Origin of the sequence: uncultured Piscinibacter sp., from assembly GCF_937952055.1 — a bacterium.
Lineage (GTDB): Bacteria > Pseudomonadota > Gammaproteobacteria > Burkholderiales > Burkholderiaceae_C > Piscinibacter.
The window spans coordinates 386,598-441,816 of sequence record NZ_CALFYO010000019.1; the positions used below are offsets into that span (position 1 = coordinate 386,598).

Annotated in this window: 53 protein-coding genes (1 of these 53 running past the window's edge); 20 read left to right on the forward strand and 33 right to left on the reverse strand. The window is 69.5% G+C overall.

Translation table 11 applies throughout. From position 1 onward, the window contains the following. Positions 1 to 5 precede the first annotated feature (5 nt). Positions 6 to 1,418, reverse strand: coding sequence for an MATE family efflux transporter (locus tag Q0599_RS09290; protein ID WP_298828678.1), 1,413 nt, complete (start codon positions 1,416 to 1,418; stop codon positions 6 to 8). Between the two features lie 66 nt (positions 1,419 to 1,484). Here Q0599_RS09290 and Q0599_RS09295 point away from each other — a divergent pair, with 66 nt between their 5' ends. After that, positions 1,485 to 2,351, forward strand: a complete 867-nt coding sequence (locus tag Q0599_RS09295; protein ID WP_298828682.1) for an AraC family transcriptional regulator — start codon at positions 1,485 to 1,487, stop codon at positions 2,349 to 2,351. On the opposite strand, the gene Q0599_RS09300 is transcribed toward Q0599_RS09295, so the two are convergent. The 3 genes from Q0599_RS09300 to Q0599_RS09310 form a co-directional block, all read right to left on the reverse strand. Next, positions 2,320 to 3,399, reverse strand: a complete 1,080-nt coding sequence (locus tag Q0599_RS09300; protein ID WP_298828686.1) for a trypsin-like peptidase domain-containing protein — start codon at positions 3,397 to 3,399, stop codon at positions 2,320 to 2,322. The two genes, Q0599_RS09295 and Q0599_RS09300, sit on opposite strands and share 32 nt — an antisense overlap. Before the next feature lie 80 nt (positions 3,400 to 3,479). Continuing rightward, positions 3,480 to 4,274 carry a GNAT family N-acetyltransferase gene (locus tag Q0599_RS09305; protein WP_298828688.1) on the reverse strand — a complete coding sequence of 265 codons (795 nt, stop codon included), beginning with the start codon at positions 4,272 to 4,274 and terminating at the stop codon, positions 3,480 to 3,482. A 272-nt stretch (positions 4,275 to 4,546) separates the two neighbouring features. Then, positions 4,547 to 5,644, reverse strand: coding sequence for a hypothetical protein (locus Q0599_RS09310; RefSeq protein WP_298828690.1), 1,098 nt, complete (start codon positions 5,642 to 5,644; stop codon positions 4,547 to 4,549). Between the two features lie 132 nt (positions 5,645 to 5,776). On the opposite strand from Q0599_RS09310, the gene Q0599_RS09315 reads away from it, so the two are divergent. Then, a complete protein-coding gene (locus Q0599_RS09315) occupies positions 5,777 to 6,709 on the forward strand; it encodes a LysR family transcriptional regulator (protein ID WP_298828692.1) in 933 nt (310 codons plus the stop codon). 2 nt (positions 6,710 to 6,711) lie between these two features. Here the strand turns inward: Q0599_RS09315 and Q0599_RS09320 are convergent, their stop codons facing one another. The 8 genes from Q0599_RS09320 to Q0599_RS09355 all read right to left on the reverse strand — a co-directional run bounded on the left by Q0599_RS09320 (position 6,712) and on the right by Q0599_RS09355 (position 15,284). Continuing rightward, positions 6,712 to 7,971, reverse strand: coding sequence for a phenylacetate--CoA ligase family protein (locus tag Q0599_RS09320; protein ID WP_298828694.1), 1,260 nt, complete (start codon positions 7,969 to 7,971; stop codon positions 6,712 to 6,714). Next, the gene (locus Q0599_RS09325; protein WP_298828697.1) at positions 7,964 to 8,266 is read right to left on the reverse strand and encodes a hypothetical protein; all 303 of its coding nucleotides are present in this window, start codon (positions 8,264 to 8,266) and stop codon (positions 7,964 to 7,966) included. The genes Q0599_RS09320 and Q0599_RS09325 overlap by 8 nt, the downstream gene beginning before the upstream one ends. Next, on the reverse strand, positions 8,263 to 9,069 hold the full coding sequence (locus Q0599_RS09330; RefSeq protein WP_298828699.1) for an ABC transporter ATP-binding protein: 807 nt from the start codon (positions 9,067 to 9,069) through the stop codon (positions 8,263 to 8,265). Before Q0599_RS09330 ends, Q0599_RS09325 begins: the two co-directional genes overlap by 4 nt. Positions 9,070 to 9,170: 101 nt before the next feature. Next, positions 9,171 to 10,499, reverse strand: a complete 1,329-nt coding sequence (locus Q0599_RS09335; protein ID WP_298828701.1) for an ABC transporter substrate-binding protein — start codon at positions 10,497 to 10,499, stop codon at positions 9,171 to 9,173. Positions 10,500 to 10,548: 49 nt separating this feature from the next. Continuing rightward, entirely contained in the window at positions 10,549 to 11,613 is a 1,065-nt protein-coding gene (locus Q0599_RS09340) for a branched-chain amino acid ABC transporter permease (RefSeq protein WP_298828704.1), read from the reverse strand. 4 nt (positions 11,614 to 11,617) lie between these two features. Then, positions 11,618 to 12,547, reverse strand: coding sequence for a branched-chain amino acid ABC transporter permease (locus tag Q0599_RS09345; RefSeq protein ID WP_298828706.1), 930 nt, complete (start codon positions 12,545 to 12,547; stop codon positions 11,618 to 11,620). Between the two features lie 2 nt (positions 12,548 to 12,549). Then, positions 12,550 to 13,335, reverse strand: a complete 786-nt coding sequence (locus Q0599_RS09350; RefSeq protein ID WP_298828709.1) for an ABC transporter ATP-binding protein — start codon at positions 13,333 to 13,335, stop codon at positions 12,550 to 12,552. Positions 13,336 to 13,337: 2 nt separating this feature from the next. Then, positions 13,338 to 15,284, reverse strand: a complete 1,947-nt coding sequence (locus tag Q0599_RS09355) for an AMP-binding protein (protein WP_298828711.1) — start codon at positions 15,282 to 15,284, stop codon at positions 13,338 to 13,340. A gap of 136 nt (positions 15,285 to 15,420) precedes the next feature. Between Q0599_RS09355 and Q0599_RS09360 the strand changes: the two genes are divergently transcribed. Then, positions 15,421 to 16,161, forward strand: coding sequence for a Crp/Fnr family transcriptional regulator (locus tag Q0599_RS09360; RefSeq protein ID WP_298828713.1), 741 nt, complete (start codon positions 15,421 to 15,423; stop codon positions 16,159 to 16,161). Continuing rightward, positions 16,158 to 16,598: a hypothetical protein gene (locus tag Q0599_RS09365; protein ID WP_298828716.1), complete on the forward strand. Its 441-nt coding sequence runs from the start codon at positions 16,158 to 16,160 to the stop codon at positions 16,596 to 16,598. Before Q0599_RS09360 ends, Q0599_RS09365 begins: the two co-directional genes overlap by 4 nt. Positions 16,599 to 16,603: 5 nt before the next feature. Here Q0599_RS09365 and Q0599_RS09370 read toward each other — a convergent pair whose 3' ends face one another. Continuing rightward, the gene (locus tag Q0599_RS09370; RefSeq protein WP_298828719.1) at positions 16,604 to 17,500 is read right to left on the reverse strand and encodes a 5'-nucleotidase; all 897 of its coding nucleotides are present in this window, start codon (positions 17,498 to 17,500) and stop codon (positions 16,604 to 16,606) included. 129 nt (positions 17,501 to 17,629) lie between these two features. Between Q0599_RS09370 and Q0599_RS09375 the strand changes: the two genes are divergently transcribed. From Q0599_RS09375 to Q0599_RS09390, 4 genes are all read left to right on the forward strand, one after another. Then, positions 17,630 to 17,836, forward strand: coding sequence for a hypothetical protein (locus Q0599_RS09375; RefSeq protein WP_298828722.1), 207 nt, complete (start codon positions 17,630 to 17,632; stop codon positions 17,834 to 17,836). A gap of 29 nt (positions 17,837 to 17,865) precedes the next feature. Next, positions 17,866 to 18,066: a hypothetical protein gene (locus tag Q0599_RS09380; RefSeq protein WP_298828725.1), complete on the forward strand. Its 201-nt coding sequence runs from the start codon at positions 17,866 to 17,868 to the stop codon at positions 18,064 to 18,066. A 93-nt stretch (positions 18,067 to 18,159) separates the two neighbouring features. Continuing rightward, positions 18,160 to 18,906, forward strand: coding sequence for a response regulator (locus Q0599_RS09385; RefSeq protein ID WP_298828728.1), 747 nt, complete (start codon positions 18,160 to 18,162; stop codon positions 18,904 to 18,906). Then, entirely contained in the window at positions 18,903 to 21,695 is a 2,793-nt protein-coding gene (locus Q0599_RS09390) for a PAS domain-containing sensor histidine kinase (protein WP_298828731.1), read from the forward strand. The genes Q0599_RS09385 and Q0599_RS09390 overlap by 4 nt, the downstream gene beginning before the upstream one ends. Here Q0599_RS09390 and Q0599_RS09395 read toward each other — a convergent pair whose 3' ends face one another. From Q0599_RS09395 to gspG, 14 genes are all read right to left on the reverse strand, one after another. Continuing rightward, positions 21,696 to 22,118, reverse strand: a complete 423-nt coding sequence (locus Q0599_RS09395; protein WP_298828734.1) for a globin family protein — start codon at positions 22,116 to 22,118, stop codon at positions 21,696 to 21,698. A gap of 134 nt (positions 22,119 to 22,252) precedes the next feature. Then, positions 22,253 to 23,248 (reverse strand): AAA family ATPase, encoded by a 996-nt coding sequence (locus Q0599_RS09400; protein ID WP_298828737.1) that lies wholly within the window; start codon positions 23,246 to 23,248, stop codon positions 22,253 to 22,255. 82 nt (positions 23,249 to 23,330) lie between these two features. Further along, entirely contained in the window at positions 23,331 to 25,478 is a 2,148-nt protein-coding gene (locus tag Q0599_RS09405; protein WP_298828740.1) for an ATP-binding protein, read from the reverse strand. Beyond that, the gene (gene gspF, locus Q0599_RS09410) at positions 25,475 to 26,686 is read right to left on the reverse strand and encodes a type II secretion system inner membrane protein GspF (protein WP_298828743.1); all 1,212 of its coding nucleotides are present in this window, start codon (positions 26,684 to 26,686) and stop codon (positions 25,475 to 25,477) included. Before gspF ends, Q0599_RS09405 begins: the two co-directional genes overlap by 4 nt. An 88-nt stretch (positions 26,687 to 26,774) precedes the next feature. After that, a complete protein-coding gene (gspE, locus tag Q0599_RS09415; RefSeq protein ID WP_298828746.1) occupies positions 26,775 to 28,196 on the reverse strand; it encodes a type II secretion system ATPase GspE in 1,422 nt (473 codons plus the stop codon). Between the two features lie 10 nt (positions 28,197 to 28,206). Next, positions 28,207 to 30,369: a type II secretion system secretin GspD gene (gene gspD / locus Q0599_RS09420; protein ID WP_298828749.1), complete on the reverse strand. Its 2,163-nt coding sequence runs from the start codon at positions 30,367 to 30,369 to the stop codon at positions 28,207 to 28,209. 2 nt (positions 30,370 to 30,371) lie between these two features. Continuing rightward, the gene (gspN, locus tag Q0599_RS09425; protein ID WP_298828752.1) at positions 30,372 to 31,259 is read right to left on the reverse strand and encodes a type II secretion system protein N; all 888 of its coding nucleotides are present in this window, start codon (positions 31,257 to 31,259) and stop codon (positions 30,372 to 30,374) included. Then, the gene (gene gspM / locus Q0599_RS09430; protein WP_298828755.1) at positions 31,256 to 31,777 is read right to left on the reverse strand and encodes a type II secretion system protein GspM; all 522 of its coding nucleotides are present in this window, start codon (positions 31,775 to 31,777) and stop codon (positions 31,256 to 31,258) included. The genes gspN and gspM overlap by 4 nt, the downstream gene beginning before the upstream one ends. Continuing rightward, positions 31,774 to 33,042, reverse strand: a complete 1,269-nt coding sequence (gene gspL / locus Q0599_RS09435) for a type II secretion system protein GspL (RefSeq protein ID WP_298828757.1) — start codon at positions 33,040 to 33,042, stop codon at positions 31,774 to 31,776. Before gspL ends, gspM begins: the two co-directional genes overlap by 4 nt. Positions 33,043 to 33,170: 128 nt before the next feature. After that, positions 33,171 to 34,121 (reverse strand): type II secretion system minor pseudopilin GspK, encoded by a 951-nt coding sequence (gspK, locus tag Q0599_RS09440; protein WP_298828760.1) that lies wholly within the window; start codon positions 34,119 to 34,121, stop codon positions 33,171 to 33,173. A 3-nt stretch (positions 34,122 to 34,124) separates the two neighbouring features. Then, positions 34,125 to 34,757, reverse strand: a complete 633-nt coding sequence (locus Q0599_RS09445; RefSeq protein ID WP_298828762.1) for a prepilin-type N-terminal cleavage/methylation domain-containing protein — start codon at positions 34,755 to 34,757, stop codon at positions 34,125 to 34,127. Between the two features lie 4 nt (positions 34,758 to 34,761). Beyond that, on the reverse strand, positions 34,762 to 35,127 hold the full coding sequence (gene gspI / locus Q0599_RS09450) for a type II secretion system minor pseudopilin GspI (RefSeq protein WP_298828767.1): 366 nt from the start codon (positions 35,125 to 35,127) through the stop codon (positions 34,762 to 34,764). Further along, positions 35,124 to 35,573: a Tfp pilus assembly protein FimT/FimU gene (locus Q0599_RS09455; protein ID WP_298828769.1), complete on the reverse strand. Its 450-nt coding sequence runs from the start codon at positions 35,571 to 35,573 to the stop codon at positions 35,124 to 35,126. Before Q0599_RS09455 ends, gspI begins: the two co-directional genes overlap by 4 nt. Positions 35,574 to 35,598: 25 nt before the next feature. Beyond that, positions 35,599 to 36,042 (reverse strand): type II secretion system major pseudopilin GspG, encoded by a 444-nt coding sequence (gene gspG, locus Q0599_RS09460; RefSeq protein WP_298828772.1) that lies wholly within the window; start codon positions 36,040 to 36,042, stop codon positions 35,599 to 35,601. 59 nt (positions 36,043 to 36,101) lie between these two features. Between gspG and Q0599_RS09465 the strand changes: the two genes are divergently transcribed. After that, positions 36,102 to 36,737, forward strand: coding sequence for a type II secretion system protein N (locus Q0599_RS09465; RefSeq protein WP_298828774.1), 636 nt, complete (start codon positions 36,102 to 36,104; stop codon positions 36,735 to 36,737). 10 nt (positions 36,738 to 36,747) lie between these two features. On the opposite strand, the gene Q0599_RS09470 is transcribed toward Q0599_RS09465, so the two are convergent. Continuing rightward, positions 36,748 to 37,821, reverse strand: coding sequence for a nicotinate-nucleotide--dimethylbenzimidazole phosphoribosyltransferase (locus Q0599_RS09470; protein ID WP_298828777.1), 1,074 nt, complete (start codon positions 37,819 to 37,821; stop codon positions 36,748 to 36,750). A 38-nt stretch (positions 37,822 to 37,859) separates the two neighbouring features. Further along, positions 37,860 to 39,425 (reverse strand): threonine ammonia-lyase, biosynthetic, encoded by a 1,566-nt coding sequence (gene ilvA, locus Q0599_RS09475; protein WP_298828779.1) that lies wholly within the window; start codon positions 39,423 to 39,425, stop codon positions 37,860 to 37,862. Between the two features lie 326 nt (positions 39,426 to 39,751). Between ilvA and Q0599_RS09480 the strand changes: the two genes are divergently transcribed. Continuing rightward, a complete protein-coding gene (locus Q0599_RS09480; protein ID WP_298828783.1) occupies positions 39,752 to 40,174 on the forward strand; it encodes an OsmC family protein in 423 nt (140 codons plus the stop codon). A 12-nt stretch (positions 40,175 to 40,186) separates the two neighbouring features. Here Q0599_RS09480 and coq7 read toward each other — a convergent pair whose 3' ends face one another. Next, positions 40,187 to 40,804 (reverse strand): 2-polyprenyl-3-methyl-6-methoxy-1,4-benzoquinone monooxygenase, encoded by a 618-nt coding sequence (gene coq7, locus Q0599_RS09485; protein WP_298828785.1) that lies wholly within the window; start codon positions 40,802 to 40,804, stop codon positions 40,187 to 40,189. A gap of 304 nt (positions 40,805 to 41,108) precedes the next feature. Between coq7 and Q0599_RS09490 the strand changes: the two genes are divergently transcribed. From Q0599_RS09490 to Q0599_RS09525, 8 genes are all read left to right on the forward strand, one after another. After that, positions 41,109 to 42,173 (forward strand): porin, encoded by a 1,065-nt coding sequence (locus Q0599_RS09490; protein WP_298828788.1) that lies wholly within the window; start codon positions 41,109 to 41,111, stop codon positions 42,171 to 42,173. 93 nt (positions 42,174 to 42,266) lie between these two features. Continuing rightward, positions 42,267 to 42,989 (forward strand): DUF3047 domain-containing protein, encoded by a 723-nt coding sequence (locus Q0599_RS09495; protein WP_298828791.1) that lies wholly within the window; start codon positions 42,267 to 42,269, stop codon positions 42,987 to 42,989. Positions 42,990 to 43,089: 100 nt separating this feature from the next. Beyond that, a complete protein-coding gene (locus Q0599_RS09500; protein ID WP_298828794.1) occupies positions 43,090 to 44,073 on the forward strand; it encodes an ABC transporter permease in 984 nt (327 codons plus the stop codon). Beyond that, positions 44,073 to 45,296, forward strand: a complete 1,224-nt coding sequence (locus Q0599_RS09505) for a M20 aminoacylase family protein (RefSeq protein WP_298828797.1) — start codon at positions 44,073 to 44,075, stop codon at positions 45,294 to 45,296. The genes Q0599_RS09500 and Q0599_RS09505 overlap by 1 nt, the downstream gene beginning before the upstream one ends. A gap of 20 nt (positions 45,297 to 45,316) precedes the next feature. After that, positions 45,317 to 46,885, forward strand: a complete 1,569-nt coding sequence (locus tag Q0599_RS09510; RefSeq protein ID WP_298828800.1) for an ABC transporter substrate-binding protein — start codon at positions 45,317 to 45,319, stop codon at positions 46,883 to 46,885. Positions 46,886 to 46,897: 12 nt separating this feature from the next. Beyond that, positions 46,898 to 47,809, forward strand: a complete 912-nt coding sequence (locus Q0599_RS09515; protein WP_298828803.1) for an ABC transporter permease — start codon at positions 46,898 to 46,900, stop codon at positions 47,807 to 47,809. A 62-nt stretch (positions 47,810 to 47,871) separates the two neighbouring features. Then, the gene (locus Q0599_RS09520; RefSeq protein WP_298828805.1) at positions 47,872 to 48,849 is read left to right on the forward strand and encodes an ABC transporter ATP-binding protein; all 978 of its coding nucleotides are present in this window, start codon (positions 47,872 to 47,874) and stop codon (positions 48,847 to 48,849) included. Next, positions 48,846 to 49,841 carry an ABC transporter ATP-binding protein gene (locus tag Q0599_RS09525; protein ID WP_298828807.1) on the forward strand — a complete coding sequence of 332 codons (996 nt, stop codon included), beginning with the start codon at positions 48,846 to 48,848 and terminating at the stop codon, positions 49,839 to 49,841. The genes Q0599_RS09520 and Q0599_RS09525 overlap by 4 nt, the downstream gene beginning before the upstream one ends. A gap of 10 nt (positions 49,842 to 49,851) precedes the next feature. On the opposite strand, the gene lysA is transcribed toward Q0599_RS09525, so the two are convergent. Then, complete coding sequence (lysA, locus tag Q0599_RS09530; protein ID WP_298828810.1) at positions 49,852 to 51,123, reverse strand: diaminopimelate decarboxylase; 1,272 nt, start codon at positions 51,121 to 51,123, stop codon at positions 49,852 to 49,854. After that, positions 51,120 to 51,299 carry a lipoprotein gene (locus Q0599_RS09535; protein ID WP_298828813.1) on the reverse strand — a complete coding sequence of 60 codons (180 nt, stop codon included), beginning with the start codon at positions 51,297 to 51,299 and terminating at the stop codon, positions 51,120 to 51,122. Before Q0599_RS09535 ends, lysA begins: the two co-directional genes overlap by 4 nt. 24 nt (positions 51,300 to 51,323) lie before the next feature. Here Q0599_RS09535 and cyaY point away from each other — a divergent pair, with 24 nt between their 5' ends. Continuing rightward, positions 51,324 to 51,686 carry an iron donor protein CyaY gene (gene cyaY / locus Q0599_RS09540; RefSeq protein ID WP_298828816.1) on the forward strand — a complete coding sequence of 121 codons (363 nt, stop codon included), beginning with the start codon at positions 51,324 to 51,326 and terminating at the stop codon, positions 51,684 to 51,686. Here the strand turns inward: cyaY and Q0599_RS09545 are convergent. After that, positions 51,676 to 53,961: a penicillin-binding protein 1A gene (locus tag Q0599_RS09545; RefSeq protein ID WP_298828819.1), complete on the reverse strand. Its 2,286-nt coding sequence runs from the start codon at positions 53,959 to 53,961 to the stop codon at positions 51,676 to 51,678. The two genes, cyaY and Q0599_RS09545, sit on opposite strands and share 11 nt — an antisense overlap. A 365-nt stretch (positions 53,962 to 54,326) precedes the next feature. On the opposite strand from Q0599_RS09545, the gene Q0599_RS09550 reads away from it, so the two are divergent. Then, positions 54,327 to 55,219, forward strand: the 5' portion of a protein-coding gene (locus Q0599_RS09550; RefSeq protein ID WP_298828821.1) for a pilus assembly protein PilM. It continues 187 nt past the right edge of the window; 893 of the gene's 1,080 nt are visible here — the first part of the coding sequence; it begins with the start codon at positions 54,327 to 54,329; its stop codon lies off the right edge, out of view.

The following is a 55,219-nucleotide window of genomic DNA, read 5'->3' on the forward strand; positions in this document are numbered from 1 at the left end:
CGCGATCAGTTCGCGCCGGCGCAGAGCATCGGCGTGGCGCGCTCGCCCGGCTGCGGCAGCAGCGAGCGCCGCCACACCCCGCGCTGCATCCGCCGCCACAGCGCGCCCATCTTGCCCGCCTCCACCGCGAGCAGCAGCGCAAGCACCTGCGGCAGCTCGAAGCCCCAGCGCAACGCGGCCAGCGTCACCAGCGGCAGGCCGACGGCCACTGTGCCGACCAGTTCCACCATCAGCACGCCGCGACGGTCGCCGCCGGCGCGCAGGATCCCGAGCACGAGGGTCATCGCGACCACGCGCACGGTGACGGTGACGGCCGACAGCGCCAGCGTCGTCCAGAGCACCGCCTGCTGACCCTCGAGCCAGGGCAGCCTGGCGATCACGAGGCCGGCGCCGACCGCCGCGAATGCGCACACCGGCACCGCTGCCAGCCCGAAGCGCCTCAGCGCGCGCTGGGCGAGGCACTGCGCCGCGGCGAAGCGCTGCCGGCCGAGCAGCCGCCCGACGACGATGCCGCAGGCCACCGCGCCGCCGACGAAGAGCGTGACCATCAGTCCTTCGACCGGCGCAAGCAGGCTGACCATGGCGAGCGCTTTCGCGTCCATCGCGGCGAACACCATGCCGTAGGCCAGTGCGCTGCCCGACCAGATCAGTTCCTGCAGCATGAAGGGCGCGGCCAGCGCGACCAGGCCGGGGCTGCGCCAGCCGCGCTCGAGCAGCGCGGCCAGCAACGCGCGTGCGGGCATGCCGGGCCGGCTCATCGCCGCGAGCAGCAGCGCCAGCTCCAGCGCGCGCGCCGCGCTGGTGGCCCAGCCGGCACCGGCCACGCCCAGCGCCGGCGCGCCGGCCAGGCCGAAGATCAGCATGGCGTCGAGGGCCGCGTTGGCGCCCAGGCCGGCCAGCCCGGCGAACATCGGCGAGCGGCTGTCGCCATGGCAGCGGCTGACGGTGGCCAGCGCCGCGGTCAGCGCCGACAGCGGAATCGACAACGCCACCGCGTGGAGGAATGCCGCCAGCGGTGCGGCCACGGCCGCGTCGCTCACCAGCCAGCCGGCCACCTTGCCGGGCACGGCCAGCGCCAGCGCGCAGGCTGGCAGCGTGATCGCCAGCGTGACCAGCGCCACCCAGCGCAGCAGCCGCGCGCCGGGGCGCGACTCGCCGCGGCCGGCGTACTGGCTCAGCAGCACGGCAGCACCGTTGGCCAGTCCGGCCAGCATCATCGTCAGCACGAACAGGCCGCGGCCGGCCAGCCCGACGGCGGCCACCGCCTCGGGACCGAGTCGCTGCACCATCGCCATGTCGACCAGCGCGAACGAGGCGGTGGCCAAGGCCTGCACGCTGATCGGCCAGCCGAGGTGCAGCACCTGGCGCCAGTGCGTGTCGAGCGAGTCGTGCGTGCGGGATGTCGGATCGTCTTTCATGAAGTGGCAATGCTGGCGCCGATGTCCATCGAAGAAAATGTCATCCCATCCTTTCGAGATGTCGATTTGTTGCCACCTACGGAGATCATCGAACTGGGGCCGCAGTGCCAGGAGCGCTACTTCTGCCGTGCCGGCTTCCCGGCGCTGACGGGCCTGGGCATTGCCGCTGCGGGCCTGTCTGACCTGGCCGGGCACTACCGCGTCGAGCGTTGCCTGGACCGCCATCTCGTCGAGATCACGCTGAGCGGCGCGGGCCTCGGCGGCGGGGTCGAGGCACCCGCCGTGCTCGACGAGGGCACGGTGCTTCTCGTGCCCGCCGGCCAGCCCTACGTGCTGCGCACGCGACGCGGTGCGCCCTGGCGCACCGCCTGGGCGCTGCTCGACCCGGCCCTGTGGCGGGGTCTTCCAGGCCAGGCCAGGGTGTGCCGCGCCGCCGAGTTCTCTGCCCTGGGCCCGCTGCTGACGCTGCTGCACCTGGAGCGCTTCGGCGACGATCCGCTCACCGCGGGGCTGCGCCGCGCGCTCGGCGAAGCGTTCGCGGCGTGGCTGCGGCGCGCGTTCTCGCTCGGCGTGCCGTCGACCGGGAGCGGCACCGCCGCATTGCACGCGCTGTTCGACGAGGTGGAGGCGCAGCCGGCCGCGGACTGGAGCGTCGAGCAACTGTGCGCGCGACTGGCCTGCTCGCGCAGCCACCTGCACCGACTGTGCGTGCAGACCTGGGGCTGCGGGCCCGCCGAGCAGGTGAACCGCGTGCGCATGCGGCAGGCCGAGTACTGGCTGCTGGCCACCGGGCTGCCGCTGAAGGTGATCGCCGAGCGGCTCGGCTTCGCCAACCCGTACCACTTCTCGGCCGCGTTCAAGCGGCACAGCGGGCGCTCGCCGACAGCGTTTCGGGCTGCGCTCAGTCCTCCGACTCGGCCAGCGTCACCGTGACCTTGCGCGTCGCGCCGGCGCGCCAAAGCGTCAGCGTGGCCGTGTCACCCGGGTTGAGCTTCTCCAGCGCAGTGAGCATGTCGTCGGCGTTCTCCACCGCGTCGTCGTTGATCGCAGTCAGCACGTCTCCCGGCACGATGCCGGCATCGCCACGGCCGAAGGCTTTCAGGCCCGCCTGCGCCGCGGGCCCGCCGCGATGCACGCGCAGCAGCGCCACGCCCTTGGGCAGCCCGAGCGCGCGGTTGATGTCGGGCGTGCCGGCGGTGATGCCCAGCGCAGGGCGCACCATGCGGCCGTCGCGGATGAGGCGCGGCACGATGCGGTTGACCTCGTCGACCGGAATCGCGAAACCGATGCCTGCGCTCGCGCCCGAGGGGCTGAAGATGGCGGTGTTCACGCCGATCAGCCGGCCGGCCGTGTCGAGCAGCGGGCCGCCCGAGTTGCCTGGGTTGATGGCGGCATCGGTCTGGATCGCGCCCCGGATCATGCGCCGCGTCACCGACTCGATCTCGCGATTCAGCGCGCTGACGATGCCGGTGGTCAGCGTCTGGTCCAGCCCGAAGGGGTTGCCGATGGCGTAGACCTGCTGGCCGACCTGGAGGTCGCGGCTGCTGCCAACCGGCAGCGGGCGCAGCTTGGACGGCGGCGCGGTGATCTTCAGCACGGCGATGTCGCGGTCCGGGAAGGCGCCGACCAGGTCGGCCTTGTAGCTCGTCTGGTCGGCCAGCGTCACGCGTGCGCCGCTGGCCTGCTGGATGACGTGGAAGTTGGTGACGACGTGGCCCTGCGCATCCCACACGAAGCCGGTGCCGGTGCCCTGAGGCACCTGCTGCACGTTCAGCGAGAACAGGTCGCGCTCCAGGCCGAGCGCGGTGATGTTGACCACCGACGGCGAGGCCGCCTTGAAGACGGCGATGTTGTTCAGTTCTTCGGCGGCGAGCGGCCCGCGCGGCGTGACCGGTCGCGGCGGCGCAGGTGCGCGCGCCTCGAGCGCCGGGGGCAGGGCGAGCTGCAGCGCCAGCACGGCGGTGAGCATTGAGGTTCGCATGCAGGCAGCCTCGTCGTAGGGGGCGGATGCGATGATAGGCAAGGCCGCGGGCTGCGGCATCCGAGCGGGCCGACGCTTGCTCAGAGCTTGAGCACCACGCGGCGTGTCTTCGCATCGTCGGGGTCGGTCTGGACCTCGAAGCCGATCTGGCGCGCGAAACGCAGCATTGGCAGATTGGTGGCGAGCACACTGCCAGCCATGATGGCCAGGCCGTGCTGGCGTGCGATGTCGATCAGCGCGTGCATCAGGATGCCGGCCAGCCCGCTGCCCTGCCAGGCGTCGTCGACGGCAACCGCGAACTCGCAGGCGGTGCCCGAGGGCTCGACCACGTAGCGTGCCACGCCGAGTTGTAGCTCGCGCCCGTCGCGCAGCGTCGTGGCGACCAGGGCGACGTGGTGCACGCCGTCGACATCGGTCAGGTAGCGCAGCTTCGCCCCCGGGAGTTCGCGCACCGTCCCCATGAAACGCTTGTAGCGCGACAGCTCGGAGAGGCGTCGAACGAACTCCGCCTCCATCGGTGCGTCCTCGGCCGCCATGGTTCGCAGCACGACGTCCACGCCGTCGAGGCTGTGATGCCGTGGCAGCGCAAGCGTCGCGGCGCGCGGCGTCGGCGACAGCGACGCGACGAGCGCCACCAAGGCGTCCAGCGTGAACGGCCGGGCGAGCGCCTCGTCGGGAATCGCCACGCTCAGACGCTCGTGCACCCCGACGGCGAGGTTCAACCAGTCCATCGAATCGAGGTCGATCTGCTCGCGCAGCGGTCGATCGGGTCGCAGAGCGCGTAGATCCGCCTCGGGAGCGAGTTGGGCCAGAAGCGCGAGCACGACGTGGCGGACACCTTCGGGCGATGCTGGATGCGTCGAGGGCTGCGTCATGCCTCGGCCTCAGCGTGGCGTGTCGCCAGGCGCTGAGTGGGGCGCCGAGCCTCCGCAGCCACCGACGGGCGGCGCCATCAGGCATCGCCACAAGACCCACCCGTGATGACAGCAGCCTGTGGTTCGCCCTTGCATTTGACGTCTCCCGGTGATCGGCGTGGCGAGACGCCAGTCTAGAAGGGCGCCCTGGATCGCACTGCCCGGGTTCGCCCTCGGTCGCGAGCGACGGTGCCGCACCGCGCGTCGGCCATGACGCCGGCCGGACGGGGGGATCACTCCACGACGAGGATGTCGGAGGCGAAGCCCCCGCGGCCGTTTTCACCGCCGATCACCAGCACACGGCCATCCGCCAGCGGGTTGGCGGTGTGCCACACGCGTGCAGAGGGCAGCTCGGGCAAGGGTGCTTCGCCGACATCGTCGCTCCAGGCGCTCAGGCTGCGAGAGGCGAGTTGGCCCGCGGTCTGGCCGCCGATGAGGAGCACGTGGTCGTTGCCGGTGGGGACAACGGCCATCAGGGTGCGAGCCGTGGCCAAGCCCGGTGCCCTGTCGAAGCGCGAGGTGGCGGCCTCGTAACGCCACGCGCTGGCCAGGGGCACGAGTTCGCTGCCGCGTGCGATTTCGCCGCCGACGATGATCACGTCGCCCGTGCTGGTCCGCCAGGCCGCATGCAGCATGCGCGGCTCCTCGATGCCGGCGTCGAGCGGCGTGAACGCCTCGGTGCGGGGATCCCACAGTTCCGCGAAGCGGTAGTCGGGGTACCCGCCGGCGTCGCCGCCAACCAGCAGCACGCAGCCGTCGGCCAGCAAGGTGGCGCTGTGGCCGGCACGCGCGTGCTGCATGCGCGAGGGCAGCAGGCGCCAGGTCTGGTGCTGCGGATCCCACAGCTCGACGCTGTCGCGTCCGACGCCACCGCTGGCGAGCACGCGTCCGTCGTTCAGCAGCGTCATGGCATGCGCGCGGCGGTGCAGGTTCAGGTGTCCGGCCGCGTTCACCGTGCCGCGCAGCGGGTCGATCAGCTCGGCGATGCGACCGTCCGCCATGGCGACCTGTCCACCGCTGACCAGGATGCGGCCGTCCTGCAGCAGCAAGGCCTGGTGGCCGTCCCGTCCGCTGCTGAGCGTGGCGATGCGGGCCAGTCGCGCGGCGGACGGCTCGAAGCGGTCCACCGCGTCGGACAGCGTACTCAACCCGCGGTCGCCGCCGATGACGATCACGCTGCCGTCGGCGGCGGTGACCGAGGCGTGGTTGGAGACGGCCAGCTCGCCGACCCGCCGCGTGGTGCGGAAGTCAAGCGAGGGGCTCGTGCCGCCGCAGCCCGTGAGCCCGACAAGGGGCAGGGTGAGCGCAGCCAGGAAATCGCGTCGTTGCATGGAGGTCTCTCGTCGGCCAGCCCAGGCTCCGGGCCGTGGCGCGGCACTCTAGGTGGCGTGTCCCTGCGGCGGAAATACCTTCTCTGCAATACTTTCCAGGTATCGATCAACGGCCCTGCCCCGGGCGCACGCATGATCAACCCCGTCACCCTGCGACACCTGCGCTACTTCGTGGCGGTGGCCGAGGAGCTGCACTTCGGCCGTGCCGCCGAGCGCCTGCACATCTCCCAGCCGCCCCTGTCGCGCCAGATCGCCGAGCTGGAGGCCGCGCTCGGTGTGACGCTGCTCGTGAGAGGGCCGCGCCAGGTGCGTCTGTCGCCGGCCGGCGAGCGGGCCCTGGCCGAGTTCCGCAGCCTGTTGGCGTCCACGCAGGCGGCGCTGCAGCGTGTCGCGTCCCTGGGTGACGGGCTGCCGAGGCTCCGTGTGGGTCTGCTCGGCTGGTTGAACCTCAACAAGATGTCCGCGCTGGATCAGCAACTGCGTCGGCGTGGTCTCGTGGCGAGTGTCGAGAGCGAACTGATGGCCAGCCACGAGGCCCTGGCGGCGCTGAGCGCCGGGCGGCTGGACGCGGCGCTGGTCGCGGCACCGCTGCAGCAGGCCGGCGCCGATGCGGTCGCCGTGGCGCGCCTGCGCATGGCGGCGGTCGTGCCGGCCGGCTCCGATCTGGCGCGGCGACGTTCGTTGTCGCTCGCCGAGCTGAACGACGTGCCGCCGTTCTATCGTTTCCGGCGCTCCGCCAATCGGGCGCTCTGGGATCACTTGCAGCGGCAGTATCGCGAGCACGGCTTCGTGCCGCGCCAGGAGGCACCGGCCGCCGACGTCATCGCGGTGCTGGCCCGCATCGGAGCAGGAGCAGGTTGTACGCTGGTGCCGGAGCCGCTGGCGGTGCGGCACTACGCCGGCGTCGCGCGGCGGGCGCTGAAGGAGCGTGTGACCGTGGATCTGGCGCTGCTCACCCGCGCCGACCTCGATCCGGCATTGCGGGCGGCCTTGCAGGCCGGCGTGAAGGCGCTGCTGCCGCCGGGCGCCGAGGCTCTCGGCTCCCGGCCTCCGCCCGTCCGCTGAGTCTACTTGTAGCTGCGCGCGTCCTCGATCACCTTGCCGTCGTTGGGCAGGCTGCCGGCCGAGCAGAGAACCACGTCGGCGCGCAGCTTGGTCACGTCGCGCACGCTGTCGGCGATCCTCGCGGCCAGTCCCTCGGGCGTGCCTGTCACCTCGACCTGCAGCGTCATCGTGTCGTTGGCCATCTCGCCGGCCACCACCAGACGTGCGCGCTGCACCTCCGGGTGGCGGCGCGCCACCTCGGCCACCTGGCTGGGGTGCACGAACATGCCGCGCACCTTGGCGGTCTGGTCGGCGCGGCCCAGCCAGCCCTTGATGCGGGTGTTGGTGCGGCCGGTCGGGCAGGCGCCGGGCCAGACCGCGGAGAGGTCGCCGGTGCCGAAGCGGATCATCGGGTAGTCGGCGTGCAGCACGGTGATCACCACCTCGCCGACTTCCCCGTCGGGCACCGGGTCGCCGGTGCCGGGACGCACGATCTCCAGGATCACGCCTTCGTCGAGCACCAGGCCCTGCCGCGCGCTGGTCTCGTAGGCCACCAGGCCGACGTCGGCGGTGGCATAGCACTGGTAGGCCTGCACGCCGCGCTCGGCCAGCCAGTCGCGCAGGCTGGGCGGGAAAGCCTCGCCGCTGACCAGCGCCTTGGTCAGCGAGGGCAGGGCGATGCCTGCCTCGGCGGCCTTCTCGAAGACGATGCGCAGGAAGCTCGGCGTGCCGCAGTAGCCGTGCGGACGCAGCTCCTGCATGGCCTGCAACTGCAGCTCGGTGTTGCCCACGCCGCCGGCGAACACCGTGCAGCCGACTGCATGCGCGCCGGTCTCCATCATCGAGCCGGCCGGCGTGAGGTGGTAGCTGAAGCTGTTGTGGATCAGGTCGCCAGCGCGGAAGCCAGCGGCGAAGAGCGCGCGGCCGATGCGCCAGTAGTCGGGGGCGCTGCCCTCGGGTTCGTAGATCGGGCCGGGCGACTGGAAGACGCGCCTGGCGCCCTTCGGCGCACGCAACCCGCTCCAGCCGATCGCGGAGAAGCCGCCGAACGGATCCTGGGCGCGCTGCGCCTTCTGGCGCTCCAGCAGTTCATGCTTGCGCAGCACCGGCAGCGTGGCCAGTGCGTCGCGCGAGGTGATGCCCGCGGCGTCGATGCCGGCGAGCAGCTCGCCGAAGGCGGCCGTCCGCTGCGCCGCCGCCACCTGCGCGGGCAGCGCCGCCATCAGCGCCGCCTCGCGCGCGGCGGCCGGGCGCGCTTCCAGCGGGTCGAAATGTTCAGTCATCGCGGTCGCTCCAGCTGGCGAGCTTCTTCTTCAGGTCGGCGACGAAGTCGCGCAGCCCGACACTGTCGCGCAGCGTCCTCTCGCTCCACTCGGGGCTGCTGCGGCTCGGACGCTTCACCACCGCGGCCTTCAGCGTGGCACCGTCCACCGCGAGCCTGGCGATGAGCACGCCGCGTCGCTCGAAGCGGCCTTCGCGCTCGCTCAGCCCGAGCTCGCGCAGGTCGCGCCTCGCACGTTGCAGCGCCTCGTCCGGCTTGAACGGCGGCGGCGCGAAGCCGAACTCGTCCGCGCTCATGCCAGCCAGCGCTTGCGGCGCTTGTAGCTCTTCACGTCGCGGAAGCTCTTGCGGTCGCCGCCGCCGACGCCGAGGTAGAACTCCTTGACGTCCTCGTTTTCGCGCAGCATCTTCGCCTCGCCGTCCATCACGATGCGGCCGTTTTCCAGGATGTAGCCGTAGTCGGAATAGCGCAGCGCGATGTTGGTGTTCTGCTCGGCGAGCAGGAAGGTGACCTTCTCCTTGGTGTTCAGGTCCTTCACGATCTCGAACACTTCCTCGACGATCTGCGGCGCCAGCCCCATCGAGGGCTCGTCGAGCAGCACCATCTTCGGGTTGGCCATCAGCGCGCGGCCGATGGCGCACATCTGCTGCTCGCCGCCGGACGTATAGGCTGCCTGCGACGAGCGGCGCGTCTTCAGGCGCGGGAAATAGTTGTAGACCTTCTCCAGCGTGGCTGCCACCGCCGCCTTGCCGTCGCGGCGGGTGTAGGCGCCGGTCATCAGGTTCTCCTCGATGGTGAGGTGCGCGAAGCAGTGCCGCCCCTCCATCACCTGGATCACGCCGCGCTCGACCATGTCGGCGGTGGAGAGCTTCTCGATGCGCTCGCCGCGCAGCTCGATCGAGCCCTTGGTCACTTCGCCGCGTTCGCCGGCCAGCAGGTTGCTCACCGCCCGCAGCGTGGTCGTCTTGCCCGCGCCGTTGCCGCCGAGCAGGGCCACGATGCCGCCCTCGGGCACCTGCAGGCTGACGCCCTTGAGCACGAGGATCACGTGGTTGTAGATGACCTCGATGCCATTCACATTGAGGATGATGTTGCTCATGGTGTCTCGGTGCGATCAAGCAGTCGCCGCGGAGCTGGCTTTGCCGGGCCGCTGGCGGCGCCCCCTCGAGGGGGCGCGGCGCCAGCCGCTCCGGGGGTGGGTCAGGACTGGCAGTCTTCGGGCGTACGGCGGTTCAGCTTCTTCTCCGCGGCGTACTTGTCGGCGGCGTTCTTGATCATCGGCTTGATGATCGACGCGTCGCTCTCGTACCAGTCGGAGGTGAAGTTCCACTTCGCGCCGTCCCAGGTGTGGATGCGCGCCCAGGTGGCGCCGCGGTGGTCGGCGCAGGAGGTGCTGATCGGCCGCATCACGCCAGCGAAGCCCAGCGAGTCGAGCTTCTTCTGGTCGAGCGCGAGGTTCTCGTAGCCCCAGCGTGCCTGCTCGCCGGTCATCACCTTGCCCTTGCCGTAGCGCTCCTGCGCACGCTTGACGCCCTCGATGGACAGCATTGCCGCCATCAGGCCGCGCATGTACAGCACCTGGCCGACCTCTTCCTTCGGCCCCGTGCCCTGGCCCTTTCCGTGCACCTTGTCGAGGATCTCCTTCACGACCTTGGCGTTCGGCTCGGCGCCGTGCTGCAGCGCGAGCGCGTTGTAGCCCTTGGCGCCGTCACCCACGTCCTTCACGTCCGGCTCCGCGCCGGCCCACCACACGCCGTACATCTTGTCGCGCGGATAGCCGGTGGCCACCGCTTCCTTCAGCGCGGTGGAGTTCATCACGCCCCAGCCCCACAGGAACACGTAGTCCGGACGGTTCTGGCGGATCTGCAGCCAGGCGGCCTTCTGCTCCACGCCGGGATGGGTGACCGGGATCAACTGCAGGTCGAAGCCGTGCATCTTGCTGCGCTCCTGCAGCAGCGGGATCGGCTCCTTGCCGTAGGGGCTGTCGTGATAGACGAGGGTGATCTTCTTGCCCTTGAGCTTGTCGAGGCCGCCTTCCTTCTTGCCGACGTGCTGCACCAGGATGTCGGCGGCGTCCCAGTAGGTGCCGGTGAGCGGGAAGTTCCACTTGAACACCATGCCGTCGGTGCTCTCGCTGCGGCCGTAGCCGGCGGTGATCAGCGGGATCTTGTCGCCAGGTGCCTTCTCGGTCAGCGCGAAGGTGATGCCGGTGGACAGCGGCTGGAACACCGTCGCGCCCTTGCCCTTCAGGCGCTCGTAGCACTCCACGCCCTTGTCGGTCGCGTAGCCGGTCTCGCACTCCTCGAACGTCACCTTCACGCCGTTGATGCCGCCTTGCGCATTGATCAGCTTGAGGTAGTCGACGTAGCCGTTGGCGAACGGGATGCCGTTGGGCGCGTAGGCACCGGTGCGGTAGACCAGCACCGGGAAGAACTGCTCCTTCGCCTGCGCGAAGGCGGTGCTCGTGGCCAGGCTGGCCGCGCCGGCTGCCGCGAGGACCGCGGCCGTCGTGATGGACTTGAATGTCATGTCTGCCTCCAGGGGTGGAAAGAGCACTCGTCGGTGCGTGGGTGAGAAATCAGTGCGGGAAAGGCCACAGGCGCAGCTTCTCCTTGCCGATCGACCACAGCCGGGCGAGGCCATGCGGCTCGACGATCAGGAAGAAGACGATCAGCGCGCCGAAGATCATGAAGGTCAGATGCGAGGCCAGCGCGGTGTCGATCGGGATGCCGAACCAGTAGGGCAGGTTGTCGAGCACGATCGGCAGCACGACGATGAACGCCGCGCCGAAGAAGCTGCCCATGATCGAGCCCAGCCCGCCAATGATCACCATGAACAGCAACTGGAACGATCGGTCGATGTTGAAGGCGGCCGGCTCCCAGGAGCCGAGGTGCACGAAGCCCCACAGCGCGCCGGCCACACCGACGATGAAGGAACTGACCGCGAACGCGGTGAGCTTGGCGTAGACCGGGCGGATGCCGATCACGGCGGCGGCCACGTCCATGTCGCGGATCGCCATCCACTCGCGGCCGATGTGGCCGCGCACGAGGTTCTTGGCGAGCATGCCGAAGACGATCAGGAAGGCCAGGCAGAACAGGTACTTCTGCACCGGCGTCTCGATCGGCAGCCCGAGCACGTTCAGGCCGGCCACGCTGACCGAGCCCGACGCCGAGTCGTTGGTGAACCACTTGATGCGCAGGAAGGCCCAGTCGGTGAAGAACTGCGCCGCCAGCGTCGCCACCGCAAGGTACAGGCCCTTGATGCGCAGTGACGGGATGCCGAACAGCACGCCTACCGCGGTGGCGCACACGCCGCCCATCAGCAGCGAGGCAATGAGCGGCATGCCCTCGATGCGCACCTGGAAGTTGTAGGCCGCGTAGGCGCCCACCGCCATGAAGGCGCCGGTGCCCAGCGAGATCTGCCCGCAGTAGCCGACCAGGATGTTCAGTCCCAGCGCGGCCAGCGAGAGGATCAGGAAGGGGATCAGGATGGCGCGAAACAGGTACTCCGGCGCGACGAAAGGCACGACGACGATCGCGAAGGCGAGCAGCGCGCCGATGGCGATGCGGTCCTGGGCGATCGGGAAGACCGCCTGGTCGGCACGGTAGCTGGTCTTGAACTGGCCGTTTTCTCTGTACAGCATGGTGTCAGACCCGGTCGATGATCTTCTCGCCGAAGAGGCCTTGCGGTCTCACGAGCAGGAAGAGAAGTGCGAGGACATAGGCGAACCAGATCTCGATGCCGCCGCCGAACATCGGCCCGATGTAGACCTCGGAAAGCTTCTCGCCCACGCCGATGATCAGCCCGCCGATGATGGCGCCGGGCACCGAGGTCAGCCCACCGAGGATGACCACCGGCAGCGCCTTCAGCGCCACCAGCGACAGCGAGAACTGCACGCCCAGCTTGCTGCCCCAGATGATGCCGGCCACCAGCGCGACGAAGCCGGCCACGCTCCACACGATCACCCAGATGCGGTTCAGCGGGATGCCGATCGATTGCGCGGCCTGGTGGTCGTCGGCCACCGCGCGCAGCGCGCGGCCGGTGGCGGTCTTCTGGAAGAACAGGCTCAGCGCCGCCACCAGTGCGGCGGCGATCACCGCGGCGTAGAGGTCTTCCTGGCTGACCAGGATGCCGCCCTGGAACACGCTGTCGAGCAGGAACAGCGGGTCCTTGGGCAGGCCGACGTCGATCTTGTAGATCTGGCTGCCGAACAGTGTCTGGCCGAAGCCATCGAGGAAGTAGGTGATGCCCAGCGTGGCCATCAGCAGCGTGATGCCCTCCTGGTTGACCAGCTTGCCCAGCACCAGCCGCTCGATCAGCCAGGCGACGATGACCATCACGGCCATCGCGGCGACGAAGGCCAGCACGTTGCCCAGCACCTTGCTCTCGATGCCCAGGCCGGCGGGGATCCACTCCGAGAAGCGCGCCATCGCCAGCGCGGCGAACAGCACCATCGCGCCCTGTGCGAAGTTGAACACGCCGCTGGCCTTGAAGATGAGCACGAAGCCGAGCGCGATCAGCGAGTACAGCATGCCGGCCATCAGCCCGCCGATCAGGGTCTCAAGAAAGAATGCCATGGTCAGTGACTCGTTCCGAGGTAGGCGTTGATGACGTCCGGGTTCTTGCGAACCTCCTCGGGCGTGCCGTCGCCGATCTTCTTGCCGTAGTCGAGCACGACGACGCGGTCGGAGATGTCCATCACCACGCCCATGTCGTGCTCGATCAGCACGATGGTGGTGCCGTACTCGTCGTTGACGTCGAGGATGAAGCGGCTCATGTCCTGCTTCTCCTCCACGTTCATGCCGGCCATCGGCTCGTCCAGCAGCAGCAGGCTGGGCTCCATGGCCAGCGCGCGGCCGAGGTCGACGCGTTTCTGCAGTCCGTATGGCAGGCGGCCCACCGGCGTCTTGCGGTAGGCCTGGATCTCGAGGAAGTCGATGATGCGCTCGACGAACTCGCGGTGCGCGATCTCCTCGCGCTCGGCCGCGCCCCAGCGGATCGCCTGCTGGAAGATGTTGCTCTTCATGCGCAGGTTGCGGCCGGTCATGATGTTGTCCAGCACGCTCATGCCCTTGAACAGCGCCAGGTTCTGGAAGGTGCGCGCGATGCCCATCTCGGCGACCTGGCGCGAGTTCATGTGCGTGAAGGTCTGGCCGCGCAGCGTGATCGAACCGTCCTGCGGCGTGTAGACGCCGTTGATGCAGTTGAGCATCGAGCTCTTGCCGGCGCCGTTCGGGCCGATGATGGCGCGCACCTCGTGCTCGCGCACGTCGAAACTGATGTCGGTCAGCGCCTTCACCCCGCCGAAGCGCAGCGAGATGTTCTGCACGTCGAGGATGACCTCGCCGATCTTGCGTTCTGCCACGGTCAGGCTGCCTTCTTCATGCTCGGGAACGTCTTCGCGTCGGCGATCTTCAGCGTCGCCGAGACCATGCCGGTGCGGCCGTCCTCGAACTTCACTTGGGTCTCGACGTACTGCTCGCTCTTGCCGCCGTACAGCGCATCGACCAGCACCTGGTAGCGCTCTCCGATGAAGCCGCGGCGCACCTTGCGCGTGCGCGTGAGCTCGCCGTCGTCGGCGTCGAGCTCCTTGTGCAGGATCAGGAAGCGGCTGACCTGGCTGCCGGCGAGCATGGTGTCGGCGGCGAGGTCGGCGTTGACCTTCTCGACGCACTCGCGCACCAGATCGTAGACCTCGGGTTTCTGCGCCAGGTCCGTGTAGCCCGCGTAGGGCAGGCCGCGCTTCTCCGCCCAGTTGCCCACCGCCTCGACGTCGATGTTGATGAAGGCGCAGACGCGCTCGCGCTTGTCGCCGAAGGCCACCGCCTCCTTGATGTGCGGGAAGAACTTCAGCTTGTTCTCCACGTACTTGGGCGCGAACATCGCGCCGTCGTTGCCACCGCCCATGAGGCGGCCGACGTCCTTGGCGCGGTCGATGATCTTCAGGTGGCCGCCGGCATCGAGGAAGCCGGCATCGCCGGTGTGATACCAGCCGGAGGCATCGAGCACCTCGGCGGTGGCGGCCGGGTTCTTGTAGTACTCCTTGAGCAGCCCCGGCGACCTGATGAGGATCTCGCCGCTGTCGGTGAGCTTCACCTCCACCCCGGCAATCGGCACGCCCACGGTGTCGGCCTTGGCCTCGTGGTCGGGCTGCAGGCACACGAACACCGCGGTCTCGGTCGAGCCGTAGAGCTGCTTCAGGTTGATGCCGATGGAGCGGTAGAAGGTGAACAGGTCGGGGCCGATCGCCTCGCCGGCGGTGTAGGCCACGCGCACGCGCGACAGGCCCAGCGTGTTGCGCAGCGGCCCGTAGACGAGCAAGTTGCCCAGGGCGTAACCGAGCTTGTCCATCAGTCCGACCGGCTTGCCGTCCATCAGTGCCGGGCCAACCTTCTTCGCCACCGCCATGTAGTGGTGGAACAGGCCGCGCTTGATCGCGCTGGCATCCTCCATGCGGATCATCACGCTGGTCAGCAGGCCCTCGAAGACGCGCGGCGGCGCGAAGTAGTAGGTCGGACCGATCTCCTTCAGGTCGATCGTCACCGTCGCTGCCGACTCGGGACAGTTGACCACGTAGCCGCAGGCCAGCCACTGCGCGTAGCTGAAGATGTTCTGGCCGATCCAGGCCGGCGGCAGGTAGGCCAGCACCTCCTCACGCTCGGACAGCTGGTCGAAGTCGGCACCCGCCTTGGCGCGGTCGAGCAGCGTGAAGTGCGTGTGCACCACGCCCTTCGGGTTGCCGGTGGTGCCGGAGGTGAAGAACATCGCCGCCATGTCGCCGGGCGAACCTTTCGCGACCTCCGCGTCGAAGAAGCCCGGGTGGGCCTGTGCATGCGCTCGGCCGGCCTCGATCAGCGCGTCGAGCGCGGCCAGGCCCGGCTCGCTGTAGTTGCGCAGGCCGCGCGGGTCGTCGTACCAGAGGCGCGTCAGCAGCGGGCACCGATCGCGGATCTCGAGCATCTTGTCGACCTGCTCCTGGTCCTCGACGATGGCGAAGCCGACGTCGGCGTTGACGATCGGGAAGACGAACTCGGCCGCGGCCGCGTCCTGGTACAGCGGGATCGGCACGGCGCCGAGCGCCTGGGCGGCGAGCATCGAGGCGTACAGGCGTGGTCGGTTGTCCCCGACGACGACGATGTGGTCGTCGCGCTTCAGCCCGGCTGCCGCCAGACCGCCCGCCAGATCGCGCACGAGATCGGCGAGGTCCGCCCAGGTCAGGGTCTGCCAGATGCCGTACACCTTCTCGCGCAGGGCCGGCGCCGTGGGGCGCTTCGCCGCATGTTCGAGCATCAATCGCGGAAACGTCGTCTGCACCGCATGTCTCCTCTCGGTGGCAGGACTGTAAGAACAAGTTTGACGCCAGGTTGTCGTTGTGACGACAATCTCCGGGACAGCCCCGAGGGGACTTTCCCCAGGGTGCGCTGTCAGGCTACCGTCAACCATCCGGCGCATGAGCCCCGCTTCGACCGAGACCCCGAGCCGCCCGCCGCCGCTGCGCCAACGGGCGCGGTTGCCGTCGCCGGACGAACTCGGGATGATCCCGTGGCTCGGCCTGCTCGACGCCGTCGAGCGAGAGCGGGTGGTCGGCGCGCTGCAGGTGGTGGAGGCCGCCCCGGGCGACTATGTGTGCAAGATCGGCCGTCAGGCGAACTACTGGTTCGGCGTGCTCGACGGCCTGCTGAAGATGAGCAACGACAGTTCGCTGGGCTTCGCCATCACCTTCACCGGCGTGCCGCCGGGGGCATGGTTCGGCGAGGGCACGCTGCTCAAGCGCGAGGTCTACCGCTACAACATCGAGCCGCTGCGCGCCAGCGTGGTCGCCGGCGTGGACATCGACACCTTCGAGTGGCTGCTCGAACGCAGCATCCCGTTCAACCGCTACGTGATGAACCAGCTCAACGAGCGGCTCGGCCAGTTCATCGCGGCCCGGGAGATCGATCGCCTCGACGACCCGGACACCCGCGTGGCGCGCAATCTGGCTGCGCTGTTCCACCCGGTGCTCTATCCCGGCGTCGGCACGCTGCTGCGCATCACGCAGCAGGAGCTGGGCTACCTGGTCGGGCTGTCGCGCCAGCGCGTCAACGAGGCGCTGCGCTCGCTGCAGGGCGAGGGGCTGATCACCATCGAATACGGTGGTGTGCGCGTGCTCGACCTGCCGGCCTTGCGCCGGCATGTGCATCGCAGCGCTTGACCATCGTCACGCGCCGGCCGCGCGGCGCCGAATGGATGGTGCGGGACGGGGTTATTCCGGCGGCCCAACGGGCGCGCGGTGGTCGAAGATCGGTCCCGTATCGTCTCAATCGCCGCATGACCGCCATGTCCGACTCGGCCATCATCGCCGACCGCGGGGAGTTCGTCGACGCGCTGCGCGCGCTCCGGCATGGCCATGTGCTCGTGCATGTGGGCGACATCTGGGGTGGCTGCACCATCGCCGGCGGGGTCGTGCATACGACGTTCCGCACCCTGACCGCCTATGCGCTGGTCGACGAATTCCAGAACCCGGACGGTTTCGAGCATGTCCACTACTACCGCCTCAACGCCCGCGGCCACGAGTTCGCGGAGCGCGCGCTGCGGGCCTGGGAGCGACGTCCGCTGATCGAGCGGCTGGCGACGCGGCTGCTCGGCTGAGCCGCTCAGCCGTTGACCACGCCGGCGGCCACGTGGCCCGCCGGCACGTGCGGCGCCGCGTTCTCGATGTGACCGGTCTGGTCGTCGAAGAAGAAGTCCGGTTCGAACTCGCGCAGGAACTCGCCCTTGGGCAGGCCGCCGAGGAACATCGCCTCGTCGACCTCGATGTTCCAGTCCATCAGCGTGCGGATCGCGCGCTCGTGCGCCGGCGCGCTGCGCGCGGTGACCAGCGCGGTGCGGATGCGCATGTCGCGTGCCGGCTCGCGCTGCAGCTCCTGCAGCGCTTGCAGCAGCGGCTTGAACGGCCCGGGGGCCAGCGGCGTGGCGGCGCGCCGATGCTCGTGGTCCTGGAAGGCGTCCAGTCCGTCGCGCTGGAAAACGCGCTCGGCCTCGTCGGAGAACAGCACCGCGTCGCCGTCGAAGGCGATGCGCACCTCGTCGGGGTGGGCGTCGGAGGCGCGCGCCGACTGCGGGTAGACGCGCGCCGCCGGCACGCCGGCGGCCAGCGCCGAGCGCACGTCGGCCTCGTTGGTGGACAGGAACAGGTTCGCCGCCAACGGCCGCAGGTAGCGCCACGGAGACTCGCCACGCGTGAACACGCCGCGCTGGATGGGCAGGCCGTAGTGGCGCGCCGAGCGGAACACGCGCATGCCCGAGACCGGGTCGTTGCGCGACAGGATCACCACCTCGACGCGCGGCCGCTCCGGCACGTTGAAGGCCAGCAGTTTGTTGACCAGCGAGAAGGCCACCCCCGGCTTGGCCGCCCGCTCGAGCCGCTGGAGCTGTAGCTGCATGTAGGCGCGGTCGTCCGAGGCTTCGAAGACCTGGTTCTCCTCCTCGAAGTCGAAGAGGGCGCGCGACGAGATGGCCACCACCAGCTGGCCGGCGAGCGAGACGGGCATGCGGACCATGATAGCGACCGCGCAACACATGAAACACGACGGCGCTTGCCGTGAAGCCTTCGCGAAACCTGGGGCGCCGAGCATTCCATCCATCGCGCAGACCGCTGCGCCCGAACGGAGGACGACTCGATGAACCCGTACATCACCATGTTGCGCCCGCCCGTGACGGGCTGGCTCCGGCTCGCACCCGTGAACGCCGTGGCGCGGGAGCAGCGCCGGCCGGAATCCCACCTTCCCGAGCCGGTGATCTTCCGCAGCGAGTGTTTTGCCGAGGACCTGCTGGAGACGTCCCCATCGATGTCGGCGCGATCCGGCGCCGCGGTGGTGCCCGCCTGAGCCCGAGCAACATGTCGTTGGAGAAGCTCATGGACCCCATGACCACCCGTGTGCTGCCGCCGAGCAGCCGCGCCAGACTGCCCGAGGCCGCGCGGCCGCCGGTGCGCGACGATTTCGCCGCCGAACGCGCGCTGGCCGAGTTGTTCCCGCATCTGCAGAGCGCCGCCGACGCCGCGCTGGCGGAGCTGTTTCCGATGCTGCGCCTGCGCCCTGCCGCGGCGCGTCGCTGAGCCATGCTGGTCGGCGAGCTGCCGCTGCAACCGCCGGGCGGCTCCGCTCGATATGATCCGCGCTCGCATGCCTTTGCAGCCGGAGTCCGCGACGTGAGCCCTGCCGAGAATCCGCCCGTGGTGATGGTCGTCGACGACGAGCCGGAGCTGCGTGCACTGCTGGCGGAGTATTTCGGTCGCCACGGCTTCACCGTGCGTCAGGCCGAGGACGCTGCCGCGGCGCGGCGGCTGGTGGCCGAGCGGGTGCCCGATCTGGCCATCCTCGACGTCAACATGCCCGGTGAGAACGGCCTGTCGCTGGCGCGCTTCCTGCGCGAGGCGCATCCGCGCATCGGCCTGGTGATGCTCACCACCGCTGGCGAGTCGGTCGACCGCATCGTCGGCCTCGAGCTCGGCGCAGATGATTACCTGCCCAAGCCCTTCGAGATGCGCGAACTGCTGGCGCGTGCCCGCTCGGTGCTGCGCCGTCTCGCGGTGGCGCCGGCGGCGGCATCCGAGGCGGCCGCCGAGCCGCCGGCGCGACGCGTGCGCTTCGGCCGTTGCGAGCTCGACTTGGACCAGCGCCGCCTCTTCGGACCCGAGGGCGCCGAGGTCGAGATCAGCGCGGCCGAGTACGACCTGCTGGCACTGTTCGCGCGACATCCCAACCGGCCGCTGAACCGCGACCAGATCATGGAGCAGGCGCACAACCGCGGCTGGGACGTGTTCGACCGCTCCATCGATCTGCGCATCATGCGGCTGCGCCGCAAGATCGAGCGCAACCCCGACAAGCCGGAAGTGCTGAAGACCGTGCGCAACGTCGGCTACGTCTACGTCACTGGAGCCGGGGCGACCACGTGACCTTGCCGCAGCCGGTGCCGGACGCGGCGCTGCACCGCCTGCGCCGAAGCTACGCGCTGCTGATGCTGCTGCTGGGCCTGCCGGTGCTGGCGGCCGTGGTGTACGTGCTGGTGCTGCAGTTCGAGATCGTCTCGGTCGGCACGCAGCGGCAGATTGCCATGAGCACCGACCGTCGCGTCACGCGGCTGGACGCGGTGCTCGCGCCGCTGCGCGACAACCTGCTGCGGCTGCGCAATGCGACCATGGAGCCGGCCATCGCGCCAGCGGTCGCCGTGGACCGCGACTCGCTCGCCGCCACTGCGGACGGTCAGGGCTACACGCTGGACGCGCTGCCGGAGGTGCTGCACGAGAGCGCGCCTCAGGTGATGCTCGCCGGACCCCAGCGCCACGACGAGCGCTGGCGCCACGAGGCAGTGGACCTGGCGGCACTGTTCGCGCAGCAGGCCCGCCTGGTGACCAGCGGGCGCGGCGCGTTCCGCCGCGTCTACTATATCGACGCCTCGGCCACGCAACTTTGGATCCACCCCTGGGTGGGCAGCGAGCAGCTGCTCGCCGAGCTGGGCGCGCGCGACGTGCCCGAGGCGCTGCGGGCGCTCGCCTCGCGCCACGCCCGCGCCAGCAACGACGGCCTGGTGTTCCGCGATGCCGTGCTCTGGCGCGTGCAGCCCGACGGCGTGATCAGCGCCACTGCCGCGCTGAGCCTGCGGGAGCGCTTCGGCACGGTCACCGCCGAGCTGCCCGCCGGCGCGCTGGATGGGGCCAAGGTCGAGGCGGGCATCGGCCGCTTCTGGGTGCTCGACGGCGACGGCACGCTGGTGTGGGACTACAAGGCGCGCAGCGAGCCGGCCGGCTCCGCGCTCGATGCGGCGGTGCCGGTGATCGCGCCGGACACGCTCGCACAGGCCACCAGCGCACCGCTGGCGGTGCGCGCCGGTGCGCTGCTGCTGTCGGCTCGTCCTTCGTCGGTGGCGCCCTGGCGCGCCGTCTATGCCAGCGACGAGGCGCACGTGCGCCAGCTGGTGCTGCGCGACGTCGGCCCCTTTGCGGCCGGCGGCGCGCTGCTGCTGCTGCTCTTCCTGGCCACCGCGACGATGCTGTGGCGGCGCTATGCGCTGCCCTCGCTGCGCCTGGTGGACTACCTGCACCGCAAGGCGTTCGACGCCGCCGCTGCCGAGCCGGCGCTGCCGCTGGCCTGGGTGCCCTGGATGCAGCTCACGCGTGATACCTTCGATGCCGCGCGCGAGGCGCGCTCTCGCGAGCTGCAGGCGGTGGCGCTGAAGTCGGCCATCGTCGACCATGCGTTGGCGGCGATCATCTCCACCGATGCGCAGGGCCGCATCGTCGAGTTCAACCCGGCTGCCGAATCGATGTTCGGGCGCCGTCGCGGCGAGGTGATCGGTCGCCCGGTCGCGGAGGTGACGGTCCCTCCGCGCCACCGTGCCGGCCACGAGGCGGCGATCGCACGCATGCGCGCGGGCGGCGATCCGCACATGATGGGCCGTCGCGTCGAGATGACGGGGATGCGCGCCGACGGCAGCGAGTTCCCCGTCGAGGTGGTGCTGTGGCGCACCGACCTGGGCGGCGAGTCGCACTTCACCGCCTCGCTGACCGACCTTTCGGAGCGCCGTGCCGCGGCCGAGCAGATCGAGCGCCAGCGCGAGGCGCTGCGGCAGAGCGAGAAGCTCACCGCCATGGGCAGCCTGCTCGCCGGCGTGGCCCACGAGCTGAACAATCCGCTGGCCATCGTGATGGGCCGCGCCGGCCTGCTCGAAGAGAAGTGCGAAGGTGCACCCGACCTGCAAGGCGACGCCAAGCGCATCCGCGAGGCCGCGGAGCGCTGCGGTCGCATCGTGCGCACCTTTCTCAACATGGCGCGACAGAGACCGACCGAGCGGCGCAACGTGCAGCTCAACGACCTGGCGCGCGCCGCCGCCGACATGCTCGCCTACACCTTGCGCAGCCATGGTATCGAGCTGCAGCTGGAGCTCGAGCCGGAGCTGCCCGAGGTGAGCGCCGATGCGGACCAGATCGGCCAGGTGGTGCTCAACCTGCTCGTGAACGCGCAGCAGGCGTTGGTGTCCTCGCCGGCGGAGGGCCTGCGGCGCATCAGGCTGTCGACCGGGGTGGAGGCGCGCCGCCGCAACCGCGAACCGCGTGTCTGGCTGCGCGTGGCCGACACCGGCCCCGGCGTGCCGCCCGCACTGCACGAAAGGATCTTCGAGCCCTTCTTCACCACCAAGCCGGAGGGCATCGGCACCGGGCTGGGCTTGGCGGTGTCGCGTTCGCTGGTGCGCGAACACGGCGGCCAGCTCGGTCTGGAGATCAGCGCCGCCGGTGCGGTGTTCCGCATGAGCCTGCCGATCAGCGGGCGCCCGGGGGAAGTCACCGAACCCGGTGCGCTGGCGGGTGCGGAAGGCGCCGGCCCGGCGCGCGTGCTCGTCGTTGACGACGAGGCCGAGATCGCCGAGCTCATGCGCGCCATGCTGGAGAGCGCCGGTTTCGAGGTGGCCACCGCCGAGTCCGGCGCGGTGGCGCTGGAACTGCTGGAGGAGGCGCGCTTCGACGCCATCGTCTGCGACCTGCGCATGCCCGACATGGACGGCACGGCACTGTGGCGAGAAGTGAACGAACGCCAGCCGTCGCTGGCACGGCGCCTGCTCTTCGTCACCGGCGACATGCTCTCGCCCGGCGCGGAGGCGTTCCTCGCCGAGTCAGGCTGCGGCAGCCTGGACAAGCCCTTCGGGCGCGCCGATCTGGTCGATCGCGTGACCACGCTGCTGATGGGCTGATCAGGCCGCGCGGCGTGCCTGTCCCGCGGCCGCCATCATCGAGGTGCTGACCAGCGCGTACATTGCCAGCCAGGCCTCGCGCGTGGCGGCGTCGAAGTCCGCCCCCAGGCCTTCCTCCAGCGTGGCGATCAGCGCGACGCCCACGCTGCGGTAGTCGGCCGGCTGCACGCCGTAGCCGGCATGGCGGGCGCCGAGCTGCGCGAGTACCGGCAGCAGCGCCGGAGGGTGGTCGAGCAGTCGCACGGCAGCGCCGATCATCTCCATCAGCCGGCGCCCCTGGCTGCGCAGGTCGCCGATGAACAGCGGTTTGAGCTCGGGCGCCTGGGCGAAGAGCTTGCGGTAGAAGAGGGCGGCGGCTTCGTCGGCCATCGGGGCGACGAGCTCGAAGCTGCGCCGGACCAGGTGGGTCTGTTGCGGGGTCATCGTCATTCCTGGCATGTGCGGGCACACGCGGCCCGGGAATGACAGCTTCGGGGACGCAGGTCGCAGCCGTGTTTCGGCGCAGGAACCGTTCGGTTTCCTTTGTTCTTCGCGGGTGGGGCCTGCAGGGGCCGTGCCTACTGCACGAAGCCGATCGCGCTGCGCTTGTGCCCGGCTTCGGGCAGGTCGCGTGGCAGGATGTGGTCGCGCTTGTCCAGCTTGGCATTGCCGAAGCCGGTCATCCAGGCCCGGCGCATCTCGCGTGGCGCCATCTCGGCCAGGCGGTCGAGCACCTCGGGCCGCGCTTCGGGCTCGAAGCGCGAGCCCCAGTCGTGCTCGGCGCGGATGCCCGCGTAGAGCTTGGAGGCGATGCGTCGCGCCGCCTCGAAGTCGGGCGCGCGCACCTCGTAGACGTTCATGCGGTTGAGAATTGGCTCGGGGATGCCACGTGCATCGTTGGCGGTGGCCACCCAGATCAGCTGGCTCGCGTCGATCGGCACCTCGGCGAACTCGTCGGTGAACGACAGCGCAGTGTCGTGCTCGAGCAGGCTGTACAGCGCGCCGAGCGGGTCGTAGGCATGCTCGCCGCCGGCCTTGTCGATCTCGTCGACCACCATCACCGGGTTGGCGTACTGGCCATCGACCAGCGTCTCGAAGACCTTGCCGGGGCGCGCGCCCTTCCACTGGCTGGACGCGCCCGACAGCACCCAGCCGGCGGTCATCGAGCTCATCGAGATGAAGCCCATGCCGGTGCCCAACAGGTGCGACAGCGCCCGCGCGAAGTGCGTCTTGCCGACACCCGGCGGCCCGAGCAGCAGTAGCGGGGTGATCTCCAGCGCGTCGCGGCTGTCCTCGCACAGCGCCAGCTGGCGCTTCACGTCGTCGAGCACCTCCGCAAAGTTGGGCAGGTCGTCGTAAAGGTGATCCATCACCGGCAGCCCGGAAGGCTTGACCTGGAAGCGCTCGGGCCCCTTCTCGATCATGCGCTCGTAGGTGGAACGCAGGCTCTCGTGCTCCTTGGGCGGCAGTTTGTCGAGCCGGCGCTCGACGTCGCCGACGCGGTAGACGCTGCGCATGTGCGCGATCGGCAGGCCGCTGCGCGGCAAGGTCACCAGGTCATTCGATGCAGCCATCGACGGTTACCTCCGGATCCACGACGTCTCGGTGTCATTGAAGCAAAGCGTACCAGTGCCGAGACATCGAACAAAACCCCAATCACCGCGCAGTTCCATGCACGACGCGTGCCAGCAGCGCGGCGAGATCCGCCTGCGCGACCGGCTTGACGAGGAAGTCGTCCATGCCGGCCGCCAGGCAGGCCTCGCGGGCATCCTCGTCGCTCGTCGCCGTCATCGCCACCACCGGAATGCGTGGCCGCTGCGTCCGCGCCTCGATCTCGCGCCAGCGCCGTGCGCACTGGTGGCCGTCGAGCACCGGCATCTGGCAGTCCATCAGCACGAGGTCGAACACCGCGTCCGCCAGGCGCTGCAGGGCCTGCTCGCCGTCGCCCGCGAGCACCACCGTGGCACCCAGCCGTTCGAGCAGGGCCTGCGCGACCATCTGATTGACGAGGTTGTCCTCCACCAGCAGCACGCGTGGCGATGCAGCGCCCTGCAGATGAAGGGGTTCGTCGAGGTCCGCGCGCGCACTGTCGGGTGGCCGCGCGTCGAACGCGCGTCGCAGGGTCTCGACGACGCGCCCAGGCGGCGCCGGCCGGTAAAGCGGCAGCAGCTCGCGCGGCAGCCTGCGCGCGTCGGCGGCCAGCCCGACCAGCAGCACGCCGCGTTCGCCGCGACGGGCAAGGTCATCGCTCCATTGCGATGCCGTCGTGCCGGCGGCGGACAGCGCGCGCTCGTCGCACACCACGATGCGGCGCGCCCCGGGCGGCAAGGCCCCGGCCGCCGCCGCCATCACGTCGAAGGTCTCGCAGCGCCCGCCGTGGCGCTGCACCAGTTCGGCCAGATCCTCGCGGCGGCTGCGGCTCGGGCTGATCACGTGGACCTCGATGTCGGCGAGCAGCGCCGCTGGCGGCTCCGGCGCCGCGCTGGCGACCAGCGGCAGCAGCAGCATGAAGGTCGAACCCTGCCCCGGCAGGCTCTGCACCTCGATGCGGCCGCCGAGCAGCGTGGCGAGCTCGCGTGCGATCGCCAGGCCGAGCCCGCTGCCGCCGAAGCGACGCGTGGTCGACAGGTCGGCCTGCGCGAAGGCCTCGAACAGCCCGGCCAGCTGCGCCTCGCTCATGCCGATGCCGCTGTCGCGCACCGACACGCGCACCCAGGCGCTGCCGTCGGCACCGCGTTCGGGCGCGGCGAACACCCGGACCTCGCCGGCCGCGGTGAACTTCACCGCGTTGCCGACCAGGTTGTGCAGGATCTGGCGCAACCTGGCCGCGTCACCCACCGTGTGCTGCGGCAGGTCGGCCGCGCAGTGCGACAGCAGGTCCACCCCCTTGGCCTCGGCCTGCGCCGAGAACACCTCGGCGGCGTCGTGGACGGCGTCGTGCAGGTCGAATCGCTCCTGCTCCACCCGCATGCGGCCGGCTTCGAGCTTGGACAGGTCGAGCACGTCGTTGACCAGCGCGAGCAGCGCCGACGAGCTGCGCCGCAGCACTCGCAGCACCTGGCGCTGCCCCTCGTCGAGCCGCGTGCCGCGCAGCAACTCGGCCGAGCCGACGATGCCGTGCAGCGGCGTGCGGATCTCGTGACTCATGTTGGCCAGGAAGCGGCTCTTCACGTTCACCGCCTCCTCGGCGCGCAGGCGCGTCTCGTCGAGCTGTGCCAGCAGGGCGCGGCGCCAGCGGATGCCCATCAGCAGCACCAGGGCATTCACGGTCAAGGCGCCGACGATGGCGACGTCGCGTCGCACCGTGCCGAGCTGCTCGGGATCGACCGACACGATGCCCAGCGCGGCGGCGATCGTCGCGGCGAACACCGCCTCGGCGACGACGAACATGGTCATCAGCACACCGTCGATCAGTGCCCCGCCCTGCAGCAGCAGCAACGGCAGCGCGCTGAGCCACCAGATCGCCGGGCCCATCGTGCTGCCCTGGCGCAGCAGGCCGCCGGACAGGCCGACGAAGGTGGTCCAGGCGAGCATACGTATGCCCAGCGTGGCGCGACCGCGGTGCCGGGCATGGCGCCAAGCGAAGAACGTACCGAGCACCACCGCGAGCGACAGCGCCGCCTCGGGCCACAGAGCGCTCCACAGGTTGGCGGCCAGGAAGGCGCCCGAGGCGACCAGGATGAGGCCGGCCATCAGGTTGAGCAGGCGGCGTGCCAGCTCCTGCTCGAGTGCGAACGCCGAACCGACGGAACTGGGATTGAGGGGCTCGCCCGAGAGTCCGGACGCCGGCCCCGACCGGTTCATTTGACCCAGGTGTTGAGCTGGATGATCGGCAGCAGCACTGCCAGCACGATCAGCATCACCACACCGCCCATCGCGACGATCAGCAATGGCTCGAGGATGGTAGCCATCTGCATCGCGCGGCGCTGCACTTCCGCGCCGAGCTGGCGCGCGGCACGGTCGAGCATGACCGGCAGCTGGCCGGTCTGCTCACCCAGGCGCGAGAACATCGCCAGCAGCCCGGGGAAGCGCTTCTTGCCGGCCAGCGCAGACGCCAACGGCGCGCCTTCGCGCACCTGCACCAGCGCGTCCATCGCGTCGGCGCGCATGGCGCGGTTGGACAGCGTCTCGGCCGCCGCCTGCAGCGCCTTCAGTATGGGCACGCCGGCACCGGCCAGCATCGCCAGGGTGCCCGCGAAGCGCGCGGCGTTGTAGCCTCGTGAGAGCCTGCCGATCAGCGGCAAGGTCAGCCAAGCGGCATCGAAGCGCTCGCGGAAGGCATCGTTGCGCAGCATGAACAGCAGCGTGCCGACTCCGCCCGCGATGGCGAGGATGAGCAGCCAGCCCCAGCTGCGCAGGAAGCCGCTGATGGCCAGCATGGCCACGGTCAGCGCCGGCAGCGCGCGCTTGGAACTGGTGAACACCGACGCCACCTGAGGCACCACGTAGGTGACGAGGAAGACCACGATCACCACCGCGATCAGCGAGACGATCGCCGGGTAGAGCGTGGCGCCGATCAGCTTGGCGCGCAACGCCTGACGTTCCTCGAGGTCGTCGGCGAGGCGCTCGAGCACCGGCCCCAGCGCACCGCTGGCCTCGCCGGCCGCGACGACGCCGCGGTAGACATCGTCGAACTCGCGCGGCACGGTGCCGAGCGCGCGGGCGAAGGCGGAACCGGAGTTGACCTCGCTGCGCAGGTGCGCGACGAGTTCACGCTGGCGATTGTCCTCCGCCTCGTCGGCCAGTGCGGTGAGTGCTCGCTCCAGCGGCAGGCCAGAACCCACCAGCCCGGCGAGCTGGCGCGTCCACACGGTCAATCCGGTGCTGGTGAAGACCTTGCGCTTCAGGCTGAGTCCGGCGCCGCCGGTCTCGGCGGCAACCTGCTTGACCTCCAGCGGCACCAGCGCCTGGGCACGCAACTGGGCGCGCGCGGCCTTGGCGTTGTCGGCCTCGAGCAGGCCGGACGTGGCCTTGCCGGCGACGTCGAGGGCTTCGAACTTGTAGGCCGGCATGGGTCAGTCCGCCGCCGGCTCACCCCAGGGCGGACGAACCTCCGCGGGGGGGCGCAAAGGCGCGTGGCGGCAATCCAGGGCGCTCATCTCACTCACGAGTCACCCGCATCACTTCCTCGGCGGAGGTGATGCCCTCGTCCACCAGTCGATCGCCGTCTTCGCGCATCGAGCGCAGGCCCGCCGCCTCGGCAGCGACGAGAAGCTGGCTCTCGGCGGCGCGGCTGTGGATCAGCGCGCGCACCTGATCGTCGGCGACCATCAGTTCGTACACGCCGGTACGTCCCTTGTAGCCGCTCATGCCGCACTCCTTGCAGCCCACGGGGTGGTAGCGGCCTTGCTCATCGCGCCTCTTGCACCGCGGGCAAAGCTTGCGCACCAGGCGCTGTGCCAGCACGCCGAGCAGCGAACTCGACAGCAGGAAGGGCTCCACGCCCATGTCGGTCAGGCGCGTCACTGCGCTGGGCGCGTCGTTGGTGTGCAGCGTGGCGAGCACGAGGTGGCCGGTCAGCGAGGCCTGGATGGCGATCTGCGCGGTCTCGAAGTCGCGGATCTCGCCGATCATGATGACATCCGGATCCTGGCGCAGGATGGCGCGCAGCGCCTTCGCGAAGGTGAGGTCGATCTTCGGGTTGACCTGCGTCTGACCGATGCCGGCGAGTTCGTACTCGACCGGATCCTCCACCGTCAGCACGTTGGTCGTGCTCGTGTCGATGCGGCCGAGCGACGCGTACAGCGTGGTCGTCTTGCCCGAGCCGGTGGGGCCGGTGACGAGCACGATGCCGTGCGGCTGCTGGATGAGCCGGTCGAAGCTGGTGAGCACGTCGCCGCTCATGCCCAGCGACTCGAGCGTGAACTTGGCCTCGCCCTTGTCGAGCAGGCGCAGCACCGCACGCTCGCCGTGCGCCGAGGGCAGCGTGGAGACGCGCACATCGACCGCACGGCCGCCGATGCGCAGCGAGATGCGGCCGTCCTGCGGCAGGCGCTTCTCGGCGATGTCGAGCTCGGCCATGATCTTCAGGCGCGAGATCAGCGCGGCGTGCAGCGCCTTGTTCGGCTGCACCACCTCGCGCAGCGTGCCGTCGACGCGGAAGCGCACCGCCGAGCTGCGCTCGTAGGGCTCGATGTGGATGTCGCTCGCGCCGTCCTTCGCCGCCTGCGTGAGCAGTGCGTTGAGCATGCGGATGATCGGCGCGTCGTTGGCGGCCTCGAGCAGGTCCTCCACCGCGGGCAGGTCCTGCATCATGCGCGTGATGTCAACGGCGCTCTCCACCTCGCCGATCACCGTGGCGGCGCTCGATTCGCCGCCCGCGTAGGCCGCGGCGATGCGGCTGGTCAGCGAGGGCGCGGCCTCGCGCTCGAGCGCGTCGACGTCGTACAGGCGCAGCACCTCCGACAGCGCGGGCAACGGCACCGATTCAGGCGCCCACAGCACGAGGCGCTCGCCGTCGTCTTCGAGCAGCAGCGTGTTCGCCTTGGCGAAGGCGTAGGGCAGGGGGTGGCGCGCGCCCATGGCGGGCTCCTTAAGGCGCCGAGGCGCCCGAGGCCGGGGCCGCGGGGGCCGCCGCAGCCGCCGGTTCCGAGGGGGCACGCATCGGCGGAATCACCGGCGAGTCCTTCAGCGGCAGGAACGGGTTGGAGGCCGGTTGCGCGTCCTTCTGGTTGGCGCGAATCAGATCGTAGCGGTCCAGCGAGAGCCTGGACGACGAGTCGCTGTCGCGCATGATGGTCGGCTTCAGGAAGACCATCAGGTTGCTGCGGTTCTTCTCGCGCTTCTCGCTGCGGAAGAGGGCGCCGAAGAAGGGGATGTCGCCGAGCAGCGGCACCTTCGACTTCGTGTCGGTGTACGTCTCGTTGATCAGGCCGCCGAGCACGAGGATCGCGCCATCGTCCACCACCACGGTCGACTCGATCGAGCGCTTGGTGGTCGACGGGCCGGCGTTGCTGGTTCCCGCAGCCGTGGTCGCCTTCACGCTCGACTGCTCCTGGTAGATCGTCATGCGCACCGTGCCGCCTTCGCCGATCTGCGGCTTGATGCGCAGCGTGATGCCGACGTCCTTGCGTTCGATGGTCTGGAACGGGTTGGTCGTCGCCGTGCCGGTGTTGGTGAACTGGCCGGTGATGAAGGGCACGTTCTCGCCGACGACGATCTTCGCCTCCTCGTTGTCGAGCGTGATCAGGTTCGGCGTGGAGACGATGTTGGTGTTGGCCTGGGTCTGCAGCGCACGTGCCACCGCAGCCAGCGCGTAGGTGCCGCCGTAGTTCTTCAGCAGGCCGATGTTGAAACCCTCGCCGGGCAGGGTCGTTCCCTGGCCAGCCAGGGTCTGGGTCAGCGCGACGATGCTCGGCCCGCCGATCGAGGTGTTGGTGCCGGCGAACACACCGTACTTGTCGCCGGTGCTGCCGGCCAGGCCCTGCCACTGGAAGCCGAAGTCGGCGGCGTTGTCGCCGGACACCTCGACGATCATGCTTTCGATGTAGACCTGCGCGCGGCGCGAGTCGAGCTGGTCGATCATGGCGCGCACCTGGCGGTACAGGGGCTCGGCGGCCGTGATGACCAGCGAATTGCTCGAGGGATCGGCCTGGATGAAACCGCCGGTCGATGGTCCGGCGCTGGCGCTGACCGGCGTGGTGCTTTGCGGCGACGCGCCACCGGCGGTGATGGCCGGCTGCGCAGCCGTCACTGCCGACGTCGGCGTCGGCGAGAGTGCGGCGGCACCGCTGCCCCCACCACTGCCGCCTGCGAACGCGGCGCGCAGCACCTGCGCGAGCTTGGTCGCGTCGGCATTCTTCAGGTGCACCACCCAGACGTTGCCTACCGCAGCCTGGCCCTGCGGCGGCTGGTCGAGCCGTTCGACCAGCGAGCGGATGCTGGCCATGCGGGCCGGGCTGCCGGCCTTGACGAGCAGGGTGTTGTTGCGCGAGTCCGCAATGATCGAGCTCGCCGCCCCGCCGATCACCGGTGCGCCGGGCACGACGACTGCGCCGCCGGAGTCCGACAGGCGCTGCACGAGGGGCGCGAGGTCGGCGGCCACCGCGTGCCGCAGCGGGATCACCTCCACCTCGCCGGCGGCCGGCGTGTCCATCGCCGCGATGATCTTGGCGATGCGCTGCAGGTTGTCCGCATAGTCGGTGATGACCAGCGAGTTGTTGCCGGGGTTGGCATTGATGGTGTTGTTCGGGCTGATGAGCGGGCGCAGCACCGGCACCAGGTTGTTGGCGTTCTCGTGATTGAGCTTGAACACCTGCGTAAGGATCTGGTCGCCGCGGCGGCCCGTCTCGCCCACCGCGACCGTGCCGGTCTGCAGCTTGGCGTCCGCCTCGGGCACGACCTTGAACAGGCCGCCGACCTCGACCACCGTGAAGCCCAGGCCGCGCAGCGCGGCCAGGTAGTTCAGGTAGGCTTCGCGCGGCGTGATCGGCTGCTCGCTGAACAGCGTGATCTGGCCCTTCACGCGCGGGTCGACGACGAACTGCTGCTTGAGGATCGCGCCCATCGCGCGCGACACCGCGTCGATGTCGGCGTTGACGAAGTTCAGCGTCACCGGCTCACCGCCGGCGAAGCGGCCCCGTGCCGTCTGCGCCAGTGCGCCGGGCGGCGGCACGAGCGCCGCGCTCAGCAGCGCGACGGCCAGCCTGGCGGGCCAGCGGCGCGGGAGAGGGCCCGAAGGCAGGTGTGACTTCATGATCATCCGATCGAAATGACGGACCGTGCGCCATCGCGCCGCCCGATGATGTTCAGCAGATTGGTCAGCGGCGCCTCGGCCCCCGGCGCAGCACTCGCCTGGCCACGGAAGCGCACGCCAGTGGGCCCGAGGCTGCCGTTGCCGGAGAGCTGCAGCGCTCCCTGCTGCGTGGACAGCGTAAGCAGGGAGGCGCCGTTGCCCGAAGGATCGGCCGCGACGCTGAGGCGGTAGCTGCCCAGCGTGTCCAGCGTGGACAAGCGCGAGGAGACGTCGATCAGATCGATGTCGGCGCGGCCGGCCAGCCGCCAGCGACCTTGCACCGATTCGACGCTGAGGCCCGGCGAAGCGAGGCGGATGCTGCCGCCCATCTGCATGGTGTTCCAAGGCGTGCCCAGCCCGCCGAGCCAGGCGGTCGGCCACTGGCCGATCCAGTCGGGGTGGGCGGCGAGCGTCATCGAGATGCGGCCGAGACCCGGCCTGACGACCAGCGAGGCGGTGCCGTTCAGGCAGCAGGCATGGCGGGCGCGCAATTCGAGGCCCAGGCCCTTCACGCCGACCGTCCAATCGAGCCGGCCGGGCAGGGCGCTGGCGTCTCGGCTGCCCGGGCCGCCGGTCAGCACGACCACGGCGCTGCCCGACCACACCGTGCCGCGCGCGTCGGCCAGCAGCAAGTGCCCGTTGGTGGCCGAGGCGAGTGCCCCGGCGAGCCAGGCTGCGGGTGCGAAGGCGACCAGGCCAGCCAGCACGCCGAGCACCACGCCGAGCATCGCCCAACGCGTCGACGCACCGCGCGACTTGTCCCAGGCGATCTCCGCAAAGGTCGACTCGCCCCACCCGGTGGCCGAGGCGGTGTTCGCCCAAGGACGGCCCTTGCGGCGCCGCCCGATCATGGCGTGCCTCCACTGCCGAGCGTGACGACCACCGTGCCGCTGTACCCCTGTGGCCCGCGCGTGAGCTGCGCCTCGACCGGCCGCACGCGTGCCGCGCTGCGCGCCTCGAGCAGCCAGCCGCGCAGCGCCTCCGGCGAGACGCCGTTGAGCGTCAGCGAGGCGCGGTCGCCTTGCAGCGACAGACGGCCTCGGTCGGCCAGCCGGTCGGTGGCTGATTTCAGGGCCGCGGCGGCCTGCACCTGTGTCACCGCCGCCACGCCGCGCAGGCTCTGACTCTCGGCGGCGAGGCGCTGCATCTGCTGCAGTTGCGCGTCGAGCGCGTCGAGTTGCGCCGGTGTCTCGCGCAGGCTGCGCCAGGCGGGCTGGATGAAGATCAGCCAGACGAGGAAGGCGCCCAGGACGGTGCCGGCTGCGCCCAGGGCGAGGCGCTCGCGCGGCGCCCGCGAACGCCAGTAGGTGCGGGCACGATCGCGCCATTGCGCGACGGCGGGCGGAAGCGTCAGGGCCTTCGTATTCACGAGCGGGCTCCAGGCCGTGCGCGCGACAGCACCAGCTGCGCGCCGTTGGCGTCGACCTGCCATCCCGCCGGCCGCAGCAGACTCCTGAATTGCGCGATCTGCTGTTCGCTCCAGCCGGCGGCGGCCAGGGTCAGGCGCCCGCTCTCGTAGCGCAGCGTGTCCACCGGGGGCCGGTCCGTGGGCCAGGCCGAGGCGGCGGCCAGCAGCATCGGCTCGAGGTCGGTGTCGCCCGCCTTGCCGGCCACCGTGCGCAGGGTCTGCACCTCGCGTTGCATCACGGCGGCAGCGTCGCGTTGCAGGTCGAGGTCGCTGACGCGCGGGAAGGTCGTGCGCACCACACTCTGCATCGCCAGCTTGCGCGCCTCGACGGCGCTGCGCTGGTGCCAGGCCCAGACGTTGAGGCCCGCGACCTGGGCGATGAGGAGCGCGGCGAGCCCCCAGCGCACCGGCCGCCACTGCGGGCTGGCGAAGCGGCGCAGGCCGTCGCGCAGCGCCCGCGCGCCGCGGGTGCGCTGTGCGAGGTCGAACTGGCGCAGATCCCACAGGCTGCGCGCAGCCTGCAGCGCGCGCTCGGGGCGCGACATGACGTTGACCGGCATGCCCAGCCACTGCTCGGCGGAGGCCGCTGCCCCCGGTGTGGCACTCCAGCGCGTGCCCGGAGGCGCCGGCCGCGGGATGAGCGCGCGTGCGAGGCCCCCGTGCAGCCGGATGCTGGCCACGCCGTCGGCATGAGACCAGTGCAGCAGCACCCCCTGGTCCGGACCGTTGGCGCTGGCGCGTGTCTCGGCGAAGTGACCGCTGGGCGGGTCGTCGGGCCACGACGAGGGCACGATGCGGTCGACGAACACGTCGGCCTTCTCCAGCGCGGCGAGCTCGGCGCGCAGCCAGCGCCGGTCGACCGCCGCCACCCATGCGGGTTGGCCCGCCGTGGCGCCGGGTGCGACGGCGAGGTGGACGTCCTCGGCATCCTCGAGCAGGGCCTCCTCGAGCACGCCGACGAGCGCGGCCCGCAGGCGCGCCGCCGGCGCCTTGGGCAGGGTGATGCGGTGCCAGCTGACGTCGGTGTCGGCGAGCATGGCCACCACCGAGCTGGCCTTGGGCAGCAGCGCCGCGGCGCACTCGCCCTGCGAATTCATCACCAGGCCGTCCGGGCTGGTCACGTAGACGTACTCGGTGCCGATGCCCGAGGCGGACGCCTCCGGGCCGGCACCGCCACGTGCGCTCAGGCGCTGGCGTTCGGGAATCTGGACGACGAGGATGGACATGGGTGGCGCGTCACGGTGCTGCCCGCATTGTAGGGTTGGGTCTTCTACAAACCTTCACAAATCAACGACTTAGGACACGACGTTGTAGCGCGTCCGGGGGCCATTGCACCATGGGGCCGGACCCGCGATCACGGGCGCAGTGCCTCAAGCGTGGAAACCTGCTCACGTTGCACGACCAGCATGTCCAGCCCGCGGCGCTCGACCAGCGAGCGCTGTTCGAGCACGTGGTCCTCCAGACGCAGGCGCCCGCGCACCTCGAAGAAGCTCGACACCACGGCGAGCTGTTGCGGATTGAGCGGGCCGAGGGCGGGAACCTGGGCCGCCACCGCACCCAGCGTCTTGAACGGGTCGCGCTGGCGCAACTGCACGAGGCGTTCGGCGGTGGCCAGGTCCATGCCCTTGACGACGGCGGAGAGCACCTCGCGCGAGGCGGTGTTGGCGTTCACCGGGGTGCGCACCGGCAGCAGCGTGACGTAGGGCTCGAGCAGCGCGATCGTGCTGGCGTCGATGCCCAGCCAAGTGAGTTGCTCGAGCTTGCGTGGCCGCAGCGGCGCACTGCTGTTGCCCTCTCCGCCCACGGCCTGCGCGTCGCGAAGGCCGGCGGCGATGCGTGCGGCGACGTCGCTGGCGACGCCCACCGTCTGGCAGAGCCGTTCCAGCGCTTCGAGCTCGGCCGGCACGAGCTTGCCACCCGGATCGAGCAGGCTGGCAAGGTTGTAGCGCGCCTGCGCATCGGTGATCACGCCGGAGAGAAAGGCATCGGGTGCATCCTCGGCGTTGCTCGTGTCCACAGCGAGGAAGGTGGACAGTCTGGCCTCGGCCAAGGGCGTGGCCCAGGGTTCGGTGAGTGCCGTGGGGCGACCGGAGCGCGCGTCCTCGCGCAGGATCAGCCGCGCCCAGTCGAGCGCGCCGTTGAGGATCCAGGCCGACTGCACGCGGGCGCGCTCGGCCGCCTCGACCTGCACGGCACGCCACTGTTGCCAGATCATCGAAGCCGCCAGCGTCACCACGATCGTGACGATGATCAGCGCAGTCAGCAGTGCCGCGCCGCGTTGCCGTGATGAACGCCGAACAGTCATCGTTCAGGGCCCCAGCAGGACGTCGCGCGTGAGCGTGCCCGAGAAGCCGCTGCCCGGCGCGAAGCCCATCACCACACGCACGCCCGAGGGCAAGGCTTGCCGGGGCGGCGCGCCGCTGGCCGCGCCCGCGGGTGGCGCCACAACGTTGCCGGTGGACTGCGCGTTGCTCCAGGCATTGCCCTGGAAGAAGTACACCTGCCATTGCGACACGCCTTCGAGCGTGCGCAACTGGCCGGGTTCGCCGCCCTGCAACTGCTGGCTGGCGAACCAGCTGTCCTGCAGGGCCGCGCTGCCGGTCACTGCCGGGCCGGCCCAGCGCTCCAGGACGTTGTCCGCGCCCGCCGGCCGCAACGACCAGGCCACCACCTGCACGCCGTCGGGCACGCTGCGCGTCATGCGCAGCGTCGCGCCGTCGAACACCAGCGGTGGCACCGCGCCGGTGTCCTGCACCGCCGCGAGGTCGGTCTGCCATTGCGCGAGCACGGTGTTCATGCGCAGCGTCTGTTCGAGCTGGCGCTGGCTGGTGTCGCGCGCGCGCACGATGCCGTCGACGCCCCGCCAGGCCATGCCGGCCATGAGCGCGAGAACGAGCAGCGCCACCAGCACCTCGACGAGCGTGAAGCCTCGGTCCTTCATGATCTCAGTAGCGGCCGAGGATGGTCGACAGGCTGAGCACCGGTTCGCCCGCCTCGTTGGCCACCTGTGCGTCGACGCGCCGGAAGTTCGGGTTCGGAGTCGGTCTCACCACCAGCCTGCCGCGAAAGCTGCGACTAAGCTGCTCGCAGACGAACTCTCCGTCGCCGACGCTGGGAAACTGCTTGGCCAGGCGCAGGCCGGTGAGCTGGTTGTCGGCGCACCATTGTGCGGCGGTGACGTCGGCGAGGCGCTGCGCATTGTTGGTCAGTGCGCCGGCGGCCTTGATGCCGGCGCCCAGCGTCACCGCAACGATGGCCACGCCGACCAGCACCTCGATCAGGGTGAAGCCACGCTCGCGACGGTGCCTCACGGCGCGGCCTCGCCGTCGCTGACGGTGAACGGTCCCAGGCCGTCGGTGTCGAGCACGAGTCGCTGTGCGTCCAGCCGCAGCACGATGCGCTGGCGGCCGATCAGCGGCTCCGGGCCGAGCACCACCGCACGAGCACCGACCACCTCGGCGCTGACCCCCTCGCCGAGCCAGCGCGAAGGCAGCTGCGCCGAGTCGGGCAGGCCGATGAAGCGGAAACCGGGCGTGTCGGCCTGTTCGGCGCGCGGCTCCCAGCGTGCCGCAAGCCCCGAGGCGCGTGCCTCGGCGCGCGCCGATTCGAGCAACGCCGCCAGGCGGGCCGCCTCCTGCTCGAGCCGCGTCGCCGCCGGGTCGCGCATCGCCAGGCTGACCACGCTGCTGGCGATGGCGATCAGGGTGATGACGACCAGCAACTCGATCAGCGTGAAGCCGATCTGGCGCGGGGGCATGCGCGCTGGCACGCGGGCTCCGGGGTCATTGCCAGGAGCCGACCTCGGCGTCCTTGCCCTCGCCGCCGAGCACACCGTCGGCGCCGAAGCTGAAGACGTCGATCTCGCCCTTCAGGCCAGGGTTGGCGTACTGGTATGGCCGGCCCCAGGGATCATTGGGCAGCTTCTCGAGGTAGGGCTTCCAGTTCGGCGGAATCGCGCCCGCAGTAGGTTTGACGACCAGTGCCTGCAGGCCCTGTTCGCCGCTCGGGTAGCGTTGGTTGTCGAGCCGGTAGAGCTTGAGTGCCTGCATCAGGTTGTTCACGTCGGTGCGCGCCGCGGTCACGCGCGCGTCATCGGCGCGGTCGAGCACGTTCGGCACGATCAGCGCGGCCAGCACGCCAATGATCACCAGCACCACCATCAGCTCGATCAGGGTGAAGCCGCGCGCGCGACGGAATCGGTTGTGTTGCACGGAAGATGACATCATGAACCGGCCCGCCAGGGCAGGGCTGTGGTGTTGCAGACGCGGTCGATGATAATCCCCGCATGTTGGCAAGACTCACGGCCTTCGTCGTCTGGGCGCTGGTGGCCGCCACCGCAGTGTTCTGGGGGCTTCGCATGCTGGTGCGACCGCAGGCCGCGCCGGCCTACACCGTGCCCGTGGGGGATGTCGGGGCGCTGCGCGGCGACCTCTCGCGCCTGCTCGGCGCCACCGCCACCGCTCCGTCCGCGACGCAGGCGGCACCTGCGCCCGAACTCGCCTCGCGCTTCAAGCTGATCGGCATCATGGCCAGCAAGCAGCCGGATGGCGCCGGTTACGCGCTCATCGCCGTAGATGCCAAGCCAGCCCGGGCTTATGCCGTGGGTGCACCGCTCGACGGGGACATCGTGCTGCAGTCGGTGAGCCTGCGCACCGCGGCCATCGGCCCGGCGCAGGGCAGCCCGGCGGTCACGCTCGAGATCCCGGCACTGCCCGCACCGGCCACCGGCACGCTGCCCGGGCCGGCCGACGGCGTGAAGTTCGGCGCTGCGGCGCCCGTGGTGCAGCCGGTGCCGCAGCCCCTGCACTTGCCGGCGCAGGGTGCCGCCGTCCCCGGTCGACCTGTCTCTGCACCGCCCTCCGTTCAGCCGCCGGCGCCGGTGGTGCCGCGAACGCGCAACCCTGGGCTCACGAACCGCTGACGCGCGGCCCTCAGGACAGCGTCCCGACCCCTGTGATGGTGGCCATGCCTGCGGGCTGCGACGGCCCGGGGTCCTCCCCCTCGGCCACCTCGGTGAGCAACGCGGCGGCACTTCGCACCAGTGGCCAAGCCAGCGTGGCCCCGGTGCCGTCGGTGCTCTCCATGCCGAGCTCGAGCAGCGCGGTGGCCTGGAACAGCGAGAGCGCGCGGTCCAGGCCATGGTGGTTGTGGCTGCGGCAGTAGACGCAATAGTCGGTCACCGCCGGGGCGATGCGCGAGGCCACCATCAGGGCGGCGCAGGCCGTCATGCCGTCGGCGATGACGAGATGCCGCTTGCTGCCGGCCACCAGCATCACGCCCACCATCATCGCCATCTCGAAGCCGCCGAACGAGGCCAGCACCTCGACGGGGTCGGTAGCGTCCTTGTGGCGCGTCTGCGCGCCCTGAAGCACGGCGAGCAGGTGGTTGAGGTCCTCCTGCGGCATGTTCGGGCCCGACAGCAGCAGCTCGCGCAGCGGCGTGTCGGAAAGCCGCGAGAGCACCAGCGCGGCGCTCTCGTGCGCGCCGACGCCGATACCGGCGCAGGCGATCACGTTGCCCGGCAGGGAGTCGGCGATCTCCATGCCGGCGCGGATAGCCGCGTGGGCTTGGTCGAGCGACATGGCCATGGTGGCCCGCGAACTGCGCGTGCCGTGGGCGATCTTGCGCGCTAGCAGCCGTGCATGCGGCACCACCGGCTCGGCCACGCCGCAGTCCACCACCGACAGCTCCAGACCCTGGATGCGCGCGAACACCGCAACCGGCAGCTGCGATCCGAGCAGGCGCGCGACGAGCTTGGCCGTGGACGCACGGCCGGGAATGCCGATGCCGTCGACCGCGATGCCGTGGTCGGAGGCGAACAGCACGATCTGCGGCGCACGGAAGCGCGGCTTCAGCGTGTTCTGGATCAGCCCCAGGCGGATCGCCAGCGGCTCGAGTTCGCCCAGGCTTCCCGTGGTCTCGCTGCGACGCTGCAGCTTCTCGCGCAGCGCCTGCTCGAGCAGCGGGTTCGCGGTGGGCGTGATCAGGGAGCGGTTGACCGACATGAAAGTGACGCAGTCCGGGCGGCAGTGTTCATTGTGCGTCAGCGCAGGAACATCCGGTACACCGGGTTCTCGGTCTCGTCCTTGCAGGGGTAGGCCAGCGTCGCGAGGAACTCGCGGAAGGCCTTCTTGTCTGCCTTCGGCACCTGGATGCCAACCAGGATGCGGCCGTAGTCGGCACCCTGGTTGCGGTAGTGGAACAGGCTGATGTTCCAGCCCGGGTGCATGCTGGACAGGAAGCGCATCAGCGCGCCAGGCCGTTCGGGGAAGATGAAGCGGTACAGCCGCTCGTCGTGCGCCAGCTCGGTGCGGCCGCCGACCATGTGGCGCACGTGTTGCTTGGCGAGTTCATCGTCGGTCAGATCCAGCGCCGCAAAGCCGTGGCGGCCGAAGTTGCGACCGAGCTTGTCGGCCTCCTCGCGATTGGCGATCGCCACGCCGACGAAGACATGAGCCTGCCTCGCGTCCGAGATGCGGTAGTTGAACTCGGTGACGGCGCGCGGACCGATCAGCGCGCAGAAGCGCTTGAAGCTGCCACGCTCCTCGGGGATGGTGACGGCGAAGAGCGCCTCGCGCTGCTCGCCGACCTCGGCGCGTTCGGCCACGAAGCGCAGCCGGTCGAAGTTCATGTTCGCGCCGCAGGCGATGGCGACGAAGGTCCTGCCCTTGAGCTTGTGCTGCTCGACATATTGCTTGACCGCGGCCACGCCCATTGCGCCCGCCGGCTCGAGGATGCTGCGCGTGTCCTGGAACACGTCCTTGATCGCGGCGCATACGGCGTCGGTGTCGACGACGACGAAATCGTCGACCAGCTGGCGCGCGAGACGGAAGGTCTCCTCGCCGACCAGCTTGACCGCCGTGCCATCGGAGAACAGTCCGACGTCGGACAGCGTCACGCGCTTGCCCGCCCGCACCGAACGCAGCATGGCGTCGGAGTCGTTCATCTGCACGCCGATGACCTGGATGTCCGGACGCACCGACTTGATGTACGCCGCCACGCCCGACACCAGGCCGCCGCCGCCGATGGCGACGAACACGGCATCGATCGGCCCCTGGTGCTGGCGCAGGATCTCCATGCCGATCGTGCCTTGGCCGGCGATGACGTCCGGGTCGTCGAAGGGGTGGACGAAAGTCAGTCCCTGCGCCCGTTCGAGCTCCAGTGCGTGAAGGTAGGCGTCGGAGTAGCTGTCGCCGTGCAGCACCACCTCGCCGCCGAGCGCGCGCACCGCGTCCACCTTCAGCTTCGGCGTGGTCACCGGCATGACGATCAGCGAGCGGCAGCCGAGCTGGCGCGCGCCGAGGGCGACGCCCTGGGCATGGTTGCCGGCCGAAGCGCAGATCACCCCGCGCTTGAGCTGCGCGGCGTCGAGGTGCGCCATCTTGTTGTAGGCGCCGCGCAGCTTGAAGCTGAACACCGGCTGGCTGTCCTCGCGCTTGAGCAAGACGTGGTTGCCCAGCCGCCGCGACAGGTTCTTGGCGACCTCCAGCGGCGTTTCGAGGGCCACGTCGTAGACGCGCGCCGTGAGGATCTTCTGCAGGTAGTCGGCCAGCGTCAGCGCCGCCGGGGTGGTCTTCTTCTTGTCGGGGCTGCGGCGCGTGCCGGCCATGGGCGGTCTCCAGGTGGGCCTTTGCGGCGCCGCATCATACCGTCGCCATCCGGCCGCGGCAGCCCAGAAAAAAGCCCAAGGCATTGCTGCCTTGGGCTGAATCCACCAATGGAGGAGGTGGAGGAGACAAACGGCACGGCAGTCGAAAACGCGCCGAAACGAAACCAAACGACTACCGTATGCGAAAGAGTGTAGGTCCTTTCATGTTGCGCCGCAATATGTTTCGAGACTGACCCGTAGAGAGGCGACTCCAGGCAGAACGTGACGCGATGCACAATGCGCGCCGCGCACCGCAGGCGTGCGGTGGATCACCGAGGACGGCAGACATGGAGTGCACGATCAATTGGCTGGCCGACAGCGGCATGGCGTTCCTGGCGGAGACCGGCAGCGGCCATCTGCTGACCATGGACGGCGCACCCGAGGGCGGCGGGCGCAATCTCGCCCCAAGGCCGATGGAGACCGTGCTCGCCGGTGCCGGCGGCTGCTCGGCCTACGACGTGGTGCTCATCCTCAAGCGCGGCCGCCACGACGTGCGCGGCTGCAAGCTCAAACTGGACGCGCAGCGCGCCGACACCGACCCGAAGGTGTTCACCGCGATCCACATGCATTTCACCGTCACCGGCCGCGAACTGCCGGAGGCGGCTGTCGAGCGGGCGATCCGCATGTCGCACGAAAAGTACTGTTCGGCCACCGCGATGTTCGCCAAGACGGCGCAGATCACCACCAGCTTCGAGATCGTCCGCGACTGATCCGGTTCAGGCTCAGAGGCGGTGCGCGGTGGTGGTCATCACCCGCGCGGCGGCCTTCATCGCCCAGCGCAGCGGCGCCGGCAACGGTGCGGCCCCGGCGGCCAGGGCCGCGTCGGCATGGCGGGCTTCGTCCTGGCGCATCTGCTCGACGATGGCGCGCGACGCGGTGTCGTGCCCTGGCAGGCGGTCGAGGTGGGACTCGAGATGGCGCTCGACCTGGCGTTCGGTCTCGACCAGGAAGCCCAGGCTCGCGGCGTCGCCGGCGCGGCCGGCGATCAGCCCGATCGCGAAGGCGCCGCCGTACCACAGCGGGTTGAGCAGGCTCGCTCGCGCACCGAGTTGCTGCAGGCGCTGCTGCGTCCAGGCGAGATGGTCCGTCTCCTCGCGGGCCGCCTGCTCGAACTGGCGGCGCAGTGAATCGTCCCGGGTCGCCAGGGCCTGCGCGCTGTACAGCGCCTGCGCACAGACTTCGCCGACATGGTTCACGCGCATCAGGGCTCCCGCCAGGCTGCGCTCGTCCTCGCTCAGGGGGCGGGGCTCCGTCGACGGTCGAGGACAGGCGCGGGCGGCATGGCTGGCCCCGGAAATCGCGCGCAGCGCGGTGTCGAGTGCGATCAGTAGCTTGTCCATCAAGGCGCAGATCAGGCTTGGGAGTTGACTCAGCAGCATACCCTCGCGGCGTCTCGACAATGCCGGCGGGCGGGCGGCGTCGGGGAAGAAACGAGGGTTTTCACGGAGCTGCTGGACCCGCACTGAATCGGTTACCCCTCGTTGTGCACAGGCAACAGCGGCCGCGATTTCCCCCCTAAATCTTTGCAAGGGCCGAGGGGGTCTGGTGGAATACGCGCAACTTCCGCAAAGGGGGTTCGGCCTGATCTGCCTGCAAGGGCGCCAGTTGATCGGGACCTCTTGTTCAACCTAGGAGATAGTCGCAATGAAAAAATCTCTGCTCGCTCTCGCAGTTCTGGGCGCATTTGCCGGCACCGCTTCGGCTCAGTCGTCGGTGACCATCTATGGCGTGCTCGACATGAGCATCGCCAAGCGCAACGATTGCAGCCCCTGCGCCGTGAACCCCGGCTCGCCCAGCAGCGATGCCTGGACCATGCAGCAGTCGACCACCTCGCGCCTCGGCTTCCGCGGCAACGAGGACCTCGGCGGCGGCCTGTCGGCCCAGTTCCAGATCGAGCACCGCTTCAATCCGGACACCGGCGCGCAGAACCAGGCGCCGTTCTGGAACGGCCGCAGCTACGTCCAACTGACCAGCGCGGCAGCCGGCTCGGTCTACCTGGGCCGCGAGTACACCCCGGCGTTCTGGGTCCAATTGAAGTCTGACCCGTTCGGCAATGACGGCGTCGGCCAGACCGGCGTCGGCATCAACTGGGCCGGTTACTACACTCCCGATGGTGCTTCGGGCGTGACGACCGTTCCGCAGGCCAACTGGCCGGCTGGCGGCAGCGCCCGCACCTCGAACGTCATCGGCTACAAGACGCCCAGCCTGGGAGGCCTGACCGCCAACGTCGCCGTGAGCCTGTCGGAGACGACCGGCCAGGGCCGCAACACCGGCTTCAACGCCGAGTACACCGCCGGCCCGATCTACGCTGGTTTCGGCTACGAGAAGATCAACGACGGCACGGCCGACGGCAACGGCGTGATGAACTTCGCTGTGCACTACAACCTCGGCTTCGTGAAGCCGATCTTCTATTACGCCAAGTCGAAGGTCGGCAACGGCGACTTCAGCAACAGCGTCTTCCTGCTGGCCGCCAGCGCTCCGCTGGGCAACGGCACGCTGAAGTTCGGTTATTCGCGCATCAGCGTGGATGACGACCTGAACTTCGCCGAAGACAAGCACACCAAGATCGGTGTCGGCTACAACTACAACCTGAGCAAGCGCACCAACCTGTACTTCGACGTGGGCAGCGCCACGGGCCTGGCCTCCGGTACCGGTGTGGAGGGCGAGCGCAGCACGGCCTACGCCGTGGGCGTGCGTCACACGTTCTGATCGAGGCTCGCCTCGCGCGAGCTTGATTCGAACCGCCTTGAAAGGCCGCCCTCGGGCGGCCTTTTTCATGGAGGCATCGTCGCTCGAAAGTCCATGCATCGCAGTCTTGTCGCTCTGGCCGTGGCGTCGTTGGCGGCCTGCACGTCGGTGGTCGCGCCGACGCCGACTTTGCACCCGGGCGACCGGGGCCCCTGGGCCGCGTGGCAAGATCTCCGCCTGCCCGGGAAGCGAAGCACGGTCTATCGGACGCAGCGCGACGGCGACCGGATCGTCGTCCATGCCGAGGCCGACGGCTCGGCGAGCATGCTGCGGCGACAGGTGCGGATCGACGCGGCGCAACCCCTGCGGGTGCAGTTCTCCTGGCGTGTCGCGCGCCTGATCGAGCAGGCCGACCTCGGCGACGCCGACGCGTCGGACTCGCCCGCGCGACTCGTCTTCGCCTTCGACGGTGACCATGCGAGACTGTCGCAACGCAACCGCATGCTCTTCGAACTCGCCCAGGCGCTCACGGGCGAGTCGCCACCCTACGCCACGCTGATGTACGCCTGGGATCCGCGCGCGGTCGCCGGATCGGTGATCTCCGCGCCGCGCTCCGACCGTGTCCGCAAGATCGTGCTCGAGTCGGGGACCGCCCGCGTCGGACAGTGGTTGCACTACGAGCGCGACCTGCAGGCCGACTTCCGCCGTGCCTTCGGCGAAGACCCCGGCACCCTCATCGGCGTGGCCCTGATGACCGACGCGGACAACACCGCGAGCCGCTCCGCGGCGTCGTACGGCGAGGTACGCCTGATCGGCCGCGACGGCGCGCCGCTGTGAATCGGCGATGATCCGGGCATTCCCGCTTGGCGCGGGGCATGCAATTTGCTGAACTCCGCTGCCGGCGTCGCGCCGGTCCAGCCGTCCACGATACCTTCGCATGCTTGCCTTCATCCTGCGTCGACTGCTCCAGGCGGTCGTCGTCATGCTCGCGGTGGCCTTCATCGCCTTCATGCTGTTCCAGTACGTCGGCGACCCGGTGACCAACCTGCTCGGGCAGGACGCCACGCCGGAGCAGCGCACCCAGCTGCGTGCCGACCTGGGCCTGGACAAGCCCTTCCCGGTGCAGTTCGCGGCGTTCGTGGGCAATGCGCTGCAGGGCGAGTTCGGGCTGAGTCTGCGCCAGGGACGCAAGGTGTCGTCGCTCATCGCCGAGCGGCTGCCCGCGACGCTGGAACTGGCCCTGCTCGCCGCGCTGATCGCGTTGTTGGTCGGCATTCCGATGGGCGTCTATGCGGCGCTGCGCAGAGGGACCCTGCTGTCCCAGTTGATGATGACCCTCTCGCTCGTCGGCGTGTCGCTGCCGACCTTCCTCATCGGCATCCTGCTGATCCTCGTCTTCGCGGTGATCCTCAAGGTGCTGCCGAGCTTCGGTCGCGGCGACGTGGTCTCGCTCGGTCCCTGGACCACCGGCATGCTCACTGTCGACGGCTGGAAGCACCTGGTGCTGCCGGCGACCACCCTGGCCGTGTTCCAGCTCGCGCTGATCATGCGGCTGGTGCGAGCCGAGATGCTCGAGGTGCTGCGGACCGACTACATCAAGTTCGCGCGCGCGCGCGGCCTGCCCGACCGCGTCGTCTACTTCGGGCACGCGCTGAAGAACACTCTGGTGCCGGTGATCACCATCACCGGGCTGCAACTCGGCTCGCTGATCGCCTTCGCGATCATCACCGAGACGGTGTTCCAGTGGCCCGGCATGGGCCTGCTGTTCATCCAGGCGGTGCAATTCGCCGACATCCCGGTGATGGCCGCGTACCTTTGCCTGATCGCATTGATCTTCGTGCTCATCAACCTGATCGTCGACCTGCTGTACTTCGCCGTCGACCCGCGCCTGCGCCTCGCCTCGGGCACCGGAGCGCATTGATGGTCGCCGCCCACGCGAGCGCTGCCCACGGCGCCTACCAGCGCCTGTCCGCCTGGCATGGCGAGCTCACCGCCTTCCGGCGCGACCTGCATGCCCATCCCGAGCTCGGTTTCGAGGAGAAGCGCACCGCCTCGCGCGTGGTGGAGGCGCTGCGTGTGGCCGGCGTCGACGAGATCCACGAAGGCATCGGCCGCACCGGCGTGGTCGGCGTGGTGCGTGGCCGGCGCGGCACGTCGGGCCGCGAGGGACGTTCCATTGGCCTGCGCGCCGACATGGATGCGCTGCCTCTGGTGGAGGAGAACGACTTTGCCTGGCGTTCGGCGACGCGCGGCCTGATGCACGGCTGCGGCCACGACGGCCATACCACCATGCTCGTCGGCGCGGCGCGCTACCTCGCCGCAACGCGCGACTTCGACGGCACAGCGGTGCTGATCTTCCAGCCCGGCGAGGAGGGCTTCGCCGGAGCCAAGGCGATGATCGACGACGGCCTGTTCGAGCGCTTCCCGGTCGAATCCGTCTATGCGATGCACAACTGGCCGGCACTGCCGGCCGGCACGATCGGCGTGAACCCAGGGCCGATGATGGCGGCGGCCGACCGCATCGAGATCACCGTGCAGGGCCGCGGCGGCCACGGTGCCCATCCCTACCTGACCATCGACCCGGTGCTGGTGGCGGCGCACATCATCACCGCGGCGCAGAGCCTGGTGTCGCGCAACGTCAGCCCGATCGACAACGCGGTGGTCAGCCTGTGCTCGGTGCATGCCGGCGAACCGACCGCCTTCGCGGTGATCCCGCGCGAGGCGCGCATCGTCGGCACGGTGCGCACCTTCCGGCGCGAGGTGCAGGACATGATCGAGGAGCGGCTCGGCCGCCTCGTCGAGTCTGTCGCGCTCGGCTTCGGCGCCACGGCACGGCTCAAGTACATGCGCAGCTACCCGGCCACCATCAACTCCGAGCGTGAGGCAAAGTTCGCCGCCGACGTGGCGGCCGGCATCGTGGGCGAGCAGCACGTGGTGCGCGAGTTGCCGCCGAGCATGGGCGCCGAGGACTTCTCCTTCATGCTGCAGGTGAAGCCCGGCGCCTACCTGCGCCTCGGCCAGGGCGGCGAGGGCAGCTGCTTCCTGCACAACAGCCGATACGATTTCAACGACGATGTGCTGCCGCTTGGCGCCGCGCTGTTCGCCTCGCTGGTCGAGCGCGCGCTGCGGCCGGGCAAGCCCTGACGGACCACCCTGGAGACACCATGACACTGCGACAGACCCTCCTCGCCGCCGCACTCTCGCTCGCCTGCGGCGCGTCGCTCGCGGTCACGCTGCGCGTGGCCAACCAGGGTGACTCCAATTCGATGGATCCGCACTCCCTGAACGAGTCGCTGCAGCTGAGCTTCACCGGCAACGTCTACGAGCCGCTGGTGGGACGCGACAAGAAGCTCGGCCTCGCACCGGCACTGGCGACGAGCTGGAAACAGACCTCGCCGACGGTGTGGCGCTTCGAGCTGCGCAAGGGCGTGAGCTTCCACGGCGGCGAGAAGTTCACGGCCGACGACGTGGTGTTCAGCTTCAAGCGCGCGGCCGGTGACGGCTCCGACATGAAGGGCTACACCTCGTCGATCAAGGAGGTTCGCAAGATCGACGACTTCACCGTCGAGATCGAAACCACCTCCCCGTTCCCCATCCTGCCGGACGTGATCTCGCTCGTCTACATCATGAACAAGCAGTGGTGCGAGACGAACAAGGCCGAGAAGCCTGTGGACCGGCGCAAGGGCATCGAGAACGCGGCCTCCTTCCGCACCAACGGAACCGGCCCGTTCCGTACCAAGGAGCGGCAGCCCACCACGCGGACGGTGCTCGTGCGCAACTTCAGCTACTGGGGCAAGGTCGAGAGCAACGTCGACGAGGTGGTCTTCACGCCGATCGGCAACGATGCCACCCGCGTGGCCGCGCTGCTGTCGGGCGAGATCGACGTGATGGAGCCCGTGCCGCTGCAGGACGTCGAGCGCCTGAAGTCGAATGCCAACCTCAAGGTGATGCAGGGCCCGGAGCTGCGCACCATCTTCCTCGGCATGGATCAGAAGCGCGACGAACTGCTGTACTCCAGCGTGAAGGGCAAGAACCCGTTCAAGGACATCCGCGTGCGCCGCGCGTTCTACCAGGCGATCGACATCGAGACGATCCGCTCGCGCGTGATGCGCGGCGCCGCTACGCCCACCGGCGTGATGGTGGCGCCCGGCATCAAGGGCTTCGTGGCCGACCTGAACAAGCGGCCGCCCTTCGACGTCGAGGCGGCGAAGAAGCTGATGGCCGACGCCGGCTACCCGAACGGCTTCGAAGTGGGAATGAACTGCCCGAACGATCGCTACGTCAACGACGGAGAGATCTGCCAGGCGGTGGCGGCCAATCTCGCGCGCATCGGCGTGAAGGTGAACCTGCAGGCGGAGTCGAAGGCGACCTACTTCCCGAAGATCCTCAGCCGCAACACCAGCTTCTACATGCTCGGCTGGACGCCGGGCACCTACGACTCGCACAATGCGCTGTCCAACCTGATGGCGACGCCGACGGAGAAAGGCCAGGGCCTGTTCAACCTCGGTTCGTACAGCAACGCCAAGCTCGACGAGTTGACGTTGAAGATCCAGAGCGAGACCGACGAGGCCAAGCGCAATGCAATGATCGCCGAGGCCTTCAGACTGCATGCCGAGGACTTCGGCCACATCCCGCTGCACCAGCAGGCGCTGGCCTGGGCAATGAAGAAGAACGTCGACCTGGTGCAGCTGCCGGACAACTTCATGCCCTTCAAGTGGATCGTGGTGAAGTAAGCACGACGATCCATGCAAGGCGCCCTGCAGCGATTCTTCGACGGCGACGTCTGGCACAGCTTCCGCACCTCGCCGGTGGCGATGGTCGCCGCGGCGGTGGCCGCGCTGTGCCTGTTCTGCGCGGTCTTCGCGCCCTGGGTGGCGCCGCACGACCCGTTCGACCTCGCCTCGCTGGAGCTGGCCGACGCGCGCCTGCCGCCGGCCTGGTCCGCCGAGGGGCAGTCGAAGTACCTGCTGGGCACCGACGATCAGGGGCGCGACATTCTCTCCGCGCTGATGTACGGCGCGCGCATCTCGCTGTTCGTCGGCTTCGCCTCGGTGCTGATCGCAGTGGTAGCCGGCGTCTCGCTCGGTCTGCTCTCGGGTTTCGTTGGCGGGCGCATCGACGCCTTCATCATGCGGGTCTGCGACGTGATGCTGTCGTTCCCCGCCATCCTGATTGCGCTGCTGATCGACGGTGTGGGCCGGGCGCTGTTCCCCAACGCGCACGACACGCTCGCCTTCGCGGTGCTGATCCTCGCCATCGCCCTGTCGGGCTGGGTGAAGTTCGCACGGACCGTACGTGGCTCGACGATGGTCGAGCGCCACAAGGAGTACGTGCAGGCCGCGCGAGTCATCGGCGTGTCGAGGGGACGCATCATGCTGCGCCACGTTCTGCCCAACGTGATGGGCCCGGTGCTCGTGCTGGCGACGATCGACATCGGCCAGGCGATCCTGATCGAGGCGACGCTGTCCTTCCTGGGCGTCGGCGTGCCGCCGACGCAGCCCTCGCTGGGCACGCTGATCCGCGTGGGCAACGACTTCCTCTTCTCCGGCGAATGGTGGATCACCATCTTCCCGGGCATCGTGCTGGTGATGATCGCGCTGAGCGTCAACCTGCTCGGCGACTGGCTGCGCGATGCGCTGAACCCGAGACTGCGATGACACCGCCCTTCGCCGATCCGTCTCACCAAGGAGGTTCCCCCTCGGGAGGCGTCGGGGCCGACATGCCGTTGCTGGAGGTGAAGCACCTGCGTGTCGAGTTCCCGACGCGGCGCGGCGCCCTGCTCGCGCTCGACGACGTTTCCTTCGACATCGCGCCGGGCGAGGTGCTGGGCGTGGTCGGCGAATCGGGTGCGGGAAAGTCGCTGACCGGAGCGGCGATCATCGGCCTGCTCGAGCCGCCGGGGCGCATCGCCGGCGGCGAGATCCGCCTCGAGGGGCAGCGCATCGACAACCTGCCGCACGAGGCGATGCGCACGCTGCGCGGCCGGCGCATCGGCGCGATCTTCCAGGACCCGCTGACCTCGCTGAATCCGCTCTACACGGTGGGGCGCCAACTCGTCGAGACGATCCGTACGCACCTGCCGCTGTCGGAGAAGCAGGCACGTGAGCGTGCCATCGCGCTGCTCGCCGACACCGGCATCCCGGCGCCGCAGGCGCGCTTCGACCAGTATCCGCACCAGTTCTCTGGCGGCATGCGCCAACGCGTGGTGATCGCGCTCGCGCTGGCGGCCGAGCCCAAACTGATCGTCGCCGATGAACCCACCACGGCGCTGGACGTGTCGATCCAGGCGCAGATCATCGCGCTGCTCAAGCGAGTGTGCCGCGAGCATGGCGCGGCCGTGATGCTGGTCACCCACGACATGGGCGTGATCGCCGAGACCTGCGACCGGGTGGCGGTGATGTACGCCGGGCGCATCGTCGAGATCGGGCCGGTGGGAGACGTCATCCACCGTCCGGCACATCCCTACACGATGGGCCTGATGGGCTCGATCCCGGCGATGGACGAGGAGCGCGAGCGGCTGCTTCAGATCGACGGTGCGATGCCGCGTCTGAATGCCATTCCGGCCGGATGCGCCTTCCATCCGCGCTGCCCGCAGGCCTTCGATCGCTGCCGCACGACGCGGCCGGACCTGCTCGCCGCCGGCGCCACGCGTGCTGCCTGCTGGCTGCTCGACTCAGCCAAGGGGCCGGCTGCATGAAGACGAATCTCGTCGAGGTGCAGGACCTTGCCAGGACTTTCGAGGTGTCGGCGCCGTGGCTCAATCGCGTGATCGAGCGCAAGCCCCGCCAGTTCGTGCATGCGGTCGACGGGGTGAGCTTCGACATCGCGCGGGGCCGCACGCTGGCTCTCGTCGGCGAGTCGGGTTGCGGCAAGAGCACGGTGGCGCGCCTGCTCGTCGGTCTGTACGGGCCGACGCGCGGCACCGTGCGTTTCGACGGCCAGGACACCCGTGCCGTGTTCGCTTCCGCCGGTGCACGTGCGCTGCATCGGCGCATGCAGATGATCTTCCAGGATCCGTTCGCCAGCCTGAATCCTCGCTGGAGGGTGCTGGACATCGTCGCCGAGCCACTGCGCGAGCACGCCTTGGTGCAGGGCGGGGCGGCGATCGAGGCCCGCGTGGGCGAGTTGCTGCAGTCGGTCGGACTGGCCGCCGCCGACGCGCAGAAGTTTCCCCATCAGTTCTCCGGCGGCCAGCGCCAGCGCATCTCCATCGCACGCGCCCTGGCCACGCAGCCGGAGTTCCTCGTCTGCGACGAGCCGACCTCGGCGCTGGACGTGTCGGTGCAGGCCCAGGTGCTCAACATCATGAAGGACCTGCAGCAGCGGCGGGGTCTGACCTACCTCTTCATCTCGCACAACCTCGCGGTGGTGCGCCACGTCGCCGACGAGGTGGGCGTGATGTACCTCGGCAGGCTGGTCGAGGTGGCACCCAAGGCCGATCTGTTCGCGCGACCGCGGCATCCCTACACGCGCATGCTGCTCGACGCGATCCCCGACATCCGCATGAGCGGCCGTGCGCGCACGCCGGTGCAGGGCGAGGTTCCGAACCCGCTGAGCCCGCCGAGCGGGTGCTCGTTCCACCCGCGCTGCCCCCATGCGAACGAGCGATGCCGCGGCGAGCGACCGCAACAGCTGATGCTGCACGGCATCCGCATCGCCTGCCACGCGGTCGAGGAAGGCCGTCTCTGAGCGCCGTGCCTCAGCGCGGCAGCAGGTGCTCGCCGCGGAACAGGTCGGCTGCGGTCTCGCGCTCGCGGATCAGCCAGGCCTGGCTGCCCGACACCATCACCTCGGCGGCGCGGCCCCGCGTGTTGTAGTTGCTGGCCATGCTCATGCCGTAGGCGCCGGCGGAGAGCACGGCGAGGATGTCGCCCTGCCTGACGGCGAGGCTGCGGTCGCGGCCCAGCCAGTCGCCCGACTCGCACACCGGGCCGACCACGTCCATCACCACTGGCGTGTCGTCGCGCAGGGTGCACGCCGCCATGCCCATCCATGCCTCGTACATGGCCGGGCGCATCAGGTCGTTCATAGCCGCATCGACGATGCAGAAGTTCTTTTCGCCGCCCGGCTTGAGATAGAGCACGCTTGCCAGCAGCACCCCGGCGTTGCCGACCAGCGAGCGGCCCGGCTCGAGCAGGACCTTGCGGTGGCCGTGTCCGCGCGCGTCGATGCGCGCCAGCAGCGCCTTCACCAGCGCTTCCGCCGCCGGGGGGCGTTCATCGGTGTAGGTGATGCCCAGGCCGCCGCCGAGGTCGAGGTGGCGCAGGTGCAGGCCCTCGGCCTCCACCGCCTCGACGAGGTCGAGCACACGGTCCAGCGCATCGAGGTAGGGGCCGGCCTCGGTGATCTGGGAGCCGATGTGGCAGTCGATGCCCACCACCTCGATGGCCGGCAGCGTTGCCGCATGGCGGTAGATCGCTACGGCACGGTCGTGAGCGACGCCGAACTTGTTGCCCTTGAGACCCGTCGAGATGTAGGGATGCGTCTTCGGGTCGACGTCGGGGTTGACGCGCAGGCTGATGCGCGCGGTGCGCCCCGCCTGCCGCGCCACCTGCGACAGAAGCTCGAGTTCGCTCTCGCTCTCGACATTGAAGCAGGCCACGCCGGCCTCGAGCGCCTGAGCCATCTCGGCGCGCGTCTTGCCAACGCCGGAGAACACCACCCGCGAGGCGTCGCCGCCGGCGGCGAGCACGCGCGCCAGCTCGCCACCCGAGACGATGTCGAAGCCGCAGCCGGCCTGGGCGAAGGTCTGCAGCACCGCGAGGTTGCTGTTCGCCTTCATCGCGTAGCAGATCAGATGGTCGCGTCCGGCAAGGGCGCGCTGGTAGCCCGCCAGCGAGTCGAGCATGGCCGAGCGCGAGTAGGCGTATAGAGGCGTGCCGAATCGCTGCCCGAGGTCGGCGAGAGCGCAGTCCTCGAGATACAGGTTGCGGCCGCGGTAGGCGACGTGGGGCGAGCCGGGCAGCGTCATTTCGCCGCCGCTGCCGAGGCCGCGGGGGCCGGCTGGGGCGCGATCAGCGGCCCTTTCTGACCACAGGCCGCGAGTCCGGCGAGCACGACGGCCGCCGCGATGACCACGAGGCCGCGATGGCGTCGCGTCGGGTGACGCACGCGCGTCGCCGATACACTAGTGTTGCACTGCCGCATGCACGGATTCTATCGACCATGACCATGCCCTTCGAGCCCACGCCGCTGAGCGACGGCGAGTACCACACGATCACCTCCGCCGTGCTCGCGCGCATCGAGGCCACGGTCGACCGGTGGCTGCAGGACGACGTCGTGGACATCGACACGCAGCGCACCGGCGGCCTGCTCGAACTGGGTTTCCCGAACGGCAGCAAGATCGTCATCAACACCCAGCCGCCGCTGCACGAATTGTGGATGGCGGCGCGCCAGGGCGGCTATCACTACAAGTACGCGCAGGGCGAGTGGCGCGATACGCGCGACGGGAGGGACTTCTTCGACGCGCTGTCGACCTGCGCGAGCGAACAGGCCGGCAGGTCATTGCGCTTCGAGCCGCCATTCAGCGCTTGAAGAGATCGAGGATACCTTTGCGCTCTTCCTCGACCACCGCCGGGTCGATCGGTGGAGGCGCCTCCAGGCCCAGGGTGGTGACGCCGGTGCCGTCGGCGTACTCGGCGTAGTACCACTCGCCGCCGACGTTCACCACGCCAGGAGGGGGCACCGGTTCGGATACCGGCACGCCCTTGAGCACCACGTTCATGTAGTCGATCCAGATCGGTAGCGACAGCCCGCCGCCGGTCTCGCGGTCGCCGAGCTTGCGCGGCGTGTCGTAGCCCATCCAGACCACGGCGACCACGTTCTGCTGCCAGCCGGCGAACCATGCGTCGTTCGAGTCGTTCGTCGTGCCGGTCTTGCCGTAGACGTCGGGCCGGCGCAGCCGCGCCTGCGCGCTGGCGGCGGTGCCGGAGCGAGTCACCTCCTGCAGCAGGCTGGTCATCACGAAGGCGTTGCGCGCATCGAGCGTGCGCGCCGATTCGTCCAGTACCGCCGGCCTGGGCTCGTTGAGCACCCGACCCCTGCTGTCGGTGATGCGGCTGATCAGGTGCGGGGTGATGAGGTAGCCGCCGTTGGCGAACACGCTGTAGGCCGTGGCCATCTGCAGCGGTGTGGCCGAGCCGGCCCCGAGTGCCATGGTGAGAAAGGCCGGGTGCCTGTCGGCCTCGAAGCCGAAGCGGGTCACCCAGTCTTGCGCGAACTGCGGTGTGATCGCCTGAAGAATGCGGATCGAGACCATGTTCTTCGACTTGGCCAGGCCACGGCGCATCGACATCGGGCCGTCGAACTGACCGTCGTAGTTCTTCGGCTCCCAGGGCTGGCTGCCGGTCACGTCGGCGTCGAAGAACAGTTCGGCGTCATTGATCACCGTCGCGGGCGTGAAGCCCTTCTCCAGCGCGGCAGAATAAATGAAGGGCTTGAAGCTCGAGCCCGGCTGGCGCCAGGCCTGGGTGACGTGGTTGAAGCTGCTCTTCGAGAAGTCGAAGCCGCCGACCATCGTGCGGATCGATCCGGTGCGCGGGTCCAGTGACACGAAGGCGCCCTCCACCTCGGGCTGCTGCGTGATGCTCCAATTGCCCTTGGCGTCGCGGATCACGCGGATCACGGCGCCGCGCCGGATCGCGGTCTTCGGATTGCCTTTCGCGACCAGCCCGGACGTGGCAGGCCGCAGTCCTTCGCCGGTCACGGCGATCTCGTCGCCCGACTGCAGTACCGCCACCACCTTCTTCGGACTGGCTTCCAGCACCACGGCGGCCTTCAGTTCGTCGTTGTCCGGGTGGTCCTGCAGTGCCTCGGCAATGCGCGCGTCCAGGTCCTTCGGATTGGCCGGCAGATCGACGTAAGCCTCGGGGCCGCGATACACCTGCCGGCGCTCGTAGTCCATGATGCCCTTGCGCAATGCCCGGTAGGCGACCGCCTGCTCCGCGGAGTCGATCGTCAGGTAGACCTCCAGACCGCGCGTGTAGGCGTCTGCGCCGTACTGGCTGAAGATCAACTGGCGGGCCGCTTCGGCGACGTGCTCGGCATGCAGCGGCACCTCGCTCTGGGTCCTGTAATGCAGCGTCTCGGACTTGGCGGCGGCGTGCTGCTCTGCGCTGATGAAGCCGTTTTCCAGCATGCGGTCGATGATGTACTGCTGTCGCTCGGTGGCCCGCTTGGGATTGACGATCGGGTTGTAGGCCGAGGGAGCCTTGGGCAGGCCGGCCAGCATGGCGGCCTCGGCGATGGTGATGTCCTTCAGCGGCTTGCCGAAGTAGATCTCGCTGGCTGCCGCGAAGCCGTAGGCGCGCTGGCCGAGGTAGATCTGATTCATGTAGACCTCGAGGATCTGCTCCTTGCTGAGCAGGCTCTCGATCTTCAGCGCCAGCAGCACCTCGTAGATCTTGCGCGTGAAGGTCTTCTCGGTAGACAGATAGAAGTTGCGCGCCACCTGCATCGTGATGGTCGACGCGCCTTGACTGCGCGCCTCGCTCAACTGGGCCAGGCCAGCTCGAAGCACACCCTTGTAGTCGACGCCGCTGTGTTCGTAGAAGCGCGCGTCCTCGATGGCCAGCACGGCGTGCTGCATCACCTTCGGGATGGCGGCGATCGGCGCGAAGCTGCGCCGCTCCTCGCCGAATTCGCCGATCAGCACCTCGTCGGCCGAATAGATGCGCATCGGCAGCTTCGGGCGGTAGTCGGTCAGGCTGCTGATCTCGGGCAGGTTCGGATAGGCCACCGCCAGTGCGATGGCGATCAGCATCAGCCCGGACATCACTGCCGCGGCCGCCAGTGCCGCCAGTACAAGCATGGCCCTCACCGGCCACCCCGCCCAGCCGGGCAGCTTCGAGGGCCTGTCGTCTCGGGACGCGGGGGCGCTCTCAGCAGGGCGCTCTGAATCGCTCATGGGTCTCCATCGAAGCCGAAGCGCATTATAGAAAGGGGTGGATGCATCAATTTGTCACGGTCCGAAGGTCTCGGAGCTGGCGGTCGATATGGCGGAAGGGCAGTGTTGAAAAGTGCTTACAAGGGCGTTGCCGCCAGTGTGAGTTTTGCAACGAGCAGCGGGGATGCCGAGGGCATTTTTCTTTGTTGCACAAAGGCTTTACTGCTAGCATTGAAGTAACTTATTAACAGTCCGGCGCGTCGTTCGCAGCGCTGGGAGGGAAAGGCGTCGTGAGCTTCCTAGACACCTTGCTGGGCCGAAAGCATGCGCCGATGATCGGACTGGATATCAGTTCGTCGAGCGTGAAATTGGTCGAACTCGGCCAGACCGCAAACGGCGAATACGTGCTCGAGCGATTCGCCGCCGAAAGCTTTGAGAAGGGCTGGATCACGGACGGTCAGATCGAGAAGTTCGACGAGGTCGCCGAGGCCGTCAAGCGTGTGGTCGCGAAGAGCGGCACCAAGACGCGCCAGGTCGTGATGGCGATGCCGCAGTCTGCGGTGATCACCAAGAAGATCATGCTTCCCGCCGGTCTGCGCGAGGAAGAGCTTGAACTGCAGGTCGAGTCCGAGGCCAACCAGTACATCCCGTTCTCGCTCGACGAAGTGAGTCTGGACTTCTGTGTGGTCGGGCCGAGCCTGACTTCGGTCGGGGACGTCGAGGTGCTGATTGCGGCCTCGCGCAAGGACCGCGTGCAGGACCGCCAGGGGTTGGCCGAGGCCGCAGGGCTCAAGCCGGTGGTGTTGGACATCGAGTCTCACGCCTCTCGCCTGGCGATGGGTCGTGTCATCGCCGGCCTGCCCAGCGAGGGCAAGGACGCGCTGGTCGCGCTGTTCGAGATCGGCGCGGACACCACGAGCCTGAAGGTGCTGCGCGACGACGAGATGCTCTACGACCGGGACCAGGCCTTCGGCGGCTCGCAGCTCACGCAGCTGATCTCGCGGCAGTACGGCTTCTCGTTCGAGGAGGCCGAGCAGAAGAAGCTTGCCGCGGACCTGCCCGAGGATTATGAGAGCTCGCTGCTCGCGCCCTTCGTGGACAGCCTGTCGCAGGAAATCGGCCGCGCGCTGCAGTACTTCTTCACCAGCACGCCGCACCACAAGGTCCATTACGTGATGCTCGC

What these genes read in the sequence shown, in the direction of transcription:
- Q0599_RS09480 (WP_298828783.1), top strand. Translation starts at nt 39,752, where the DNA reads ATGGAGTGCACGATCAATTGGCTGGCCGACAGCGGCATGGCGTTCCTG.
- Q0599_RS09380 (WP_298828725.1), top strand. Translation starts at nt 17,866, where the DNA reads ATGGACCCCATGACCACCCGTGTGCTGCCGCCGAGCAGCCGCGCCAGA.
- Q0599_RS09325 (WP_298828697.1), bottom strand. Translation starts at nt 8,266, where the DNA reads ATGAGCGCGGACGAGTTCGGCTTCGCGCCGCCGCCGTTCAAGCCGGAC.
- gspG (WP_298828772.1), bottom strand. Translation starts at nt 36,042, where the DNA reads ATGATGTCATCTTCCGTGCAACACAACCGATTCCGTCGCGCGCGCGGC.
- Q0599_RS09465 (WP_298828774.1), top strand. Translation starts at nt 36,102, where the DNA reads ATGTTGGCAAGACTCACGGCCTTCGTCGTCTGGGCGCTGGTGGCCGCC.
- Q0599_RS09445 (WP_298828762.1), bottom strand. Translation starts at nt 34,757, where the DNA reads ATGAAGGACCGAGGCTTCACGCTCGTCGAGGTGCTGGTGGCGCTGCTC.
- Q0599_RS09315 (WP_298828692.1), top strand. Translation starts at nt 5,777, where the DNA reads ATGATCAACCCCGTCACCCTGCGACACCTGCGCTACTTCGTGGCGGTG.
- gspN (WP_298828752.1), bottom strand. Translation starts at nt 31,259, where the DNA reads ATGATCGGGCGGCGCCGCAAGGGCCGTCCTTGGGCGAACACCGCCTCG.
- Q0599_RS09510 (WP_298828800.1), top strand. Translation starts at nt 45,317, where the DNA reads ATGACACTGCGACAGACCCTCCTCGCCGCCGCACTCTCGCTCGCCTGC.
- Q0599_RS09490 (WP_298828788.1), top strand. Translation starts at nt 41,109, where the DNA reads ATGAAAAAATCTCTGCTCGCTCTCGCAGTTCTGGGCGCATTTGCCGGC.
- Q0599_RS09495 (WP_298828791.1), top strand. Translation starts at nt 42,267, where the DNA reads ATGCATCGCAGTCTTGTCGCTCTGGCCGTGGCGTCGTTGGCGGCCTGC.
- Q0599_RS09535 (WP_298828813.1), bottom strand. Translation starts at nt 51,299, where the DNA reads ATGCGGCAGTGCAACACTAGTGTATCGGCGACGCGCGTGCGTCACCCG.
- gspD (WP_298828749.1), bottom strand. Translation starts at nt 30,369, where the DNA reads ATGAAGTCACACCTGCCTTCGGGCCCTCTCCCGCGCCGCTGGCCCGCC.
- lysA (WP_298828810.1), bottom strand. Translation starts at nt 51,123, where the DNA reads ATGACGCTGCCCGGCTCGCCCCACGTCGCCTACCGCGGCCGCAACCTG.
- ilvA (WP_298828779.1), bottom strand. Translation starts at nt 39,425, where the DNA reads ATGGCCGGCACGCGCCGCAGCCCCGACAAGAAGAAGACCACCCCGGCG.
- Q0599_RS09340 (WP_298828704.1), bottom strand. Translation starts at nt 11,613, where the DNA reads ATGCTGTACAGAGAAAACGGCCAGTTCAAGACCAGCTACCGTGCCGAC.
- gspL (WP_298828757.1), bottom strand. Translation starts at nt 33,042, where the DNA reads ATGTCCATCCTCGTCGTCCAGATTCCCGAACGCCAGCGCCTGAGCGCA.
- Q0599_RS09320 (WP_298828694.1), bottom strand. Translation starts at nt 7,971, where the DNA reads ATGACTGAACATTTCGACCCGCTGGAAGCGCGCCCGGCCGCCGCGCGC.
- Q0599_RS09335 (WP_298828701.1), bottom strand. Translation starts at nt 10,499, where the DNA reads ATGACATTCAAGTCCATCACGACGGCCGCGGTCCTCGCGGCAGCCGGC.
- Q0599_RS09310 (WP_298828690.1), bottom strand. Translation starts at nt 5,644, where the DNA reads ATGCAACGACGCGATTTCCTGGCTGCGCTCACCCTGCCCCTTGTCGGG.
- Q0599_RS09405 (WP_298828740.1), bottom strand. Translation starts at nt 25,478, where the DNA reads ATGAACCGGTCGGGGCCGGCGTCCGGACTCTCGGGCGAGCCCCTCAAT.
- Q0599_RS09400 (WP_298828737.1), bottom strand. Translation starts at nt 23,248, where the DNA reads ATGGCTGCATCGAATGACCTGGTGACCTTGCCGCGCAGCGGCCTGCCG.
- gspE (WP_298828746.1), bottom strand. Translation starts at nt 28,196, where the DNA reads ATGGGCGCGCGCCACCCCCTGCCCTACGCCTTCGCCAAGGCGAACACG.
- Q0599_RS09545 (WP_298828819.1), bottom strand. Translation starts at nt 53,961, where the DNA reads ATGCTTGTACTGGCGGCACTGGCGGCCGCGGCAGTGATGTCCGGGCTG.
- gspF (WP_298828743.1), bottom strand. Translation starts at nt 26,686, where the DNA reads ATGCCGGCCTACAAGTTCGAAGCCCTCGACGTCGCCGGCAAGGCCACG.
- Q0599_RS09520 (WP_298828805.1), top strand. Translation starts at nt 47,872, where the DNA reads ATGCCGTTGCTGGAGGTGAAGCACCTGCGTGTCGAGTTCCCGACGCGG.
- Q0599_RS09395 (WP_298828734.1), bottom strand. Translation starts at nt 22,118, where the DNA reads ATGACCCCGCAACAGACCCACCTGGTCCGGCGCAGCTTCGAGCTCGTC.
- Q0599_RS09305 (WP_298828688.1), bottom strand. Translation starts at nt 4,274, where the DNA reads ATGACGCAGCCCTCGACGCATCCAGCATCGCCCGAAGGTGTCCGCCAC.
- Q0599_RS09500 (WP_298828794.1), top strand. Translation starts at nt 43,090, where the DNA reads ATGCTTGCCTTCATCCTGCGTCGACTGCTCCAGGCGGTCGTCGTCATG.
- Q0599_RS09525 (WP_298828807.1), top strand. Translation starts at nt 48,846, where the DNA reads ATGAAGACGAATCTCGTCGAGGTGCAGGACCTTGCCAGGACTTTCGAG.
- Q0599_RS09375 (WP_298828722.1), top strand. Translation starts at nt 17,630, where the DNA reads ATGAACCCGTACATCACCATGTTGCGCCCGCCCGTGACGGGCTGGCTC.
- Q0599_RS09370 (WP_298828719.1), bottom strand. Translation starts at nt 17,500, where the DNA reads ATGCCCGTCTCGCTCGCCGGCCAGCTGGTGGTGGCCATCTCGTCGCGC.
- cyaY (WP_298828816.1), top strand. Translation starts at nt 51,324, where the DNA reads ATGCCCTTCGAGCCCACGCCGCTGAGCGACGGCGAGTACCACACGATC.
- Q0599_RS09455 (WP_298828769.1), bottom strand. Translation starts at nt 35,573, where the DNA reads ATGCCCCCGCGCCAGATCGGCTTCACGCTGATCGAGTTGCTGGTCGTC.
- Q0599_RS09330 (WP_298828699.1), bottom strand. Translation starts at nt 9,069, where the DNA reads ATGAGCAACATCATCCTCAATGTGAATGGCATCGAGGTCATCTACAAC.
- Q0599_RS09360 (WP_298828713.1), top strand. Translation starts at nt 15,421, where the DNA reads ATGAGCCCCGCTTCGACCGAGACCCCGAGCCGCCCGCCGCCGCTGCGC.
- gspK (WP_298828760.1), bottom strand. Translation starts at nt 34,121, where the DNA reads ATGACTGTTCGGCGTTCATCACGGCAACGCGGCGCGGCACTGCTGACT.
- Q0599_RS09515 (WP_298828803.1), top strand. Translation starts at nt 46,898, where the DNA reads ATGCAAGGCGCCCTGCAGCGATTCTTCGACGGCGACGTCTGGCACAGC.
- Q0599_RS09470 (WP_298828777.1), bottom strand. Translation starts at nt 37,821, where the DNA reads ATGTCGGTCAACCGCTCCCTGATCACGCCCACCGCGAACCCGCTGCTC.
- Q0599_RS09505 (WP_298828797.1), top strand. Translation starts at nt 44,073, where the DNA reads ATGGTCGCCGCCCACGCGAGCGCTGCCCACGGCGCCTACCAGCGCCTG.
- Q0599_RS09290 (WP_298828678.1), bottom strand. Translation starts at nt 1,418, where the DNA reads ATGAAAGACGATCCGACATCCCGCACGCACGACTCGCTCGACACGCAC.
- Q0599_RS09345 (WP_298828706.1), bottom strand. Translation starts at nt 12,547, where the DNA reads ATGGCATTCTTTCTTGAGACCCTGATCGGCGGGCTGATGGCCGGCATG.
- coq7 (WP_298828785.1), bottom strand. Translation starts at nt 40,804, where the DNA reads ATGGACAAGCTACTGATCGCACTCGACACCGCGCTGCGCGCGATTTCC.
- Q0599_RS09300 (WP_298828686.1), bottom strand. Translation starts at nt 3,399, where the DNA reads ATGCGAACCTCAATGCTCACCGCCGTGCTGGCGCTGCAGCTCGCCCTG.